Origin of the sequence: Mucilaginibacter sp. UYCu711 (assembly GCF_050433825.1) — a bacterium.
Lineage (GTDB): Bacteria > Bacteroidota > Bacteroidia > Sphingobacteriales > Sphingobacteriaceae > Mucilaginibacter.
The window spans coordinates 173,015-230,685 of record NZ_JBNPWM010000008.1; the positions used below are offsets into that span (position 1 = coordinate 173,015).

Below are 57,671 nucleotides of genomic sequence, written 5' to 3' on the forward strand. Positions count from 1 at the left end.
GTACCGTGGTCTGTACCATTGCTGGCGTTTTGCTCAACCCGGCGGCCAAATTCAGAGAAGGTCATCACCAGCGTATCATCAAGTTTGCCGGTTGCTTTCAGGTCTTTTATAAAAGCTGCAACAGCATCTCCATAAATTTTTAACTGGCGGCCCTGTTGGTTTTGCTGGCCAACATGCGTATCAAATCCGCTTAGCGAAACATAATAAACGCGGGTGTCTAACCCTGAATTAATAAACTTAGACACATTTTTTAACTGGTAACCTAACGCTGTATTTGGGTAGGTAGCCGTTACATTATAGGTCTTTGATGTTTTCTGGATATAATCGGCAGATGAATATGTTTCTATCATGGTTTTGTACAGGTAACCTAAGTTATCCTCGTTTAAATTGGCACCATGATCATGCACCAGGTCCTTAAAGAATGGCTCGCGGGTAGTTTGAAACAATTTATTCGGGTCCTGTACAGCAATACCTTTCATTTTTGTGCCTTTCATTGCAAGCGACAAGGTATCATCTACCTCGATAGCGGTATACGGGTTCTGGCAGGTTTGGCAGTTCGAATCCAGGTAACGGCCTATCCAGCCGGTACTTAAAAACTGGTTGGCATCGCTGCCGGTTTGCCAGATATCCATAGAACGGAAATGCGACCTGTCCGGGTTTGGGTAGCCTACCGAATTGATAATGCTCATCCACCCCTGGTCGTAAATTTCTTTTAATGCAGATAGGTTAGGGTTAAGGCCCTGCATATCGTTAAGCGTAACGATTTCGGGCTTTTGTATAGCTATGGTTTTACGCTTTTGATAATAGATATCGTTGCCGTAAGGGATGACGGTGTTTAAACCATCATTACCGCCGGATAGCTGGATAATAACCAGGTTTTTATGCCCGGTTAAAGCGCCTTTTGCCATGGCTTCTAACGGCTTTAAAAAAGCCGGAACCATAAATGCTCCTGATATTAAGGCCGTGTTCTTTAAAAAATCTCTGCGTTCCATATACTTACTATTTATTGAATTATGGAATTAATGATTTATTGATTCAAAATCTATTAATCCTACAATTCGTAACTCATTAATTCAATAATTTATTAACTCAATAATTGATCAGCAAAGCTGATACTCCGGTGTTGATACGATCTGAATAACTATAGACTTGATATCGCCCGGTTGGTTTACCTCGTCTATTACTGTTTTATTTAAGGATGGCTCCAGCATAAACTGAGCTATCTCCTGGTGTGTTGTTTTTTTGGGGATGTCTTTTAAAAACTTATCCCAATCGGCAGTTGCCTGTACGCGTTTAATAACGTTTAACTGTTGCTTGCGTTGTGCCGCAAGGTAGGCCTCATCCTCGGGCGTTGCCTTACCCACAAAATCAATTACCCCGGCATTTAATATGGTTGATGGGATCTTCATCCTATACATCAGGGATGAACTGTCAATCCACGACCTGCCACCAGGCCAACCGGCCACATTTGGCGGGCGGAATAGCACCTGCCCCAACGCCCGTTGAAACTGCATCAGCACATCAGGGTTTTGGTAGCTGATATAAAACTGCCTGTTTAATCCTACCAAAAACTCGACCGGTGATTTTACCAGGTTGCCTATGTTCTTATCATCATAAAACCAATCAGATAAGAACAGGAATTTTAACAGCGGCGTTATCTCGTAATTGGCTTTGTAAAATACGTCCGCCATTTGTGCTACATGTGTATCATCAGGCACTTCATTAACAAAATAGCGGTACAGCTTGGTGCAGATATAAGTGGCCGTTTGCTTATTTGCTGTAATGATATTCAGGATATCCTCGCCGCAAAAGTTAGCTGTTTGGCCCAGAAATGTCTTGGTACCGGTGTCGTGCGTGTAGTTATTAAATTTATACGTACCATCCTTACCGTTATAGGCCCAGCCGGTGAATGACCGTGCCGACTCCTTGATATCCTGCTCGGTATAATGCCCGCGGCCAAGGGTAAAAAGTTCCATCAACTCGCGCGCAAAGTTTTCGTTAGGGTGATTTTTTTGATTTTGCTGGTTATTTAAAAACTGCAGCATAGCCGGTGTTTGCGACACCTGCAGCAACATGGTTTTAAAGTTGCCCAACGCATTTGCCCGTTCAATGTTATTTAGTTCCTGCTGATAATATGAGTTGCCTACATTGCACGAAAAATGATTATGCCAAAACAGCGTCATCTTCTCGCGCAGCTGTGCTTCGGTATTGCTTAGCTGTTTAACCCATGCATCGTTTAGCGCTTTTTCCTGCTGATTTCTTTCCTGGTTAAGGGCCCTTTTTTCGTCATCGGTCATGGTGTTATAATTCCTTGGCCGCAGATCAATGTTTTCAGTTACAGCATTTATAGGCTCTGTTTTTTCGGACGCCTCGAAAAGTTTTTTTACACTTTTTTTGATCGACCAGTTTTCGCGGTCGTGCAAATCCTCAAACCTGATGCCGAAGCCGGCCCTGGCGTATAAATGTTTTATCTGTTTCGAGTTATTCATAAGTCCCTCCTAACTTAACTGATACTCTGGTGACGATACCAATTCAATTACCAACGCTTTTGTATCTGTCGACTGATCAACGCTTCGCATTAATGCGCTGCTCAGCTTAGGTTCTAACATAAATTGTGCTATACTTGTTTTACTCAGGCCTTTAGGTATTTCCCCTAAAAACTTATCCCAATCGGCTTTAGCTTGCACCCGCGTGTTTACAGCCTCTTTCATTACCCTTGTGGTGGCTAAAAAAGCCTCGTCTTCAGGGTCGGCTTTACCGGCAAAATCAATAACACCGCCGTTTAGCAATGTCGATGGTATTTTTATCCTGAACATCAGCGATGAGCTATCTATCCAGTTCCTTCCCCCGGGCCAGCCTGCTACATTTGGCGGGTAAAACAATACCTGCCCCAATACTTTTTGAAATTGCAATAACACCCCAGGGCGCTGATAAGTAATATTGAACTGCCTGTTTAACCCTATCAGCAATTCAACCGGCGATTTTACCAGGTTGCCAATATTTTTATCCTCATAAAACCAATCGGCAGTAAAAACATACTCCAGCCACGGTTTTATTTCGTAGCCAGATTTATAAAACACATCGGCCATGGCTTCAACATGCGCCTGGTCGGGTATTTCGTTCACTAAATATTTATAGAGTTTGGTGCTCAGGAAACGGGCGGTTTGCTTGTTATCAAAGATGATGTTGATAATATCCTCGCCTTTAAAATTTCCCGTTTTGCCCAGAAAAGTCTTGCGGTCGCTGTCATGTACAAACGGGCGGAACCTGAATTCGCCGCCACGGTCATAACCCCAACCCGTAAATGCGCGTGCCGATTCCTTAACATCCTGCTCGGTATAGTTGCCACGGCCAAGGGTGAAAAGTTCCATTAACTCGCGCGCAAAGTTTTCATTTGGATGGCCCTTTAAGTTTTGCTGATTATTTAAAAATGACAACATAGCCGGCGATTTAGCTATCTCCAGCGTCATTGTCTTAAAATTGCCCAGCGCGTTGCTACGTTGTATGTTGGCCAACTGCTGCACAAAGATGCCCTGCTTAGCGCGGCAAGCAAAATGATTGTTCCAAAACAAAGCCATTTTTTCGCGCAACTGGCCTTTGGCGGTACTCATGTAATCCATCCAGCCCGAGTTAAGATCGCGCTCTTGTTGCCGCATTTGCTGCTGCACCATTTTGCGCGCTGCAGGATCGCCCTTTTTAACCATAGAATAGTCAGCACCGCCCTTTACAATATCAAGCGGCTGGTAATCCGCTGATGCTTTAAACAGGTCCTTTAGCGTTTGTTTAACAGAAGCGCCTTCGGCTGCCTTTAGCTCATCGAAGCTCAGGCCGAAGCCGGCACGCGACGCTAAATGTTTGATTTGCTTTAAATTGGCCATATACTGACAGTGGTTAAAACAGTATGAATGCTAATTTAGTAAATAGTTTAACGGATAGTTCAACTTATTTGGCAAAGACCTAAATTTGTTACAATGATATTCAGGCTTAACGAACACTTATTATTCCCTGACCCTGAACTGGCCGAACCCGATGGCTTACTGGCTGTAGATGGTGATCTGTCAACCGAGCGACTATTATTGGCCTATCAAAAGGGGATCTTCCCATGGTATAGTGATGATACGCCTATTTTATGGTATTCGCCGCATGAGCGGTTTGTGCTCTTCCCGGATGAATTGAAGATCTCGTCAAGTATGAAGCGCGTGTTAAATTCCCTTCGTTTTACAGTAACTTTTGATACTTGCTTTGCAGATGTTATTGAGGAGTGCTCGGTAGTTGAGCGGAAGGATCAGGACGGCACCTGGATAACCGCGGATATGAAAGCGGCTTATATCGCATTACATCACGAAGGGCACGCGCATGCTATCGAGATCTGGCAGGATGATGAACTGGTTGGCGGTATGTACGGCGTAGCTGTTGGTGATGTTTTTTGTGGCGAGAGCATGTTTAGTAAAGTTAGCAACGCTTCAAAAATGGCCGTAATAACGCTTTGCCAAAACGGCAAATACAAACTACTGGATTGCCAGGTGCACAGCGACCATATGGAAACCATGGGTGCCAGGATGATCAGCAGGAAAGAATATATGGCGATGCTTGGGTAATAATGTAATCAGGATGGCTACCTTTACGGGTGTGTACTGTGCCAGGCACAGGTGGCACACCCTGGCACAGTTGGCACACCTGGCACACTCATAAAAAAGAACTTAATCATTAATGCAGCAAGCAATCAACACCAAAGAGCGAATAATTTTAGGCATCGACCCCGGCACAGCCGTTATGGGTTATGGCCTTGTGAAAGAGATAGGTACAAAGATAGAGCTGATAAGCCTTGGTGTGGTGAAGATGGACAAGATAGACGACCACATGCTGAAACTGCAACGCATCTTTGAAAAAACAGTTGCCCTTATTGATAATTACAAACCTGACTGCCTTGCCATTGAAGCGCCTTTTTATGGTAAAAACATACAGGTTATGTTAAAGCTTGGCCGCGCGCAGGGTGTTGCCATGGCTGCCGCGCTCTCGCGCAATGTCGAAGTTACAGAATACGCTCCTCGTAAAATAAAAATGGCCATTACCGGTAATGGTAACGCCGCCAAAGAGCAGGTTGCCGCCATGTTGCAACGCTTGCTTAATTTTACCGAGACACCCGATTTCCTGGATGCTACCGATGGATTGGCTGTAGCGGTTTGCCATTCGTTTCAGAAAGTCAGTACGGCTAAAGGTGGGAGTAAAAAATCCTACTCGGGTTGGGATACTTTTGTGAAGGATAATGTTAAAAGAGTGGTTAAATAACAGCCAAAATTACCCATATATTACCCAAATAGTAGCCAGATGTTAACAGATATTAACCAAATATCGCCTGCTTTTGTAAATCTGATGTTACAATCGTAAAACAGACCTGTTTTATTTACAGCGCGGGCAACCTATTGTTAAGTCACTCCGTCATCATTATAGTAAAAGCAGAACTACTGAAGTGAACGACGCAAAAGAGAACATATTAGCTACCCTGGCCTATTTTGATATTTTCAAATATCCCTTAACCGGCGGCGAGATCTACCTGTTCCTAAAAAACAGGTACAATCAGTTTGACTTTGAGTTGGCATTAAAATACCTGGTTGCCAGCCAGGCCGTTTACCAGTTCGGTAATTTCTATACCCTTAAAAACGATCATTCATTAATAGTAAGGCGCTATAACGGCAATAAAAAAGCTGCCGAGCTGATTAAAGTTGCCGGTAAGGTTGGCGACATGCTGATCAAGTTCCCTTATGTGCGAGGGATAGCAATTTCGGGGTCGCTATCAAAAAACTTTGCCGACGAAAACTCTGATATCGACCTGTTTATTATAACCGCTAAAAACCGGTTATGGATAGCCCGTACCCTAATGCATATCTTTAAAAAGTTAACCTTTTTGGTAAACAAGCAGGACTACTTTTGCATGAACTACTATATTGACGAGGAGCAGTTGGAGATAAAAGAAAAAACCATTTATACGGCTATTGAAGTAGTTACCCTTATCCCCCTGCAGGGCGATACGGTGATAGAGCAGTTTTATGCTGCCAATAGCTGGACCCGTACCTTCCTGCCCAATAAAATTATGCGGCTATCATCGGCTAAGCCGTTAAACCCATCTTTATTTAAAATAGTAATTGAAAAACTGTTTAATAATCCGTTGGGCAATGCTATTGATACCGCGTTAATGAAGATAACCGACGGCCGCTGGAATAAAAAAACCGCGCAAAAAAAGGTAAACTCCAAGGGTGCTGTTATGGCTATGGATACCGGCAAGCATTACGCAAAGCCCGATCCCGGAAATTTCCAGGCCAAACTACTGGCGCAATACGAAAGCAGGATCTCGCAGATATTAGTTGAGCCGCAGAATTTGCTGGCTAATTAGTAGGCGCCGTTGTTCTTTCTGAGCGATAGCGAAGAATCTGCCAACTTTGCAATCGCCGCCCGGCAGATGCTTCGTTCCTCAGCATGACAAGCGTATTTATTACTTTTTTCTAAGTGAAATAATACAATAATCCCCAATAAAACGCCACGGCCAGCTAAACCGGTAACGTTCTTTTTGTCCCCTCAGGGTCTCTCGGAGAGGACCCTGAGGCTGCACATCGCTCCTCAGGGTCCTTTACAAGAGACCCTGAGGGGACAGGAAATTTCTGAGCGATAGCGAAGAATCTGCCAACTTTGCAATCGCCGCCCGGCAGATGCTTCGTTTCTCAGGATGACAAGCATATTTATTACTTTTTTCTCAACGAAATAATATAATAATCCCCAATAAAACGCCACGGCCGGCTAAAGCGGTAACGCTGTTCTAAACCTTTTAACCAGGTATAAGTTTTTGGGTGCTTTTCAGCGAAATATTCTATATAGGACGGCGGCACGATAGTGCATAAACCTTCCACTGATAAAACTTCGCAAGAATCTTTTACTGCATCAATTACATACGACGGATTATAATACCAACAGGTAAAATAAGTACCCTCTACATGCGCCTTTACGCCATTTTTACTGAACCACCTGCGGGTGGCGGTTTTAAATTTCCCCTTAAATAATAAAAGCGATTCCCACAGGCAAAACTTTGGTAAGATAACCAGGGTGGCTACACCATTATCATTTAACAACGCGGGTAATGATCGTAATACTTTATCCAATTCTCCTGTACAATTTAATCCGGCGAAGTTGGAGAAGACCTGGTTAAAAGGCCCTTTATTTCTCAACTCACTTAATTGGGTAAACGAACATAGTTCGGTTGATATTAAGTTACCCAGCCCCTGGTTTGCTGCCTTTTCGCGCAGTTTTTGCTGCATGCCTTCGGCGATGTCGGTAGCGTGAAGTTTATGGCCCAGCGCCGCAAAAAAAGTGGCATCTTCGCCGGTGCCGCTGTTTAACTCTAATATGGTTGAGTTGGGTTTAAGGTATTGCAAAACATGCGCCCGTACCCTGTCGCGTTTATAGCTTACAATAGTATTGTCCGCATAGATGTTATCAAATATTGCCGATTGCGTGGAGAATGCTTTAGCGGCATATTGCTCGTTGACAGGTTTTGCAGCCGCTTCCATTATGCCTTCTCCAGCTGGTTAAGTTTTAACCGTTCTATATAAGTTGCCGGGGTATAATAAAATACCGACAACGCCTTTTTTAAACCCGCGCCGCTAATCCCTAACGGATTTTTAAGCAGCTTAATAAGGCTATTTTTTGCCAGGTGCATGTGATAGTTCTTATGCACATATTTATGTAATTGCTTATAGTAAGTGGGCGGGAAAGTATTGGTAAACATTAGCGCCATCTCGTCAGAATCTGTCCAGTTAGTTTTATTCTTCAGATCGGCTTTTACACGCTCATAAAACACAGTGCCGGGCAATGGGTATGATACCGAGATCCCGATCTCGAACGGCAGCAGCTCATTTATCATTTTTATGGTTTTGGCTATATCGCCCCTATCCTCGCCGGGGTAGCCAAACTGGATAAAGAACGATGGCTTTATCCCGGCCTTTTTCATGGCCCGGGTAGCTATATGGATCTGCGCTATCGTAGTGCCCTTATCCATGGCATCCAGTATTTTTTGCGAGCCACTCTCGGCGCCTATCCAAACGTTTTCGCAACCGGCAGCGGCCAGTGCTGCAACCAGTTCTTCGTCTACCAATAGGTCAGCGCGCGATTGGATCTTAAAGCGGGTACGCAGGTTTTCCTGCTGCATTAGCCGGGCAAACTCCAATACCCAGCCAGGCTTCAATCCAAAAATATCATCACAAAACCAGATATGATCTACCGGGAAACGCTCTTTTAGCATTTTTAATTCGGCTATAACATTTTGCGGGCTGCGCGAATTGTAGCGGTTGCCATAAATTGGCTTGGCGCACCAGTTGCATTTAAACGGGCAGCCCCGCGTGGTACCCATATTGATAGAAAAGTAACCTGCATTTTTTAACCAGCTATCCCGATAAGGTTCTATATCAACCAAATCCCAGGCGGGTAACGGCAGGCTGTCCAGATCCTTTAAAACCGGGCGTGCAACGGTTTTATGAACCTTGCCGTCATTACCGGTATAAGCTAACCCGGGTATAAAAGCCACGTCTGCTTCGCCCAACCTGATATGGTTAGCCAGCTCCAGCAATGTTTGCTCGGCCTCGCCAATTATTACATAGTCGGCACCTTCTTTAAGATATTCTTCATAGCGGTCGGTCGAGTCTGAGCTGGATACAATTACCGTACATCCCCGGGCCTTAGCCATCTTGCACATATTAAATGCTGCCTCGCGCATATTGGTAAGGCACATTTTAGTAAGGTAGTTAAACCCATCATCATACACCACAAAAAAATCGGGGCGTGCTTCATCAAGCACCGGCTCAACTTCTGCCGGGTCGGTTACAAACATGGTATCAAATAACGAAACCTTGTAACCATTTTCGCGCATTAAAGACGCGGCATATAAAGTACCCAGGGGCGCATACGGTTGGCCTATCGACCATTGTTTGGGATCGAACCGTAAAAAATAGGAATGTGTGAAAAGTATATTATTCATATCCTATACTATTGCAAGCGGCGACAGGTGTAAGCTGCATACGCACTTTACGCAAGTGGGGTTAGTGCTCATATCCAGCGTACGCCTGAAATCAGTTGCTGCTTTATTATTTAAGATATCGTCCAGCGAATTATCGCGGATGTTACCTATGGTATCATGAAAAAAACATGGCCGTACGCTGCCGTCGGCCTCAACAACAGTTGATACCCAGGGGGCGTTACACTTTTTGTAGGGGAAAGGGTTTTGCCCGTAAAACGCCGCGTAATAATTATAAATGTCCCAGATCTTAGCGTCAGACTCGGCAATGAAACGCGTGTTTAAATAAGTCGACTGATCCAACACCTGGTAAACTACTTCCTTTAATTCGGGCAGCTCGTGTTCGCTTATTAATATTTCATGCTGTTTAGGTTCGGCCCAGGCGGTTTGGCGGTTAAAGGCATGGCTGCTTATATCCGCAGGTAAAAAGCTTACCTGGTCTATTCCCATATCTTTTGCTGCCGCGATGATAGCCGGCCAGTTCCTGAAGTTTAACCGGTGGATAACAGTACGCGCTGTAATACGATAAGATGGCTTTAAATATTTGATGCACTCAACACCCTCCTTTAGCTTTTTAAACGCGTTAGGGATGTTGCGGATAGCATCATGCATAGCCTCGTCGCCATCTAACGACACTACCATATCATCAACCCATTTTAGTAGCTGATCTGCATTTTGTTTGATGGATAACCCGGTGGTGAGCAGGCTTACTTTGATGTTTTGCTTTTTGAGGATCTCACAAAGCTTAAAGAAATTGGCATTCAGCAAGGCTTCGCCGCCCGACATTACGACCTGTTGGGTGCCCAGCTTTTTTAAAGATGATAACAGGTCGGTAATATCTGCTTCGGTAAGTTGCTTTAGGTTTTTATTATCCTTCCAGATATCGCACATTACACAACGGCAATTGCAGGCACTATGCGGCATCAATATAACCACCGGCAGGGCAGATATACGGTGCGTTTGCAGGGTGCGGTAGCGTTTGTAAGTATGTGCGATAGCCAACAACATGAGTTTTTATTTTTTTATAGCGACCCAATAAAACGGATCTTTTTTAAACAGCCGGTTAAGCCAGGCTGTGGGGTTAAACAACACCCGGTAATCAAACCCCCAAAACTCGCTTATGGAGTGGTGGAAATAATGATCGGCCATTTCGGGGATGCCCATATCTTTATAATAGCTGCGGCACCGCTCGGCAGCCATTGCTGCATCGTCAGGGTCGTAAAAAGGGGTATCTAATATATGGATCTCGCCGCCGCGGTTCAATATCCGCTCTGCTTGCCGCAAAACAGCCACTACCGATGGAAAATATTGCAGCGACGCGGCAAAAACAACAACGTCAAACCTTTCTTTGTCAAACGTATTTTCATTAAAGCTATCGTACACAAACTCCAGGTTTGGCTTTTTAAAAACCCGGTTTGCCTGGTTAATTTCCACCATGTTGATATCCAAACCGGTAACATATGTTTTAGGCAAGCCGGCCATCTTTGCAGACAGCCAGCCGTTACCACAACCAACTTCCAATATTCTTAAAAACTTACGTTTCTTACCCAAATAAGCCAGCAACCTGGCGCTCGAATTTTTTCTCATATCCCACTCGTAAGAGTGGATATAAAAGTCGGGCAGGGTTTGCAGCTGCGCGTCGGTGTAAATTTTTTTTTCGTGCCCTCTTACCGCAAAATAAAGGTCTTCAAAATCCGGCCCCCGGACTTTTGAACGCTTAGTTGCTTTATTTTGAACACTTATATCCAACGGGTTATTTATTTAAACCCCTGTATTTTTGGCTGCCGGCATTTCCATACCATTGCAACAGCTTTATTTTTATAGGGGTATTGGTACATATTTATTCATTTTGGGCATATTGAAAATTAATAGTGACGGGGCCCTAACCTCCCGCCACTATCATGAGAAACTAAATCAACAATTACACAATTATCAACAAGGTTACGCCGGGTATTAAACAAAGGTTGCCCGTTAAATGAAATAAAACACTGTGGCAACCTTTGTAAAAAACAGTCCGTAAGCTATTATAGTAAGACCCTTAAACTATTATAGCCATGAACACCCTGATAGCAACAACCAGCCCCCTAAACAGCTTGATATCAACCTTAAAAAAGGCTTTTCAGAAAAATTACGTTTCGCATAGTTTAAAGGAGAAAAAATCTGTTGAAGCTTATGACCTATGGGCCGAGAGTTACGATGTGCAACCCGGCGACTTAATGCTGGATATGGATGAGGAAGTGTTTACAGCCCTGCTATCAGAAATAAATATCGCCGGTAAACAAATTGCCGATATAGGTTGCGGTACGGGCAGGCATTGGCCAAAGCTTTTACAAAGCAACCCGGCTGGGATAACCAGTTTTGATGTATCGGCCGGTATGTTAAGGCGATTGGAACAAAAGTTTCCCGGCGCAAAAACCAACCAGGTAACGGATAACAGGTTTTCTGACACCCGGAATGCCGCTTACGATGCGATCATATCAACCCTAACGGTTTCGCATATTGAGAACATGGAGGAAACCCTGGCCGCCTGGAGCCGGATATTAAAATATAACAGCGACATCATTATAACCGATTTTCATCCCAATGTTTTGGCGTATGGCGTAAAGCGCACTTTTCAGCACAATAAGGCTAACATAGCCATAGAAAACTTTGTGCACTATGTATACGACATTGAAAGTATATTGATAAACAATGGCTTTAGGATAGTTAACAAGATCGAGAAAAGAATAGATGAATCTGTAAAGCATTATTACGAGGCTAAAAATGCTTTAGCCGTTTATGAAAAGTTTAAAGATGCACGCATTATATACGGGATCCACCTAAAACGGACCGATGATCTTAAATAACGTCAATACTATTACCGGTGATGGCCCGGTTAACATCAGCATAAAAAGCGGCAATACCACCGCAGATGCTTTACAACTAACGTTTGATAATGCCCTGGCTTTCCCCGGCCTTGTAAACTCGCATGATCATTTAGATTTTAATTTGTTTCCGCAATTGGGTAACCGGTTTTATAATAATTATACCGAGTGGGGTAAGCATATCCAAACCAACTATAAAGCCGAAATAGCGGCTGTTTTAAAAGTACCCTTGGCCCTAAGGGTTAAATGGGGGATATTTAAAAACCTGCTTTGCGGCGTTACCACGGTGGTAAATCATGGCGAACCCCTTCCGGTAGTTAATGCGCCTATAACTGTTGAGCAATGCCATAGTATCCACTCGGTACAGTTTGAAAAACGATGGAAACTTAAACTGAATAATCCACTTAAAAGAAAATTGCCGGTGGTGATACATGTTGGCGAGGGGAATGATGAGCAGTCTAACCGCGAGATAGATACACTCATCAGTTGGAACCTGCTTAAAAAAAAACTGATAGGGGTGCATGGGGTAGCTATGACTGCAGAACAAGCCAAAAAATTTGAAGCAGTGATATGGTGCCCTGAGTCGAATTACTTTTTGCTGAACAAAACTGCAGCCGCCGGCGACCTTAAAAACCATACTACCATTTTATTTGGCACCGACTCGACCCTTACCGGCAGCTGGAACATCTGGGACCATATCCGCCGGGCGCGCGAAACAAATATGTTAACAGATGCCGAGTTATATGGTTCATTGCATTCGGGCGAATCGTCCAACCGGCAATTGGATGATGATTATAAAGGGTCTATCGTTATCGTCAAAAAAAATGAGACAGCATCGTCGTTCGATTCATTTTACGCAACACAACCAGATAATATATTATTGGTTGTTAATAACGGCGAGGTAAGGCTGTTTGATAACACGATGCTCGACCAGCTTGAGCAGCTTGACTTAAAAGAATTTAGTAAGGTATTTATAGGCCGTACCTGCAAATATGTGCACGGCGACTTGCCCGGTTTAATGCAGCAAATAAAAGCCTATTATCCAGGGGCTATATTCCCGGTAACAGCTATTTAAGTATGTCTGTCTATTCAAAAATACGCTCAAAATTATCGCGCAAGCTTAAAGGCTATAAACACGATGTGCGCTATTATTTAGGGTTAGATAAAGCATTTTATAAACAGGCCCGTGGCAGCCGGATGTTGATATACCATGGCCTTTGCCAGCACGATCATACCCGTTTTAACCCGATATTTTTAACTGCAAAAACTTTCGGGGCGCACCTAAAACTTTATAAAAAACATTGCAATGTGGTTTCGCTGGATGATTATTATAAGGGCAATTTTAGTGATGAAAAATTTAATATCTGCCTGACCTTTGATGACGGGTTTGCCAATAATTATAAATACGTTTTGCCGCTGTTGGAAAAATATCAAATACCCGCAGCTTTTTTTATTACAGGTATAGCCAACGAAGGTTATGATATTTTATGGAACGATTTTTTAGGGATTGTAAGCAAGTACGGCCCACAAAATATCACTTATAAAAACCGGCAATATTATAAGGGCAAATACGACCTGTATTATGCTGCCGATAGTTCTATTACCCTCAAAGACCAACTACGCGCCACCGGCTTTGCCGAAAAAGCCGACATGATGAAAATGTTGTACCCATTGGTTCCGTTTAAAAATGAAGAACAACATACAGACTATTGGCTGCAGCTGACTACAGAACAAATAAAACAAATGGCCGCTTCGCTGTATGTAACAATTGGGGCGCATGGTTACTACCATAACGACCTTGCACAAATAAGCACTAATGATGCTTTTAACGAAATGCTCCACGTAAAACAATACCTGGAGGAACTGATAAAAAAGCCGGTAACCAGCCTGGCATTTCCGTATGGAAGTTACAATCAACAGGTAGTTAATGACGCTAAAAGGGCAGGCTATAAAAAATTACTGGCGATGGATTTTTATAACGATTCAGATGGGCAGGATGAAACCATGCGCGAACGGCTGACTGTAAGTCCTTTTATATCGCCTGTTAACCAATTGCACGCAACCATAACTTGTAAATATGATTAATCCGGGCAGCACATATATTACCGAGCGGCTTGGCTTAAACAATATAGCCGATATGGATTTGCTATATAAAGCCGTGTATGGGTACGAACGGCCTGTCGGATTTTTTCAAAAGAAATACGATACCGATTACACGGGTGTTAAATACATCGGCTATTTGGCCTATAACCAACAACACCAACCCATTGCTTTTTATGGCGTTATACCAACCTTGGTTTGGTATAATGGTAAAACGGTTTTAGCCGCGCAATCAGCCGATACCATGACGCATCCAGGGTATAGAAACATGGGGGTGTTTAGGGCGCTGGCAAACCTTACTTATGCCTTATGTAAGCAAGAAGGTATTAGCTTAGTTTTTGGGTTCCCTAATCAAAACTCGCTGCCGGGTTTTATTAAAATGGGATGGCATATAACCGAAAGCCTGGATTCATTTCAAATCCGGGTTGGCGGGATGCTTCAGTTACAAATGATCGCCCGTAGATACCCGGTTTTACGGCCTCTTTATAATTGGTATACTGATAGGATTTTAAAGAATTATTTAAAGAATAAAAAGGGTGTACAAAACTCCGTGCTTGCTGATGGCTATAATGGCGTATTTCGTGATGATAACTATTTAAATTATAAAACCTACTCGCCTACCCGGGTTATTGAAATAGATGGGGTGCTGTTTTGGATAAAGTTGCAAAATGGTTTACAGGTTGGCGATATAGCAAACATCGCCGGCAACTTCGACAGCGCCCTGCAAAAACTAAAAGCACTTGCCCGTAAATTGGGCATAACGCAAATTTATTTCCAGCTTAGTCCACAAACACATTTACATACCGTGTTAAGCCGAGATTATAAACCAGTTCCGGCATTTCAAGCCGGATTCAAAAATATTGAGGGCGATTTAGTTCACGAAAACATAAAGTTCACCTTAGCAGATATAGACATATTTTAACAGCCATGAAGTTTGTTTTTGCCAGCTATATTTCAGCCAATAATTATACCGACCCGGCAGCCTGGCTGGAGCGCATAAAAGCCTATACGGGTGTGTTGGAAGCGGTAGCGGCAAATCACGAAGTAATAAGCATTGAGCAAATTAATTATGAGGGCGACGAGGTTAAGAATGGGGTTAACTACCGGTTCAAAAAGTTTAATAAACGTCGTTATTTCCCATTAAAATTAAATTTGTTTATCAGTCGGCAAAAGCCGGATGTGGTGTTCATACATAGCCTTCACTTTCCGTTACAGGTTATGCTGCTTCGATTGGTATTAGGGCGCAAACCAAAGATCATCATCCAGAACCACGCGGAAAAACCATTTAAAGGGATCAAAAAAAGATTGCTGCTTCTATCCGAAAGTGCTGTTAATGCGTACTTATTTGCCTCGCGGGCAATGGGTTTGGAATGGATAGCCAAAGGCAATTTAACATCCCAAAAAAAAATCCACGAGGTAATGGAGCTGTCTTCATTTTTCCACCCGATACCCAAAGCAACAGCCCGTGCAAAAACCGGAATTACGGAAGCCAATCCCTTTTTATGGGTAGGCCGGTTAGATCAAAATAAAGACCCTTTAACCGTAATAAAAGCCTTTTTAAAGTTTGCAGCGGCAACGCCTTCGGCTTGTTTATATATGCTCTATCATACCGAAGAATTATTACCCGAAATACAACAATTGCTAAGCACTGCGCCAAATGCTGCTGCGATAAAACTAATTGGCAAAGTACCAAACGATGAATTATTATACTGGCACAACAGTGTTGATTTTATTGTAGCGGGCTCGCATTACGAAGGCAGCGGCACGGCAGTTTGCGAAGCGATGTCATGCGGGTGCATCCCGATAGTAACCGATATATTTTCATTCAGGATGATGACTGACAACGGCAATATAGGCCTGTTGTATGAAGCCGGTAACGAGGGTGAATTATTGTCTGCCTTACAACAAACCAATTCGCTAAATATATCCGCAGAAAAAGAAAAAGCGCTGGCTTATTTTAACTCGACGCTTTCGTTCGAAGCCATTGCCGGACGCATTGGTGCTATTGCGGCTTCCTGCTGATTGTACAATTCCATTATTGTTTTAACAGTGTCCGCAATATGATAGGGCAATATCGGGTAGTATAAAAGGTCATTATCCAATAATACATCTTTTGCCATTCGCGTCATATCAGCTACATCCCCCGCGATATGCCAGTTGGGGATTTCGTTAATCATTGGCCGCACAAAGCTTATTACCTTTGCACCCGCATACAGCGCCTCTAAGCAAACTATTCCAAATCCCTCATATTTCGAAGTATGTAAAAATACTTTAGCGCGCTGCATCAATGCCAATACTTCGGCGTGCGGCAGCTCTCCGGCTAAGGTGATATTGCCGGCAAGGCCAAGCCGGTTTATTTTAGTTTGCAGCGGCGCCATTTCGGGGCCGTTACCACAAATTATCGCTTTTACTTGCGGTATATCACGCTTTAAAGCCTGTATAACATCTGCAAAAACCGAATATTGCTTCAACCCTATCAGCGAACCCGCGCCAACAATATCGATATCCCGCTCGCCGGTAAAGGGTTTAAATAACGACGGATCAATTGCCCCCGGCGCCAGGTATTTTGGTACTACCCCGTAGTTTCGCTTAAATTCAGCAACTATAAAATCAGACAAGGCTATCAGGTTATCACCGCTTGGCATCATGTGGTACACATACCTGTTACCTGGCCGTGCATCCTGGCCAAGTAGCCAGCAATAATGCTTTAAACTGAATTTCTTTGCAAACTTATCGGCTATAAAAGCACATTCATCCATCCAAAAGCTTAATAAGCCAATTACATCATAAGCCGCTCTTATCTTTTTTAGTTCGCGCCAGGCGCGCAGCCAGGTAAGCCTCCGGTAAAAGCCGCTTTTGTTTTTGCCGCCAAGGGCAATTACGTTAATGCCATTCCAACTATATTCTGCCTGCTCTAAAGGATATTGAAATGTTATTACAACAATATTAAGGTCGGGATATGTTTCGTTTAAAACGCGTACAAATATTTGCCTGTCGGGTAGCCAGGCGCTGTCTCCTTCGTCTTTAGGGAAACCGGGCGTAAGTATTACCAATGTCTTACGCATACGCCGGTTCCATTGTTATGATCCTATCACAAAAATCAAAGCTCGCGGTGTTATGGGTTATCAGTATCACCATTTTGCCCTGTTTTGCTAATAGTTTTAATTTAAAAAGGATTACCCGTTCCGACTCCTCGTCCATTTCAGAAAAAGCCTCGTCCAGTATCAGCACATCAAAATCATGATATAGCGCGCGTGCCAGCATCAATCGCTGCCGCTGGCCGCCGCTTATGTTTTTGCCATCTTCTTTTACCAGTTCATCAATTCCGCCGGGATATTGGGCTATAAGGTCTTCCAGTCCGCAAAAAACAATAACTTCATTAAGCGCAGCCTGGTTATACTCCCCATCAGTAAGGGTGATATTTTTAAGCAGTGTGTCATTAATAATAAATGATTGCTGTTTTACGTACGACACCCTGTTTAAATATCCCTGTCTTTTTATCCAGTTGGTTCTTTCGCCGTTAAACAGGATATTGCCTTTATGATGTTTCAGGAAGCCGAGCAATAGGTGCATAATAGTCGTTTTGCCTTTGCCTGATACTGCCGAGATCCCCACAAAGTCGCCGGCTTGCATTTCAAAACTCAAATTACTTAACACATAGCTGCCATTGTAACTAAACTTAACCTGGTCAAAAACTATCGACCGCAGGTGCTCCGTTTCGCCTGCAATTATAACCTGGTTTGCTACGGGCTGCAAATCAGTTATGGTAAACCGATACGTTTTTATCTGGCTTGTGCTGTTTAATATTTTAACTATGCCGGGGATGATCTTATAGCTGGCCGCCATAAAAACGCCAATGGTTAACAAGCTTACAGCCGGTGTGCCTGCCGATAGTTTATTTATAGCGATCAAAATAAAAAAGCCCAGTATGGCAAAAACCTCTACCAGTCGTGCCGTAAGGCCCTGTAAAGTTTGCTGGGTAGCTATGTTATTATTTAATTGTGATTGCTGATGGTGGTACCGCTTTACAAAAAAGCCGTCTTTATCATAAACATTGCTTTCAATATATCCGCTTAAAGACTCCTTTAAATGCTGAATAGTTTTCTGGTTCACTACCCTGGTGTTTTCGCGGATTGACCTTAATTTAAACCTGATGTAATTAGCCAATAGCACAACCGGCGGCACCAGCAATAAAAACAGCATGAAAAACAAACCCGGCTGCCAGAATAATATCCCGGCAACAGTAACTAATATCAATATGCCCTGCGAAATGATCTGCTGCACATTGTTTAAAATATAATTACTAAACTCGATGGGTTGATTGCTTATGCCACGGATAAGTACTGACGAATCAACACTTACAAAGCGCAGGTAGTCGTCCTTTAAATAGTTTTGGATGTTCCGTTTTGATAACCTGGAAGCAATACCATAAAAAAAATGCTGCTGCTGTTTTGTGTTGAGGTAGCCCAGCCAGTTTTTAAACCCGAACGCCAGCAAGAACACCGCAATCAATAAAAGCGAATTACGATTTAACAATACATCCGGCAGGAAAGCAATAAAACCGGTCTGTTTATTGGTAGTGTAAAAGTTAATTACAACCAGTATCATCCCCAAAAAGGCAACATCCAATACGCCCATCACCAGGTCTGATAAAATTAGCCGGGCCAATTTTACCTTTTCCTTTTGTTCGAGGATGTTTAAAATATGGGTTAATATACGTTTCAAGCAGGCGCTATCGGTTAAGTTTTCTTTCAACCAATACGTTTTAACAGTGCCTTACGTTGCCTGCTGTTTTATAAGTTTATTAGGGTAAATTCATGGCCGGATATCCAAATGAAATAAATTGCGAAGATTGTAATTAGATTAAATCGGATGGCTAATACTAATCGTATATTGTTGCGGTTACCGGAGGTTTAATATTTGATCCAACAAATTGGAAGGATAAATTTAAGTTTATATCCAATCGTACCTGCCAGGATTTTGTGTGAGACACATTATTATCAATATTATTTGAGATTAGTGAAGAAACAGATTGACAAATAAGGAAACATCATTATGGAAGAATGACTATTAGTGAACAATTAAGGATCGATGCAGTTAGCAAATTTTTGAAACTTGATTTTGACAAATCAGAGTTTCAGGATATTGTGGAGTTAGCCGCTAAATTATGTGAAAAACCTGTGGCTCTCATCACATTATTGGATGAAGAGTCAAACTGGTTTAAAGTAAAGTTTGGGACTGACATTGAAGTAATGCCCAGAGAAACCTCTTTTTGCCAATACGGGATACAACAAGATGAATTGTTAATTATACCTGATGCAACAAAAGATACACGCTTTAACAATAACCCATTAGTGCAAGCAGACCCGCACTTGAAATTTTACGCCGGAGCGCCCTTGACTGTAAGCAGCGGATTGAAAATTGGGACCTTATGCCTTTTTGATCAAAAAGCAAGTTCGCTTACAGATATCCAGCAAAAAACGTTGTCAATCCTCGCCCGTCAGGTAACCTTTATTATGGAGATGCAATTGAACAGTATTGAACTTCAAAAGCAAATACAGGAAACAGAGGCCAAAAATGATTCCTTAATGAAGATCGCCCAACTGCAATCGCACCAGATAAGGCAACCATTAACCACTATAATGGGATTGATCAATTTAATAAAAGACGGTCATCAAACGGTAGATGAAGAGTGGTTAACAATGTTAGAAAAGGCAACCGGTAATTTTGACAAAACTATTGTTGATATAGTAGCCGAGACCATTGGCAGCAAAGACCTGAGAGCAATTCGGTTCAACAAAATGGTCGAAGAAATTGATGATTATGCTATACTGCTCATTGATAATAAAGGAAATATTGAAAATTGGAACAAGGGAGCAGAAAAGATAAAAGGATATAAATCGTCTGAAATAGTTGGGCAGAACTTCAGCATTTTTTATACTGATGAAGATAAAAAAAACAACAAACCCAAGAAACTGATTACCAAAGCCGCCAAATTTGGAGTGGCGAGGGATGAAGGCTGGCGATTGCGAAAAGACGGAAGTAAGTTTTGGGGCCTGGTTGTTATAACTGCGATACATGACGAAAACGGGAGTGTAATAGGATTTACAAAGGTTACCAGAGACCTTACCGCAATTAAAGCGGCGCAGGATGAGTTGAAAATTTCTGTTGAAATGTATACTTTGCTCATTGAGCAAACGGGTAATTTAGCACGAATTGGCGGCTGGGAGTTGGATATAGTAAAACAATCGTTGTCATGGACTGCTATGACCCGGCAAATTCATGGAGTAGATGAAAATTATATCCCTCAACCCGATACGGCAATAAACTTTTATAAAGAAGGCTTCAGCAGATCTCAAATAAGTAAAGCCATAAAAGCGGCAATTGAGGAGGGCAAAGGCTGGGATGTAGAGCTACAATTAATAACGTTGCAAGGCAAAGAAATCTGGGTTCGCTCTATAGGAAAATCTAATTACAAAGATGGTATTTGCACCAAAATATATGGTACTTTTCAGGAAATCTCTTTTTACATTAATTAAACGCCCATGATCATAAGATAAGTGTTGATCATTCCTAAAAAATACAGCTAATGCTCAAAAACATTACGTTAATATTATTGCTGTCGATATCGGCTGTAAACACCGCTTTCAGTCAGCCTAAAAAAATAAACTATGGCCATAATGATAGCGTGGGCCGGTTTTATGATGTGCGCGGTATTAAAATGTATACCGAAGCGTATGGCACCGGCAAGCCTTTATTAATGATACACGGTAACGGCGGTAATATGGGCGCGTTTGGTAATACCATACCTTATTTTGCCCAAAAGTATATGGTTATAGCTGTTGACAGCCGCGCGCATGGCCGTACTGTTGACGACCGCGACTCGTTAAGCTTTGAAATGATGGCCGATGATTTTGATGCCTTGCTTACAGCGATGCATATCGATTCGGCTTATGTATTGGGGTGGAGCGATGGGGGCATTAACGCGTTGGTACTGGCTATGCGCCATCCCGGTAAAGTAATTAAGTTAGCTTCGACAGGTGCCAACCTGGTACCCGATTCTACCGGGCTGATCCCATCCTACTGGAAAAGCGAACGAAAGGATTTTGCTAACTGGCAGAAAAGGATGCCGCTAACCGATGCCAAATCAAGAAACACTTACAAAGTGTTTATGCTGGATTGGGTACAGCCCAACATTCCGTTTAGCGCGCTTAAGGCTATTAAATGTCCCTCGCTTATCATAGGCGGAGATCACGACCTGATACCGGTTCAACATACCGTTGCCATAGCGCAGGCTATCTCTAAATCGTATTTATGGATAGTACCAAACTCGGGGCATGGCACCCTGGTTGAGCACAGGGATGAGTTTAATAAAATAGTTGATGAGTTTTTTGAGAAGCCGTTTAAAAAGAAGTAACCTGCGCTCTTCCCCAACACGTCATCGCGAGCGTAGCGTGGCAATCTCTGCGCGACAGGTCGACGTTATTATCCGCCTGGCGTGTAGAGATTGCCACACTCGTTCCTCGTTCGCAATGACGTTAGTTTACTTAAATCGTTCTTATCTTAATATTTTTAAAAGCTACCGGCCCGTGGTGATCCTGTAACTGGATGCGGCCTTTTTCAACTGTACCAAATACCGGCTCAACCTTACTGAACTTGCTTTTTGCAATACCTGCCATAAACTCGTCGCTGCCGCGGGTGTATTCTAACACTTTTACACCGTTTACCCAATGCTGTACATTCTTACCTTTAACTACAATACGAATGGTGTTCCACTGCCCGGGAGGGTTTACTTTTTTATTGGCTTCCACCGGTGGCAAAACATCATAAAATGATCCCAGTAAGTGATTTGCCAATTTGTTATCCTCGCCGTTTACATCGTCAATTATCTGGAACTCGCAGCCCAGGTTACCGCCTTTATCATATTTATGGCATAAATATTTTATACCGGTATTGGTGCCGGTTTCGATATTAAAATCAGCCGTAAATTCAAAATCTCCATACTCATCAGTAGTATAAATATCGCCGCCTTTGGCATCTTTCTTTAAGGTCATGGCGCCATTAACAACTTCCCAGGCACCCGGGGCCGCCGTTACTGCAGAGCCATCGCCATTTACCCAACCATTTGCGGTAGTGCCGTCAAATAACAGTTTCCAGTTTCCGGCTTTCTCTTTTTTACTCAGTGTATTGTCTTTAGCTTTTTGGCCGAAGGCGGTTGTAAGGGCAACGCCCATCAGCAGGATTAAAAGTAATTTCTTCATGGTTTTTTATTGGTCTGATCAAAAATAATTAAAATTTATCGCACTACTACATTCAATATCAGTACACCAGCCAGCCCTATTACCGACACCAGCGTTTCCATTAACGACCATGAAAGAAATGTTTGTTTCATGGTCAGGCCAAAATATTCCTTGGTAACCCAAAACGAGGTATCGTTAACATGCGAGCAAAACAAACTGCCCGCGCCTACCGAAAGCACCATCAGCGCCGGGTCGACCGGGCTATGCTGCATCAGCGGATAAATAATGCCCGCGGCGGTTAATCCCGCAACAGTTGCCGAGCCTAAGCACAAGCGCAATATCGCGGCTATCATCCAGCCCAACATTAATGGCGGCAGGTTAAGGCCCTGTAATGTGGTAGCTATCTGGGCGTTTGCACCGCTATCTAAAAAGATCTGTTTTAAAATACCCGCGCTGCCAATAATAAGCAGGATCATGGAGATCTCCTTAATCGCATCAGCATACACTTCCATCACCTCAGTTAATTTCATACCCATGCGGATGCCCAGGCTATAAGTTGCTATCGCGATGGTTTCCATCATGGCTATGTTAGGGTCGCCCAGGAAACCGGCTATATTTTTTACGGTGACATTATCGCCGGCGAATTTTGTAATTATGGTGCTTACGCCTATCAGCAAAACCGGTAACAGTGATGATAAAATACTATTGGTTAACCCCGGCAGTTTCTCATTTGGCATATCCTGAACTGACATGGCTATAACCGAATTGGTTTTCATGGTTCGCAACGTCCGCGCAAACAGCGGTCCGGCAATAATAATAGTAGGTATGGCCACAATTAAGCCGTAAACAAAAACCTTCACCATATCAGCATGAAACTGGATCTGCAATGCTGTTGGCGATGGATGGGGCGGCAAGAATCCATGCATTACCGACAGTGATGCCAGCATAGGTATGCCCACATATACTAATGGTAATTTATACCGGTTAGCTACCGAAAAAATTATCGGTATCATCAGGAAAAACCCCACATTATAAAAAAGCGGGATGCCCACAATAAAACCAGTTAAACTCATGGCCCAGGTGATATATTTTTCGCCAAATACGGCGCGCATGGAGTCGGCTACTTTTTGGGCCGCACCGCTTACACCAACCAGTTTGCCTAACATGGCCCCAAGTGCTATAATGATAACCAGCGAGCCCAGCATATCGCCCAACCCTTTATTTACCGACTTTACAATATTTGGCAACGGCATACCCAACAGCAGCGCCGCCATTAATGAAATGATCAGAAACGTAAGGAACACATTTAACCTTGCCCAGGTGATAAGCAGGATAAGCGTTACGATGCAGGCGATTAAAATAAGGATTACCATAAGCCCCCTCTAAATCTCCCCCGGTAGGGGAGACTTTTGTTTTTAAATTTAAAAATCCCCCCTACCGGGGAGGCTTGGGAAGGGCTTAATGCGAATCCCTTAACACTTCTGATCCCGAACCGCCTACCAGGAAATCAAGATCGGCGCCTTTATCTGCTTGTTGTACGTGGTTAACATACAGGTTGACATAGCCCCGGTTTGATGCCGGTGCAGGTGCTACCCATTTGCTTCGGCGGGCGGCCAGTTCTTCGTCCGATACTTCTAAATGTATCGACCTGGCTTCTACATCAAGCTTGATCATGTCGCCATTTTCAACCAATCCTAAATTACCGCCAATGGCCGACTCGGGCGATACATGCAGTATCACCGTACCAAACGCGGTCCCGCTCATGCGTCCGTCCGAGATCCGAACCATATCCGTAACGCCCTTAGCCAATAGCTTTTTAGGCAGCGTCATATTACCAACCTCCGGCATGCCGGGGTAACCAACGGGGCCTACGGATTTTAAAACCATTACGCAGGTTTCGTCAATATCCAGGTTGGGTTCGTCAACACGGTCGTGGTAATCTTCAATATTTTCAAATACCACGGCCCGGCCCCGGTGCTGCATCAATGCAGGTGTTGCTGCAGATGGTTTGATAACCGCGCCGTTTAGGGCCAGGTTGCCTTTCACCACCACAATACCAGCTTCTTCAATTAACGGATCATTAAACTGGTGAATAACCTGCTCATTATATATGGTACCAACGCTTTCAATATTTTCTTTATGCGATTTGCCGGTTACCGTTAAAGCATCCATGTCTAAAACAGCGCTCATTTGTTTAATGATGGCCGGTAAGCCGCCTGCATAATAAAAATCTTCCATCAGGTATTTACCCGACGGCATGAGGTCCAGCAGCAACGGCATTTTACTGCCGATGTTATCAAAATCGGCTAAGTTTAACTCAACGCCCATGCGCCCGGCAATAGCTGTTAAATGGATAACAAAGTTTGATGAGCCGCCCACTGCCGCGTTAACCTTAATGGCGTTCTCGAAAGCCGAACGGGTTAAGATCTTCGACATTTTCAGATCTTCTTTAACCATCTCTACTATGCGCCTGCCGGATAATTGTGCAATTCTTTTCCTTCGCGAATCTACCGCCGGGATAGCCGCGCCACCACTTAATGACATGCCTAACGACTCGACCATACAAGCCATCGTTGAAGCTGTACCCATGGTCATACAATGGCCAGGGCTGCGCGACATACAGCTTTCGGCCTCGGCGAATTCGGCGGGGCTCATTTTACCTGTTTTCAGATCATCGGTAAATGTCCAAACGTTGGTGCCCGAACCTATATCATGCCCTTTATATTTACCATTCAGCATCGGCCCGCCCTGTACTACAATAGTCGGCAGGTCAACGCTGGCTGCGCCCATTAAAGTTGATGGCGTAGTTTTATCGCAACCCGTAAGCAGCACCACACCATCAATAGGGTTACCCCTTATTGATTCTTCGGTATCCATGCTGGCTAAGTTGCGGAACAGCATGGCGGTTGGCTTAAGCAATGTTTCGCCTAATGACATGATGGGGAACTCCAGCGGGAAACCGCCGGCCTCCAACACACCGCGTTTTACACTCTCGGCAATATCGCGCAGGTGCGCGTTGCATGGCGTAAGCTCAGACCAGGTATTGCAGATCCCTATTACCGGGCGGCCGTCAAACATATCCTCGGGCATGCCCTGGTTCTTCATCCAGCTGCGGTAGATAAAACCCATTTTATCTTTTTTACCAAACCAATCAGTGCTACGATATGCAGACATAGTATTATTGTGTTTTAATATATACGACATAACCATCCCGCCATAAAGGTGGATAATAGTTAGCCTTAAGTATCAGTTATTTAAAAATTGGTATTAACGACTGCAAAGTAAGAAATCTTTGAAATAAAATAGTCACTAAATACAGTATAAGGTATTCACAATTGCCGTTAACAAAAAGGTCAAACCAAAACAATCACCCTATTGCATGTTAAATGCTTGTCACAATAAAAACATTCTTTACAGTTGTGAACAAAATGAACAATAAATTAATAATTTAATTTTTTACCTTCAAACAATCTAAACCTTTTCATGTGCGAAGAGAACTATTTAGGTGATAGTCAATTTAGGGGGTTGACTATATTATTAATTAGTTTGAGTTGGTAATTAGCCGGTGTAGCCCAAAACTACACCGGCTTAATTATTTAGTTAAACCCCCATTTAAATACTTATAAGTCATTTTCTCATAACATCCTGACCTATAAGTCATCCATGTCTATTTTCTCTTGTGATTTTCTGTTTACATTAGCTTAACCGAACACCTAACAAGCTTATCCAAATGAATGTAAACCTTTTGTTCCGTCTCCCGTACGCTCATACGCCTACTACATGTACAATACCGACAAGCGTACTTTTTTTGGCCAGTAAGTATCACCAGAATGAGCTTTAGAAAGATCCCCCTAACTGCTGTGCTGTTAAGTATCACACTAAACCTGTTTGCGCAAAGAAGCAATAACTATTTAGCACAGCCGGATAAAGACCTGTTTCGAATCACCGCCCCGTTGGATAGTTTTAACCGCAGGCTCCCTGTAGAGAAAGTTTACCTGCATACCGATAAGCCTTATTATAACATTGGCGATACACTATGGTTTAAGGCATATTTATTAGACAGGGTAAATTTAACCGCATCAAAGTTAAGCGGATTGTTATATGTGGAACTGGATGACGACAGCGCCCAAATGGTGCGGCGCATTAGCATACCAATAAAAGACGGATTAGGTTGGGCGCAGATACCACTGCTTAAAAACATTTTCCACGAAGGGGGTTACACATTGCGTGCCTATACCAATTGGATGCAAAACATTGGGGAGGATGGCTTTTTTAGTCGCCGTTTTTATTTAGGCACACCGGCGCAGGAATCGTGGTTAGTTAAATCATCGGCAGCAATTAACCGCGTGGATAATAAAGATCAGCTGGATGTCTCGTTGATACTAAAACGGTCAGATAAAGCATCATCGGCTGTAGGTTTACGCAAAGTCGAAGTCAGGATTTATGACCAAACACATTATATATACAATAAAGAACTGCTAACCGGGATTGACGGCTCGTTAAAACTAAGCAGTGTTTTAAAAGAAAAAGCCGATGGTAAACTGTTACGTGTGCAGATAAGGAGCCTTGAACCTCGGGATGGTGAAAAAACCATCCAGGTTCCATTAAATATTAATCGTACTCAAAATATCGACCTTCAGTTTTTACCGGAAAGCGGCAGCCTGGTTGCGGGTTTAAAATCGGTAGTTGGGTTTAAAGCTATAGGCGAAGATGGTAAAGGCACACCGGTTTTAGGTGCTGTATATAATAGCAAAGGAACCGAGGTTGCGTCATTTACATCCGTCCATAATGGCATGGGCTCGTTTGAGTTTACACCAGCCGCAGGCGAAATTTACACGGCTAAAATAAGCCAGCCAACTATTAAAAGTTTTACTTTTCCCAAAGTAAATATTGAAGGCACAGTAATGCATATTGCTAACGCGGAGCTTGCCGACCAACTGAAAGTGTCGCTTTACGCATCGGCAGAAGTTTTACATCCCGATAGTAGTTGCTATTTAATCGGTACATCAAGGGGTGTTATATACTATTCGCAAAAGGTACAGCTTAACCAGCCTGACATCAGTGTTTCTAAAAAGTTTTTCCCTTCGGGGATAGCCAGGTTTACGCTTATTAAAGGTAAAACCTCCTTAAATGAGCGCGCGGTTTTTATTGATAACCATGACGAGTTGATTATCCGTATCACGCCTGATAAAACCGCTTACAAGAAACGCGACAGTGTGGGTTTGAATATCGTAGTGAAAGACAAGAGCGGGTTCCCGGTGCAGGGTAGCTTTTCACTGGCCGTAACTGATGACTCACAGGTAAGGGCCGACAGCACCGGCAACAACAGTATCAATGCCAGCATACTATTAAATGCCGATCTGAAAGGAAGGATAGAAGATCCCGGCTATTACATTTACCGCAAGGATAAACTTGCCTGGCAGGCGTTAGATAATCTGCTGCTTACGCAAGGCTGGACAGGTTATGATTGGAAGGATGTATTTACACCTAAACCTGTGAGGTTTTTACCCGAGAAAGATTTTAAAATAACAGGGAGAGTATCAAACCTGTTTAATAAGCCCATTCCAAATTCAAAAGTTATAATCTCGTCGCGCAAGCCATCTTTTCTGGCATTTACTACTACAGATTCGGCTGGCATCTATGTATTTAAAAACCTGCCAAATATTGATAGCGGATCATTCTTTATACAGGCTAATAACGACAAAGGGAAGAAGATAGCTACCGGCGAAATAACTGTAGTTAAGTTTAAACCACCGTACATCCCCGAAACCTTGCGCGACCATTTGCAGCCCTGGTATGTAAATAGTGATAGCACCCAGCTAAATTACGTATTACGCAAAGCAGTAAGTATCAAGGATGACAATGTAAAAATGACCGGCATTGTGTTAAAAGAGGTTAGGATCAAACAAAAAAAGATCATCAAACTGTCTAAAAACCCGCTTGGACCTGGAGACGCAGACATTGTTTATGATGAAAAGGATATTAAAGAATCGGCTGTGCAGAATTTGTATGATTTGCTAAAAGTAAAGGTCGCGGGGTTTAAAGTGGATAATTACTATCGGTCTGATCATCCCTGGGGTGCAAAATTCCCTGCGACACCAAAATTAGATCGTTACGCTGTTAAAATAGTGCTTGACGGCGCACCATTGCCATTGCGAATAGATGATCGATATTCAGTAGAAGAATATATAGATGAAATGAGCCAGATACAAATAGTAAACCTAACAGGTATAGAAGTAATATTTACACAGCCGCGCCTTGACAGATTAAGGGTACTTACCGGGACCGAATGGCCTCCAACTATTACAATAACAACTAAGGATGGCACAGGCTGGTATAGATCAGGCACACCGGGTGTAGTAACTTACAGGCCCTTACCGCTAATGCGCCCGCAGCAGTTTTACAGCCCTAAATACAAAGTAGAGCCGGAAACCGTAATTGTACCCGACTACCGGGCGACCCTGCATTGGGAGCCCAATATTTATACCGATGCGAACGGTAAAGCAAAGGTCTCTTTCTATACATCTGATATTGCGGGCAAGTATACGGTAACTGTTTCGGGCGTGGATGTAACCGGGTGGATCGGCGACGCGCAGATAAAGATCAACCCGCAAAAACCGTAGCCGGGCCTTGCTATTTATTAAGCTATTTTAACTTTGTTATAAGCAATATTAGCTTTTTAAGGTTAAACCGGCTGATTTACAGCAGCGTGGTTTTGCACTCCCAGTAATTCTCCATTAAATTTCAATAGATTTATGGCAGTAAACCAAAGCTATGACCTTAAGAAGAAACCTGCTGGTGCTTGTACTGCTATGTACAAGCCTTAGTCTATCTGCGCAACAAAACGATTTAAAATTATGGTATGATAAGCCATCGGGCAAAGTATGGGAGAAAGCCATGCCCGTAGGCAATGGCCGCCTGGCCGGCATGGTGTATGGCAACCCCGAACGCGAAACCATTCAGCTAAACGAAGCTACCCTTTGGAGCGGCGGCCCAAGCCGTAATGATAGCGAAACCTCGCTGGCGGCACTGCCCGAGGTTAGGCGATTGATCTTCGAAAATAAACGTAAGGAGGCTGCTGCCATAGCCAGCAAGGCCATGAAATCAAACCGCGATAATGGCATGTGTTACCAGCCGGTGGGTAATTTATACCTGAACTTCCCGGGCCATCAAAGCTATACAAACTATTACCGCGACCTGGATATTAGCAACGCCATAGCCACCACCAGCTATACGGTTGATGGTGTAACCTATAAACGCGAGGTATTCGCGTCCCACGCTAACCAGGTTATTGTGGTGCATTTAACCGCCAGCAAGCCGGGTAGCTTAACTTTTTCGGCTGCCATGTGGAGCCCGCAAAAATCAAATGTGGTAACCAAAGGCAAGGATGAGCTGGTACTTTCAGGCGTATCCGGCGACCGCGACGGCATCAAGGGCCGGGACGAATTCCAGGCTTTGGTAAAAGTTAAGTTAGATGGCGGCCAGCTTGCTACCTCTGATACCTCGGTTAACGTAACTAATGCTACAGCAGCCACGCTGTTTATATCTATAGCTACCAATTTTGTAAAGTATGATGATATCAGTGCCGATGAGTCGGCGCGCGCTAATGCTTATCTGGATAAAGCCTGGCCCATCCCATACGCCAAACTGGTGAGCAACCATGTTGCCGCCTACCAGAAATATTTTAACCGGGTTAAACTTGATTTGGGTACCAGCGACTCGGTAAAAAACCCTACCGACCGCCGTATTGATGGTTTTGCCAGCGGTAATGATCCGCAGTTGGTAGAGCTGTATTTCCAGTTCGGGCGGTATTTGCTGATCTCGTCATCACAGCCGGGCGGCCAGCCTGCTAACCTGCAGGGTATCTGGAACAAAGAGATGAGCCCGCCATGGGGCAGTAAATATACCATCAACATAAACACCGAAATGAACTACTGGCCGGCCGAGGAAACCAACCTTGCCGAAATGCACCTGCCACTGGTCCAGATGGTTAAAGAGCTTTCCGTTACCGGCCAGCAGACTGCCACAAGCATGTATGGCGTTGGCGGCTGGCTAACCCACCACAATACCGACCTATGGCGCATTACCGGCCCTGTAGACGGCATTTACTCGGGCCTTTGGCCATCGGGTGGTGCATGGTTAAGCACGCAGCTGTGGGACCGCTATATGTATAACGGCGACAAGGCCTATTTGAAGTCGGTTTACAACGCTTTGCGTGGCGCGGCCCAGTTTTACTTAGAGTTTTTGGTGGAGGAGCCCGAGCATAAATGGCTGGTGGTATCGCCATCCAACTCGCCCGAGAATAACCCGCAGGCCTATGGCAATGGTATAGCTATTGATGCCGGCGTTACTATGGATAACCAGATCGTATTCGATATTTTTAGCGAGGTGATCTCGGCAGCTAAGATCCTGGGGGTGGACAAAGAGTTTGCCGGCAAGCTAAAAGCAGCCCGCGACCGCCTGCCGCCTATGCAGATCGGCCAGTATAGCCAGCTACAGGAGTGGCTGCATGACCTGGATAGCCCAAGGGACCATAACCGCCACGTATCGCACCTGTATGGTTTGTACCCAAGCAACCAGATCTCGCCTTACCGCACCCCCGAGCTTTTTGATGCCGCCCGTACTTCTTTGATCTACCGCACCGACGTATCAACCGGCTGGAGCATGGGTTGGAAGGTTAATTTCTGGGCAAGGTTACTGGATGGCAACCATGCGTTTAAGCTGATACAGAACCAATTAACACCTACCGGCAAGAACAGGGGCAGCTCAAACAACGGCGGCGGCACCTACCCAAATATGTTTGACGCGCACCCGCCGTTCCAGATCGACGGTAACTTTGGCTGTGCTGCGGGTATCACCGAGATGCTGATGCAAAGCGCCGACGGCGCCCTTAACCTACTCCCTGCCCTGCCCGATGCCTGGCCTGCCGGGACCATAACCGGCCTGCGTGCCCGTGGTGGTTTTGAGATAGTTAGCATGCAGTGGAAGGGTGGCAAGCTGGCTAAAGTCACTATAAAATCTACCCTGGGGGGCAACTGCCGGTTGCGGTTGCCTAATGGCGCGAAGCTGGTTGGTCCAAAGGACTCCTATGGAGCGGGCACTTTAAAAACAGCTAAAGGGCTAAATACCAACTTCTTTTACCAGAACGAGGAGACCGCCAAACCCATCATATCAAGCCAGGCACAGTTAAAACCTACCGGCGCCAAAGAAACTATGCTGTACGATTTTGCTACCGTTGCTGGTAAAACCTATACGTTAGTGGGCATCTAATTTCGCCCGTTGTAGGACGGATTGTTTTAATAAAATGGCGACACCTTACATGTCGCCATTTTTTATAGAGGGTTGTTTTACAACTGTTGAAAGGCTGTTTGTTTCACGCGAATGTGAAACAGATGAAACAAGATTTTGGCCTAACTTATTGAAGTATAAATACTTGCAAAAATATGGTGAAACAAAATGAAACAAGACTTTACTTTAACTTGCTGTAAATTAACGCACTACAAAAAACCAGCGAAACAGAAATGCAACAACTTTTGCGTTAGTGTTTTTAAGTTAAAAATGGATTTTTATTATTGATTATCAACCGATTGCATATAGTATAATTTTGATAGAAAAAGCAATAATTTGGGTCAACTTTCAATCGTAGTTTAACACCTTACTTGTACCTTGTAACTACATCATAACACGCAACAATCACTCGTTTATCCGTAAAAAATGAAACTGTTCAGCATCTCATCCTTCCTAACCACCCTCTTACCTTTTGCCTTATTTTTTAGCGGCGAAAAACCGGCGGCGGTGACGGCAATAAGCACCAATGAATTTTTAAACAGCATTGGTGTTAACTCGGCCATTTCAAGGCGGGGCGAAAGTTTGGACAAAACCATCGAAGCCATCCGGTACACCGGCATCCGCTGGATCCGGTCGGGGTACGAGGGTGGCGCTACCGACCAGGATTACCAAACCCTGCACCGCGCAACCGGTGTACGCTTTAGCTACGGATTAATGAGCGGCGGCACCAATATCGACAGGCTGCTTGCCGGCGGCCGCATGCTGGCCGGTGCCGGCGCGCTGCTGGCTTTCGAGGGTAACAACGAGCCCAATAACTGGGGCGTAACCTACCTTGGCATAAAAGGCGGCAAGAACCAAAGCTGGCTGGCCGTGGCCAAACTACAGGCCGATCTATATAAAGCCGTAAAGACCGATCCAACCCTGGGCCAATACCCGGTGTGGAGCATCAGTGAGAATGGCGCGCAGACCGATAACGTGGGCCTGCAATACCTGCAGATCCCGGCCGGCACAAACGCCCCGATGCCTGACGGTACCCGCTACGCCGATTTCGCCACCTGCCACAACTACTTTAGCCACCCAAGCCATAAGGGATTATATGACAACCAAACCTGGAACGCTGCCGACCCGGGACCTCTTTGTAAAGTCGACGGGCTGTTTGGCAATTATGGCAAAACCTGGCGCGGCAAGTTTACCGGCTATACCGAAGGCGAGTTGGTTAACCTGCCCAAAGTAACCACCGAAACAGGTGTTACTACTGATAATACCTTTACCGAAGAAAAGCAGGGCTGCCTGTACCTAAACCTGTACCTGGCCCAATTTAAACGCCGGTGGAGCTATACCGCTATTTATTTGCTGCGCGACAGAAGCGACGAGGCCGGCAACCAAACATTCGGCTTTTACCAAAAGGATTATACTCCGCGCAAGGCCGCCGTTTACCTGCATAACTTCACCACTATATTAACGGATAAAGCGATCAGCAAAAAAGCGCCTGCCAGCCTGGCCTATACCCTAACCAACCAGCCCGAAACGGTGCATGACCTGCTGCTCCAAAACAGCAATGGCCATTTCCAGTTAGTTATATGGGGCGAGAAAGCATCCGGCAGCGACCAGGTAACGCTAACCCTCGGCAAAAAGGCAGCGCGGGTACAGGTGTACGACCCAACTGTGGGCATAACGCCCGTTGCTAATTATAAGAATGTTAACCAGGTCACGCTGAGTTTAAGCGATCATCCGGTGGTGGTGGAGCTGTAAATTGTAGCAGCAGTTACGGTGGTAGTGGGTGTGTGCCATTCCCTCCCGCTCAAAGACGGATGCAGAGAGGCTTAACAAAGCGTCTAAACCCCTCCCTACACCCTCCCGTTGGGAGGGAACCGCACAAGTCCGCCGCTTTTTCAATCTTCCAAACACCTGTGGTGATAACACCAACAAGGGCGGAATAGCAACCGCCGGCAAAATCCCTTTGTATACACACGCTCATTTACAACCTCTTGCTGATCGTTTAACATACAGGCAATTAACTCATCACTCTTTTACTTAAGGGATATGGTTATGCTTTTGCCAAATACTACTTTTTGCGTTTTGTTGCCCGGTTGGGTGTTCCACAGGCATTCACGCACGGTTAGGGCTTGGGTATCCGGCGCCAATGATATTAACTGGAAAGACATCCGCGTTTCGTCCTTTGCCGAAAACTTACCTTTCATGGGCGAATCTACCCTAAAAGTGTTAAGGCTTACATCATTGTCCGGCCCTCTGTAAACATAAAACTCGTTCCAGTTACTATTGCCGTGGAAATACGCTTTAATATTGGGGTGTGCCTTCAAAAACTTAACCCAGCCGCGTTGTTCTATAGCAGTTGCGCCTTCGTCTTTCATTGCAACTGTACTTTCTTTATAATATTCGGCGGTAAGGTTTTCAAATTTATTAGCGATGGTCATGTTATGCGGCGGCAACGGGTTAGTGAAATGCTTTGCCTCGCACGTAGGTTGATCATGAGTAAATATAATAACAGGTGTTGTTGATGCAACTGTTCGCAGGTCGCGCTCCATCCAGATGCGCTCGGCCGAATCGGGCCATAATGTAATAAACATCAAATGCACCCCGCCAACCTCGCGTGAGTAATTGATCTTATCAGTAGCATAATTATACGCTTCGTTAGTCATGGTTTTTTTGGGGTGCAGCATCAAATTGTAGATGCTAACCAACGTTGTTGGGTCATGTAGGGGGCGCATTGGTTTGGCATACCCAATAGCGTTTGATATATCGTGATTACCGGGAACAAGCAATACCTGTGCAGGCTTGCCATTGTTCCCGGTTAATTTAAGCCCCTGCAGGTAGTCCTGCTTAAATTGCGCCCATGATTTGGCAGCACTTTGTATTGGTATCTCCATGCGGTTGGTAATATCGCCTGTTTGCACCAGGTAATCTATAGCGCCAACTTTTAAGCCCGCATTAATACCGTTATCAGCCGGTAGCTGTTGTTGTGGCAACGTGTTTATTTGGTTGATCATAGCTGCATTTACCAGGTGGGCCATAACCCCGGTATCGCCGCGAAATTGCGGGCGCGTAAGCCCATAATGCGCGTCGGATGAATAAACCATATTTATAACCGGCCTTGCTACCTGTTGCGCCATAGTGGGCGGCGCTACAAACAAACCAAAAGCAATGCCTATATGAAGTGTTGAGATCCTATTTAAAAACATAATAACATTTATTTGTGAAACCGTTTTGAATTATAAAAGGCAGCCATCACAGCTGCCTTTACAAGAGTTTTAATTTTTATTTGTTAGTGATGATTACCGGTGCCATCAACCTGGTAGGCGCCGATATCGCGGCCCGGGCGGGTTAGTTCGGTTACACCAAATTTAGGGTCGACAGGGACATCGCCTCGTGGAGTGAAACCGGTAAAGCCCTTGCCAACACAAGGCGACGTTAGCTTAAGTGCAAAGTTATAGGTACCTACAGTGGCTATATCGCGTAGTTTTAAACCAGCGGGCAACGGCACAGGTGCATTAATAAATTGTGGATTATTCGCGCTTAATATAACTGCATTAGCCGTGTAAACGTCGCCGGGCTTCCAACCAGCCGGCAAAAATGTTGATGGTGCAGGGATGTCAGTCGGTTGTGCTTTTGTAATGGCTGTACTTACAGAAAGCGACGGGTAGATCTGGTTGGCTACCGAGGCTGAATCTGTATAAGTATAATTATAACCGTATTTTATATTAGCAGTGTCGGCTATTGGGTTTTGTACAATACGCAAGCCAAATTTACAGTTCACCATCAGGTTATTATAAGCCATACCGGCCGCATCCTGCTCAAAGTTGATAGATCCGCCACGGCCTGCTGCTGCCCGTCTGTATCCGCAGTTAACAATAGTGTTGTTATACATGCGGATGTTTGAGCCGGGTACGCCTGTGAGCGCACCCGAGTTTGATAACTTAGGGCCGTTAGTTGCTATACCGATGCAAAGATTATAAGCAAAATCGCCAATGGTGCCGGCTTTTGCGTTAAGTGCTTCGCCGCCGGTATACCCGCATTTCTCAAAAGTATTACGCAGGATAGCAATTTTACCGCCCAGCGTGCGGATAGGATCATCAACACTGCCATACAACCACGAATCTTCCACTACAAATATCCCAAATGGATTTTGAAAAAATAATGGGTACGGGCTTTTAGAGATCACGGCAATATCACCGGTGGGAGTGCCGCCGCCAAACTCAACGTGCGTCCATTTAAAGATCATCATTTTGCAATTAGCACCACCCATAATACCGGTCCATAAACCTTTAAAAGCGGGGTCCTTTGATGGGTCGGCACCTAATTGGTCTGTTTTTACAGCACCATCGGCAGTAAATAATATAGGGGCATCTTGTGTACCAAGGCTTAAAAGGCTGCCGTTTACACCAATACCGTAGTTACCTTTAAAATTAATGGTAACACCGGGTTGTATGGTTAAGGTATCATTAGCGTTTACAATAAGGTTACCGCAAACGTTGTAAGTTTTACCGGCCAGCATAGTGCCTTTAACGGCTAATGAACTTGCCGCGCCAAGTGGGGTAAGGCAACCTGCATCACTTATAGGCGCTGCAACCAAAACTATTGCTTTGGATAATTCTTTATGGTCTGCCAGTTTTTGGCATGAGTTAAAAATGAGCCCGGTTAAAACTAAACCTAAGACTAAAAATAGTTTCGTTTTCATTTTATAAAGTTTAATGCTATTAAAATTTGTAGCGGATACCAAACAAGTAGTTGGTCTTGAAATAATCTTTCTGAACTACGATAGCCTTATCAGGCTCTGATTGCAGTGCCAGCGTCCTGGCTCCGGGCGCGGTTAAATAATTGTTGTAAGATTGATGAAGCTCCAATATATAAGGTGTATTAGTTAAATTATTAACCTTACCATAGAAAGAAAATTTACGTGCAAAACGTTTCTCGACCGAAAAATCTATTTGCTTGGTTGGAGCCTGCCAGTAATCTAACCCATAATAAGGGCTTACTAATGATATGCGTGCGCCGGTATATACAAATGCGCCCTGCAGGTCTAACCCTAATTTAGGGTTTTTATAGATCAGGGCAAGGTTACCGATATGGTCTGACTGGCCTTGTAAAGGCCTGGTTTCTGATTGTATACGCGACGTTACCTGGCCTGCATCATTACGGAATGAATAAAGTTTATCAGACGTGATCCTGGACCGGGTGTACGTATAATTTGCAACCACGCCAAACGGGCCCCAATATTTGGTTACTACCCCCTCTAAGCCAAAGTTACGCGCATCGCCAAAATTTTGCGGTATAAGCGTTTGTGAGGTTACACCTGTTTTAACAGCTGCAAACTCTATTGGGTCTTGTATGCGTTTGTAAAACGCGCCTATCAATATTTCATCAGCATTTTTTGAAAACAGCTCATATCTAAAGTCAACATTATCAGCCGTAGTGTGGTTTAAACCTGCGGGGTTGCCGGTTTCTTTAAACACCTCACCTTGTTGCCCGTCCGGAATTAACTCTGCAAAGCCGGGCCTTGCTAATGCCTTGTAATATGATAAACGAAGATTTTGATTTTCTGTAATGCTATATTTAAATATAACGCTTGGTAAAATATCAGTATAAGTTATTTTACCATTTTTATAAGCTGTTGCCGGCGGCAGTTGTGTATCGTAGTTTTGGTTGGTATACTCGGCCCTTACACCACCTAAAGCTTCAAACCTATCTGTTAACTGCCATTTACCCTGAATATATCCTGCGGCTACGTTTTCGGTAAAGGTATAGTCATTGCCATCCGGCGAAAACAATGAAGAGCCGGTACTTTTAAAAGTATATTTAGCATTGCTGATACTGGTATAAGCCTGCGATGTGCTGGTACCTAAGTCGGGCGTAAGACTGTATGAGTTATAATAGCTATCGCGCGTTTTGTGGCGCTCAACTCCGCCTATTTTTAATTCGAAATCCCTCTTTAGCAATTTAAACTTATCGGCAATGTTTAAATATGCGGCGTAATCCTTATCGCTGTTATGTGCCCAAATACGGGTCATCCCCTGTAGTATATCTACGCTGGTTGCGGTTTTTGTAACCGGGTATTCGTGCGTAAATTCTGCCTGGTCAGGAATGTGGTTATTTGCGACCGAATAGGCTAACGACCAGTCGGCCCTTAAACTACTATTTAATTGGTGAACGCCCTGTAATGTTGAGTTGTAAATTGACTGGTATTGCCACCTGCTGCGTGCCTGGGCATCAACCAGCGAGTTTAAAGCGATAGTATCGCTTATTAAGCGGCTTTGATGATCGTCCAGGCGCACAAATACGTTAATAAGGGATATCTTATTGTTTTTATCAAACTTGTAATCAAACTTATTATTTACCCCAATGCGCCTGCTTTGTTGCGAGTATGAGCGCGATTGTAACTCGATAAACTGGGGGATATTATTTAACCCTGGTTGCGCATTAGGTAAAAAGAAGGTGGAGTTATTTCCTGTAAAATTATTTTGGTAGCTGGCCGAAACAATGAAACCAAGTTTTTGATCCTGCCCAAATCTGTCGCCAAATGTAAAACCAAAGTTGGTGTTCACAGGGGTTGCTTTGTTTGAGAATTGGAGGTTGTTTACCGGGAAATCAGCCGGTGCGGCAGCATAGTTGTTACCGTTTCTTTCTGCAGGTGATTGTTTATTAATTGCAGAGGCATCAAATTGCTGAAAATTGCGGCCGGCAAAAATCCCATTATAACCCGCTGCAAAGTTTGCCTGGAACAAGGTTTTTGACGGTGCATCTTTCATCACCAGGTTAATAGTACCGCCAATTGCATCCCCCTCCATTGATGGGGTAAGTGTTTTGCTAACCTCTAACCGTTCCAACAGCTCGGCCGGGAAAAGATCTAAAGGAATAAAACGGTTCTTGTTGTCGGGACTTGGTATTTTAATGCCGTTAACAAGCGTATTAATATAGCGTTTTTCCATGCCCCTGATAATAGGGTAACGACCCTCGCCCGAGTTACTTCTTTCGATAGTTACACCTGACACCCGTTGTATTACGTTAGCCACAGTAACATCCGGCGATAACTCTATATTTTTTGCCGAAACAATATTTACCACCTGGTTTGCATTGCGTTCAAGCGTTCGCGCACGTGTATCGGTTGATACCTGGTTGCCGGATATGGTTACATCATTAAGCGCACGGATATCCGGATCAAGTGCCACACTAATAGTGTTTACTCTATCCGGCGTAACCATAACAGTTATTTGTTTAGTCTTGTATGATACGAAGCGGATTTCAAGCTGGTAAGTATCGGCGCTAAGATTTTTAAATGAGAAGAACCCGTCCAGCTGTACAGCGGCGCTTCGTTTTATTGATCTTATTTCGACAGTAGCGCCCACCAATGGTTCGCGGGTGACAGCATCGGTAACTTTACCTTTAATGCCTTGCGCCAGGCCCGAAAAAGACCATAACGAACAACATAAAGTAAGCAGGAATAAATTAAATAACGTGTAATTGTGTTTCATTTCAGGGGGTTAATTTCCCGCAAATAACACTCTATAAATCTGTAGGAAAACTGAGTTTTAGCCCGCTCGCTGATTACATAATACAATGATAACATTGTGTTTACCCCAAGCCGCTTTTTGGATATGTAACGCGTTATTTAATTAACATTTAGCAAACATTGCAACAATCAAGACCAACTTAAATAGCCATGTTGCTTGTTGACATCCTGCCCCGCTACCCGGCAGTTTGTCAGTGGGGTAACCGAACTAAACTACACAGTTGACTGGACATAATAACGACACTTATCGTTCCGGCCAGCGCGCCGGCCGCGTAAGGGATAGAAGCGAATACCGGCCACGTCGGGGCCCCAGTGCGGGTGCCGCGCCTAACGCCTTGTGGCGTATAAGCGGATAGCCCGGCCCCCGATTTTAATCGGGGGAAACGCCCATGCCACACCCAAAATCCGGGAACTCGTGCTTTTACCAACTTCCGAAATATTGATTAGCGTAGTTCGCGATTGCCACGCTACGCTCGCAATGAGAAAAGGATGAAATTAGCAAGTGAAAAGATCGCTCCGCATACAAATATCCTTGTAAGGAATCACCCACGCTGCCGACTAACCCGACATGACAAACATCAATAAGAACTATGCGCCGCTGCTTTTGCGTTTAATAATTGGCTATGGGTTTATGGCCCATGGCCTGGTAAAGCTGAGCCGCGGGCCGGCCGGGTTTGAGAAACTACTGGTTCAAAACGGCGTCCCTTTTCCGCATTTTATGGCGTGGCTTACACCGCTTACCGAGGTTTTGGGCGGCCTGGCTATTTTGTTGGGGGCTTTTATCTTTATTTCGGCCATCCCGTTAATAGTTATCCGGCTTACGGCGATAGTAACCGTACATTTCAAGTTTGGGTTTAGCTCGGTTAACACTATTGGCCTTACGCCCGCCGGGCCTAAGTTTGGCCCGCCGGGATATGAAACAGACCTGCTGTATATAGCAGGCCTGGTGTCGTTAATGCTATCGGGCGCGGGTGCTCTTTCGGTAGATGGCTGGCTGGCTAAACGCAGCGGGGGGTAATGCCTTTTAACTGTCTTATTTAACCCGCAATAAAGTAGTGCTTAGGGCTCGAACTGTTGCCCGGCAAGGGCTACTTTTTAAAGCTATCCTAAAAGGGTAGCTTTTTTTTTGATATAATTATTGTATGTTTAGATCATGAAAGTTTTAAGTGACAACATAAGATCTTGGTTAGCCAAATTGTATCAAACATTACTTTTATTTTAGCACTAATATAAAAACCTTTTCAAACAGCTGATCTGAATTAGCAGCCAACCTTTATGCCTAAAATCACAGCAAATAAGAACGACTTGGGCTACGTGCCCGATTTGGATGGTCTGCGCGCAATAGCGATATTATCTGTAATGTTCTATCATTTCGAGGTATTCAGCGCCGGATGGATAGGGGTGCAGTTGTTTTTTGTTTTGTCGGGGTACCTGATCACCAAAGGTCTCGCTTCCGAAAAAAAGCAGGTTAAACAATTCGGCAGTTACATCAAAATATTCTACTTAAAACGAGTTTTACGTATTTTTCCGGTATATTTTTTATATGTCGCCTGCTTTTTGGCGTTCTGCTACATTACCCACAACGCGGCTACAGCTAATGGAGCTGCAATTCCTTTAATCACCTACACTGTTAACATTTACGGGTTAGCCCCGCACACAGTAAACATGGCAGGCTTTGGCTATGTATGGTCGCTTTCTGCCGAAGAACAGTTTTACCTTATCTGGCCGTTTATCGTATTTTTTTCTTCTGAAGCAGTGTTACGACGCATCTTATATGCAATAATGTTTATAGCACCGCTTTGGAGATTGGCGATGCTGTGGTTCGCGGTTAACCACGGCGTGCAGCCAGATACCGCAGGCACCATGGTTTATATCACCACGCTATCCCAGTTTGATGCCTTTGCTGTCGGCGCTTTAATAGTATACATAACGGATGTAAAAAACATTAGCACCCCGCGTTTAAGGAAAATGGTTTTTGCAGGCATTGCCATCTTTTTATTGATAGGCCAGGTAAACGTATTCTTAACCAACAGAACGCTGCTTAAAGACATGACCACGCTGGGTTACCGGGTAACCATGCTCAATAACTACCAATATGTTTGGGGCTATAGCGTGATAAACCTGTTTGCAGGCTTTATTATTTTTATAATAGTGAAGTATCAGAATGTTATCCCTATACTTAGTAACAAGGTATTGGTTTATATAGGCCGTATATCATACGGGATGTATATTTTTCATGTACCGGTATTACTTGCTTTGGACGGACTAAAGCATAGGGGCCTGGCACTGAATATGATTCGCCTGGCATTGTTTTTTAGCATTACTATTTTATTGGCGCATCTATCTTATTACTACTTTGAATTGTATTTTTTGAAGAAAAAGAAAAAGGTGCTTGAGAATATCACTGCTAAACAGCATAGTCTGTCATAAGAAGAAAATCTCAAAAGCCCCGCCGCGCCGCTTATACCAGCGGGGCAACGCCCCGTGTCATTAAGGCCGAAATAAATATCAATATCCATTCAAATTACCACAACCTCTTTACACGCCCATACGTTTAAAGTACCTATTTTATACTAAATTTGTGCGATGCGTGTGCGGTTTCTGCCTTTGATATTTGGATTGTGCTTTTTGTTTGGCAGCGTACAGGGGCAGAGTATTTTTGTAGGGACGGTAAGCGGCACTATTACCGCCTATGCAGGCACACCATCTGCAAGCCCTAATATACAACAATTCACGGTTAGCGGTGTTGGTCTTATCGGCCCTGTAACCGCTACGGCTCCTGCGGGGTTCGAGGTTTCCACTTCGCCAGGCAGCGGGTACGGCCCTTCGGTAACCATGACCGTTAATGGCGCGGTAACCGCGATCGTGTACGTTCGTACGGCGGCATCCGCCACTGCCGGGTTCAAAGTAGACAATGTGGTTTTAACATCGGCAACTGCTATAACGCAACTTGTGGGCGTTGTAGCCACCGTTAACCCCGCGTCATCTTCAATAATTACGGTGGTGGGCTCGCCCGGTACTGTTACTACCACTTATGGCGCGCCTTCTATACCGGGCAGCTTTAGTGTGGCGGGAGCCGGCTTAACAGGCCCGATTACTGTTACCCCGCCGGCAGGGTTTGAAGTGAGCACCAATAACATCAACTTTAGCCCAACGCTTATTATACCCGCTACCGGTACCCTGGTATCAACCATGGTATATTCGCGTTTAGCCGGCACAACAAACGCGGGCCCTTACGCGGGCGATATTGTATTAAGCAGTCCCGGTGCCGCAAATGTTAATGTGGCCATACCAACCAGCACTGTTAATAAGCGGTTATTAAATATTACCGGCAGCTATCTTAAAACCTATGGCGGTACAGTAGCCAACGTCACTTTATATTACAACACGCCGGGGGTAACGTTTACCAATCCGTCGTTCCAAAACGGTAATAGTTTTAATTCGATAGATCTGACTTTCATCGCGGGGACGGCTGCTACAGATGGGGCAGGCACCTATCCCGGGGCGGTAGTTATGTCAAACCTTACCGGGCGCAACGGCTACCTCAGCAGTAACTATACGGTAACTTATGCTACCGTAAATATGGTTATTACACCCGCGCCATTAACTATCACTATTAATAAAGTAACCAAGCCTTACGGCGCTGCATTAACCACTACAACCGGCGTAACCACCTTTACACCAACAGGGTTAAAAAATGGAGAAACTGTAGGCAGCGTAACCGTTAACTACGGAGCCGGGGGACCGGCAAATTCGGCGGCCGGTACTTATCCAGGGTCGGTAGTAGCTTCCGTGGCTACCGGTGGCACTTTTTCGCCCGCTAATTATAGTATTACCTATGTAGCTGCCCCGCTTGATGTAACCGCGCCACCGCCGCCTGTAATTACCATTGTAACTACGCCGCAGCCGGTTAATACGGTTTACGGTACGCCGTCGCCTTCAACCAATTTTACGATATCTGCTACAAATTTGCTAACGGGCGTATTGGTTACCCCACCACCGGGATTTGAAGTAAGTACAAATAATGTGATTTTTAGCCCTACGGTCACCGTCGGTTCGGTGGGTAGCATCGCTTCGGTGCCGGTGTATATCAGGTTAGCGGCAATTACCAACGCGGGCCCGTATGCGGGTAATATTGTATTGACCAGCGGCACTAATACTACCAACGTAGCAATGCCCAACAGCATAGTAAGCCCCGCGCCTTTAACTCTGGCGGCGATAGATGAAACTAAATATTACGGAGGGATTTTAACGGAGCCGGCCAGCTCCAATAGATTTACCATCACCGCCGGCGGTTTAAAAAATGGGAATACGATTACGGGTGTGGCTTTAACGTATGGCTTAGGCAAAGCAGCGACGGTAACGATTGGCACCTATACAGGCAGTGTAAATATAGCCGGCGTAAACGGGGCCGACGGCTTTTTAGCAAGCAATTATGCTATTAATTATACGCCCGCCAACATTATTATTGAACCCCGCCCGCTTACCATAATAGCCAACAACGCGACTAAAAGGTATGGTGAAACCTTAACCGGCGGCCCGGGCAGTATCGCGTTTATGGTTATGGGCCTGCAAAACGGCGAAACCGTTAATGGTGCTACTTTAACTTATGCTGCCGGAGGCGCGGCTAAGGATAATGCCGGGAGTTATGTGGGTAAAATTGAGATGTCTAACCCGGTTGGGGTAACGTTTATTGCAAGCAATTATACCATAACCTATGTGCCCGGCGACCTGACCGTAAACCCCGCGCCGCTTACCATAACGGCAGTTGATGCGTCAAGAAATTATGGCGAACCAAACCCGGCATTTAAAGCTACCTATACGGGGTTTGTAAATGGCGATAACGCGACCGTACTAACCAAACAGCCAACCCTGTCAACAACCGCTACCATTGAGTCTGACGGCGGGAAATATCCCATTATGGCAGCAGATGCTGCGGCTGTAAATTATACTATAACCTATGTTAACGGGGAGCTTACCGTTAAACCGCCGGTAAACCTGGTTATCCCCAACACCTTTACGCCCAATTACGATGGTATAAATGACACCTGGAGGATACCGGCCCTGGTCTCCTATCCAAATTGTACGGTCGCGATCTTTAACCGCTATGGCGCGATAGTATATAATTCTGTAGGTTACGGCACCCCGTGGGACGGTACAGTTAAAGGCCGGGATGTGCCTGTGGGTGTGTACTATTATATTATTGATACCAGAGTTGCAGGGATAAAAGCATCAGGCAGTTTGACAGTTATCAGGTAACTGCAGATCTTGCAATGCCACGCTTCGCTTGCAATTGTAAGGGTCACATACTTCGCTAACTTGGTTATTTTATCGGTACAGATTTGGTTTTCACCACAATGGAATCATGCTGAAATGCGCTGTAATTTATCTTGACAAATCCTTTTCGGGTGGGGTCCTTCGTTATCGGCTTTATATTAGCTTCCCATTGGTTACAGTGAGTGCTTATGGGCGGTACAGCGTATTGCCAATGGCCATGTTTAAAGGTGTACACGTAATAATTGCGCCAGCAGGATGTGAACCACTCGGGCAGCAGCCCAATCTCGTCAAGGCCGTCGTTATCCAGGTCGCCCAGGTTGGCAGGTGTGCCCCCAATACAGCTTTTAACGGCTATGGGAGGGATAGTTGGGTCAGAAAAATGCAGCACCGCTATACAGTCACCATTTACGCAGCTCGTTTCCTCAGCATTTAATTGTGGCGGAGTGAGCCAGACAGTTTGCCGGGCATGTGAAGTGTAGTGGCCCTTAACATGGGGCACAACTTCGCTATGCAGGCTAAGCTGAGTGGCTGCGGCTAAGATAATTAACGATAAAAATGCTGCGGAGCGAAACATAATATCATTATAACCTATAGTTAAGTAATTTGGTTTTAACGAGTTAAAAATAAATATGCTTTAAATAGCCCACCCTCATGTATAACCTTTTGCCAATCATTTAACGTATAAGCAATTATATTATAAGCCGACCCTGTCCTATAGGATCAAATACATGTTGTTGAATAGGTTATTTTGAACGCGCTGCCGTTTGGCGGTTACCCCAGCGTTTGCAATTGCTTGTGGTAGTTGGAGCTACAATTGTTATTCTTTTTTAAAAATGCAATTAATTAAACCTACAATAAACACACACCACTAAATTCTGAAATTATGAAGAAAACAACAATTTTAGCTGTTACTGCCTGCCTCTCGGTTTTTAGCTGCAGCAAAAAAGAGGGTGCCACCGCGCCGTCGGCAGATAGCGGTAAAACCAGCTTGGGATCAATACCCGGCCCGGAATTTTCCGGTTCATCATTCAACTCGTGGGACCCGGCCGATGCCACCACTGCTTACAATGCTTTTAATACGGCCTGCTACAACCCAACCACCAAGCTTTATTACAGCACCACACTCAAGGACAACATAGCCGCCATCTGGACCAACGCCATATTCTGGGATATGGCAATGGATGCTTACACCCGCACCCGCACCTCGGCGGCGCTTACACGCGTTAATGATATGTATACCGGCGGCTATAACCAATACGATCATTACAACTGGAACAACACTACCGTTTGGTTTATTTATGACGATATGATGTGGTGGGTAATGTCGCTGGCGCGGGCTAACCAGATCACCGGCAATGCTACCTACCTAACAACGGCGCAGGCCGGGTTCGACAGGGTTTGGAACGGATCATACGACGCGACGGGCGGGGGCATGTTCTGGGATTTTAACCACTCGGGTAAAAACTCGTGCATTAACTTCCCTACCGTCATCGCGGCTATGCGCCTGTATACCATTACCGGTAACAGCGCTTATTTAACCAAGGCACAAAATATATATACCTGGGCCAAAGCCAATTTAACCAACACCACTACGGGCCAGGTTTATGATAACAAAATAGGCAGCAACCCGCCGGGCGGCCAGGCTTATACCTACAACGCTGGTACGGCCATAGGCGCGGCCTATGCTTTGTACAAACAAAGCGGTAACAGCGCCTATTTATCAGACGCTACACGGTATGCCGATTATGTTAAAAACAACTTATGCAACGCGCAGGGCATACTCCCTGCCGAAGGCGATTTTAACGAGCAGGGTGTAATGAAAGCCATATTTGCCGATTATATTATGCAGCTGATAAACGAGGGCAAGCAAACCCAATACCTAAGCTGGATTCAAACCAATGTGGATACCGGCTGGGCCAACCGCGACGCGTCGCGCAACTTAACTTACCGTAATTATGCGGTGCCGTGCCCTACAGGCTACATCCAAACTTACGAGGCTTGCAGCCTGGTAGCGTTTATGCAGCTTTACCCGGGTGTTACCTTTTACCAGAACACGCTGTATGGCGGCACAGTAACCGGTACCATCCCGAAAGGAAATTATACGCTGAGCCAGCTCACGCCTTATGGTTTTGTAAACGATTGGGCATCGTCGGCCAAGGTACCGCAAGGGTGGACCGTTACCATGTACAAGGATGATAATTTTACCGGGCAAGCCTGGACATTGCCAAGCGGCGATACGCCGCATTTCCCTAATCTTACACCAACCGCCAATGATTTGGTAACATCGGTTAAGATCCAATAAAGACCTGCATTCAACCTAACCCGTAAGCATAACCGGCACAGTGCCGGTTATGCTTTTTTTTATGACTATTTGCTGATAGTGCCTAACCTGACATCTAAATCAACTCCCGGTAACTCGTTCTATTCCTTTGCTTATTCCTGCTGTGATCATTGAGCCGTAACCATCTTTAGGTAAATAGATTGTATAACCAAGCGCCAGTTGATAGTTTTCGCGCGCTTCGGCGAATTTGTTTAAATCTTCGTAACCTTTTGCAATGTTCAAATACAATGATGGAAGTATCGCTTTAACATCCTGGCTATTATCCTGGATCGCAAACTTTACTGCAATAATATCCCATTCCAATTTAGCTGCAATTGTTCCTTGATGGCGCGCTACATAATGAGCAGCTGTAAACTTTTCGATTGAATTTGAGGCTTCATCCCAGGCTTGATAAAATAATTTTGCAGCCTCCTCCTGTTTACCTTCACCCTCCAATAGCATCCCGTTGGCACAAAGTTTATTAATGGGGTTTTCAGGATCAAATTGCATTGTTTCGTTTGTTTGAAATTAGTTTAAAGATAACATTTTCCTCCTTATGGTACGCCACCAGGCACTTTCAAATCATCTGCACATTTGCACATTTGCATATCTGCATATCTGCACAGCATTCCGTATCTTTGCGACAATGCAGTTAACAGACACACCGGCAAGTATTTGGGAGAAGGGTTACAATAACTATGGGCCATGGCTTAAAGAGAAGTACCCCGGGCACCGCGTATTTAAGGTTATTGTTGATGGCAACTTTACCTGCCCCAACCGCGATGGCAGCAAAGGCTTTGGCGGCTGCACCTATTGTAATGTCGATTCGTTCACCCCGTCAGTAAGCCGCAATGCCAGCACCATTAAGCAGCAGGTTATGGAGGGTATGGAACGCGCACGCAAAGGCAATAAGGCCGATAAATTTATCATCTACTTCCAACCCAATACCAATACCTATGCCCCGGTACATTACTTAAAAGCTTTGTATGACGAGGCGCTGAGCTATTGCCCCGAAGATATTGTGGGCCTGAGCGTAGGCACCCGCCCCGATTGCATCGACGCCGAAAAAATTGCCCTGCTGGAAAGCTATACCGACCGCTTTGACGTAGACCTGGAAATGGGTATGGAAAGCATCTATAACGAAACGCTGGACCAGATAAACCGCGGCTGCAGCCATGACGATTTGCTTACCGCGCTAAAATTAGTGGAGAATAGCAAGCTGGACATTTGCGTGCATACCATCTTCGGCTTCCCCTGGGAAACTAAGGAGATGATGCTTAAATATGCCGACGAGATCAACAAGCATCCGCAGATAAAATTTGTGAAGTTCCATCACCTGCATATTGTTGAAGGATCTGTAATGGGCGTAAAATATAAACGCGAGCCATTTAAGCTTTTCGAGCTGGATGAATACGCGCAGTTTTTATGCGAGTTGTTACCCCTGGTAAGGCCCGACGTAGTGATCCAACGCCTGTTTGGCCTGAGCGACCGCGAACTGCTTATCGCCCCTAACTGGGGACTAAAAAAGTCAGAGATCCAATACTACATCGATCAGAAAATACTGAACAGCGGCGTGGTGCAGGGAAGCGCTTTGTAAGGCGACCATTACTCACCCCGACATCGCTACGCTCGTCACCCCTCTCTTCGCCTTCGGCGGAAAGAGGGGACGTGAAAAATAGAAAATAAAAAACTAACCCTCTTTACCGCTTGCGGAAGAGAGGGTGGTCCAGCGAAGCGTAGACCGGGTGAGTCGCCGCGGATAGGCACACCGCTTCCACACAGTTATAACCACGGCATTACTTTTGCAACCATGTGTATAAACAATTATTTTAGAGGAGCATTAATTTAAGGGCTATTGGCACAAAAACCTGTACAAAACTATATTCCGGCTTTAACCGGGGTGCGCGCGCTTGCTGCTTACCTGGTTTTTGTGTCGCACTATTATTATGTATTTGATGATTCTTTTCCCCATATTGTGCAACGTTTTTTAGGCGAGTTCCATATCGGGGTATCAATTTTCTTCGTCTTATCGGGTTTTTTAATCACCTACAGGTACTATAATAACTTTCATTTAACAGCCGATTGGTTTAAGCAATACTTAAAAAACCGGGTCGCGCGCATTTATCCCATGTACGCCATACTCACCATTTGCGCGTTCGTTTACTTTTTTATTACCCGTGACGAAAGTATCACCAAAGGTTATCAAAACCCCATAGCGCTGCTGGTAATGAACATTACATTTATCCGCGGTTTCTTTTACAGTTTTTGGGATACGGGCATAGCTCAGGGCTGGAGCTTAACCGTAGAAGAATGCTTTTACTTTTCGGCCCCGCTGATCTTTTTGATCGCTAAAAAATATAAGAAGTTTTATATCCAACCGGTAATAATAACCGCCTTTGCCATCGGCATGGTTTTAATATTCAGCCAGGTGGATTGGTATGGGTTCTTCAGCAATTTCCCTTTTGTAATGTTGTTTACGTTCTTCGGGCGGTGTTTCGAGTTTTTTGTGGGGGTGCAATTGGCCCGCATAGTATTGAACAAAGGTTTTGAGCGCACCAACAAAATTGTATATACCTATTTGGGTTTCCTGCTGATATTTTTATGTGTACTGGTAATGGCGTTTCAGCCTATCCCAAAAGGCTGGGCGGCCGGTGTAGAAAGCCCTGCCGGTATTATTGTAAACAATTACTTTTTATGTATAGCGGTGGCCCTGTTCTTTTACGGGATATTGACCGAAACTACCGTTTTAAAGAAAATATTAGCCACCCCGTTTGTTGAGCTGCTGGGTAAAAGCTCGTACATATTTTACCTGATCCACCTGGGCTGGATGTACAACCTGATACACCACGGCACCGAGTGGCTAAACGAGTATGCTTTTGAGCTATATGATAAATGGGGGGTCGACTGGCACTCGCCGTTCGAGTATGATAAGTTAAATTTGCTATATGCCTTTATTTTGTTGAATGCGGTAGCTGTCCTGCTGTTTAAAACGATAGAGGAACCGCTTAATCATTACATTCGTAAATCAAATTTCCTGATAAAAAATAAGGCGCGTAACCCTGATAATAATTCGGCACAGATTAAATGAAAGTGATTGGATCAATAAGATGGATATACGTTATGGCCCTGCTAATGGCCGGCCAACGCGTTGCAGCACAATCGCACGAAGAAGCTGATGGCGGCGGCCCGGGTACCGAGATATCCGTAGCTGCAAATGCCATAAGCAAGAATGCCATTTTTGACGATGCTGCCAAATACATCTTCGAAATAAAAAACCCGACTGCAAATAACCAGCAGGGTAAAGTATCCTACACCGTAGTGGGCCAGGATGGCGAAAAATTGAAAAGCGATTCTATCACGGTAAGCGTATCTGCAAAAAGCACGGGGAAATATAATTTTGATATCAAAGCCAGCGGGCCGGGGTTTTATAAGGTTAACTTTATGGTTAACATTACCGATTATGATGATACGCTGCATAAAGCGTTTGGCGTACAGCCCGAGAAACTTACGTCAGATCATAAGAAGCCCGACGACTTTGATGACTTTTGGCAGAAAGCCAAAAATGAGCTGTCGGATGTTGAGCCGCAGTTTCAGTGTATACGTATGCCCTCTATGTGTACCCCTACCTGTAATGTTTATTTGGTACAAATGCAGAGTTTGGGTAACATAACCATAAGAGGGTGGTTAACAGAGCCGGTTACAAAAAACCTGAACAAAAAATTTTCTGTGATACTGTGCCTGCCGGGGTACCAGATAGCGCTGTCGCCTATCATGACCGTGGGCGACCCGGACGTGGCATTTTTAACTTTAAACGTGCGCGGGCAGGGCAACAGCCGCGAGTTTATTAATACCCGCCACGACGAATTTGTAATTCACCATATCGACAATAAAAACAAATATGTAATGCGTGGGGTTGTTATGGATTGTATCCGTGCCATGGATTTTATTTTCTCAAGGTCCGAGTTAAAACACGATAATGTATTTGTAAAAGGCGGTAGTATGGGTGGCTTTTTAGCCATGGCTACAGCCAGTTTGGATAAAAGAGTGAGTTTGTGCTCGGCCCAAAGCCCCATATTTGCGGATGTACGTAGTTTGATTAAAAGGGTTACTTTCCCTATAACATCAATTAATATGTACCTTAAAACACAGCCGGGGTTAACGCTTGATAAAATACTGGACAATCTTGATTATTTTGATGTGAAAAATTTTGCACCAAATATTAAATGTAAGTTTTTAATGAGTATTGGTTTATTAGATACTTACGTACCACCCGCTAATGATTATACTGTATACAACAGCATGACTACTACGAATAAAAAAATAATGGTATTCAGAGACTATGGGCATGATGTTAGTCCGCTATACATAAATCTTGAAAATGCATGGATGCATGACCAGTTTGGGTTATATTAATGATGAAATTTGGCACCGGGTTATTGATGACAGCGACAGGAAACAATTTGATGAAATGGCTAAAGCTAAGTTGGCTGGTTATTGCACTTGCCGGTGTACAACTAATTAGTACAACCGCAGCTAAAGCACAATCGAAAGAGGAAGGGGCCGAAGATGAAGGTGAGGTTGTAACCACACTAACACCGGCTAACAAAAATGCCGAATTCGACAAAAACGCCAAATACACTTTTGAGGTAAAAAATGGCACCAATACGCTACAGGAAGGCAAGGTATCCTATACTGTATCTACCGCCCTGGGTAAGGTATTTCACCGCGATTCATTAAAAGTTAAGATAGCTAAAAAGAGCACCGAGAAGTATAACTTTGAAGTACCGGGCGACGGCCCCGGCTTTTACAAAGTTACCTTTATGATAAACGTTACTGAGTATGACGATTCAACCCGTAGGGTTTTTGGCGTACATCCCGAAAAAATAGAGGCAAAGCGCGATAAACCAAAAGACTTTGACGCTTTTTGGGAGAATGTAAAGTTTGAGCTGGCCAAAGTAAAACCTAAATTTAAGGTTACCCCGATGCCCAAGCTTGATAAGGATAACAGGCATGTGTACCTTTTTGAAATGCAATCGCTGGACGACATGACCATACGCGGCTGGTTAACCGTGCCGATCACTAAAAATCCGAACAAAAAATTCTCGGTATTATTGGGCCTGCCGGGTTACCAGGTAGCCCTTCAACCAATGATGGGTACGGATGATGACCTGGCCATTATCACTTTAAATGTACGCGGCCAGGGCAACAGCCGAGGCAAGGTAGATACCCGCCGCGATGAGTTTATATTTTACCGCGTAGACAATAAAAACAAGTACGTAATGCGCGGTGTCATTGCCGATTGTTTACGCGGGATCGATTTTATTTTCTCGAGGGACGACCTGAAGCACGACCAGATACTGGTATCGGGTGGTAGTATGGGTGGATTTTTGTCGCTGGCTACGGCAGGGCTTGATAAACGGGTTAGGTTATGTTCGGCACAGAACCCGATATTTTGCGACATCAGGGGCTTGGTAGGTACGGTTACCTGGCCTATAAACGATATTAAAAAATATGTCAGGACACAACCCGGCCTTTCATTGGATAAGGTATTGGACAATCTTGACTATTATGACGCTAAAAACTTTGCTGCAAATATTACCTGCTCAACCATTATGGGTATTGGTTTGCTTGACCCTTTTGCACCGCCGGCCAATGAGTATGCTGCCTTTAATAATTTAAAGGGCGAAAAACGCATGATGGTGTTTAAAGACCTGGGCCACGAGATAAGCACAGCATATAAAAATTTAGAGGGCCGCTGGATGCGCGACACCTTTGCATTATTTTAATGATATGATATGAAATTTACAACGATACGTTTAAAGTACATTTTTATAGCAGCAGTTATTATTGCCACTATGCAAGGCAAAAGTTATGCGGGCGGTTTCCCGGTACGGCCGCGCAGTTTATTGCTGTCGCCATCGGTAAATTACTTTTTTGCTAATAAGGGGTGGGACTCGCTACGCAGGCTTAGTCCGTTTGCATCAGGTGGCCAGTTTAAGTCTGTAAGCTACTCGTTATATGCCGAATATGGTATAAGCAAGCGTTTTACCGCAGTTGCTTCGTTGCCCTATGTAATGAATGTTTATAAAGACAGCACAGGCTACAATAGCCAAACCAATGGCCTTACCGACCTGGAGTTGGGCATCCGTTATTACTTATTTAATATCGATTACATTTATTATTTGACCATACAGGGAACTTTTATAACGCCTATGTATACAAATAACATTAACCTTGGCTATGGGCAACAGGGGGCAGAACTTAAAGCATCCTTTGCCGGCAGCGGGAAAGTTTTGGGCAAAAATTATTACTTTAATGTTGAGAACGGCGTGAGGCAATATTTTGGCAGCAGCGGCCCCCTGCAGGACCGTTATACGGTTACCGCAGGCATAACGCTCGACAAACATTTTAAACACCAGATCTCGGCGTCGTTAGGCGGTTTTTATTCAACCAGTAGCCTGGCCTCCGGTTATGACCCCAGCCATGCTGCCGCTAACAAAAACTTTGCCTTTAACCAGGTATCTTTAAGCTACGGTTATTCGATTACCAAGCGTATGGCGCTGTTTCTTAGCGCAGGTACATTTATTAACGGCCGCAATACCGGCAAAGGCTCAAGCGGTTCGGGATCCATCATTATCAGGCCATTTTAATATATTAGCTATCAGGTTATATCATGCGTAAATTAATTATCCTGCTTTTATTATTACCTTTTTATTGTGCGGCGCAAGATGTGGAGGCGTACATACAACAAGGCAATACCAAAGCCGGTGCCAAAAATTTTAAAGGCGCTGTTGCCGATTTTACCAAGGCTATCGGGCTATCGCCTAATGCCGCCAGGGTTTATTTTTACCGGGCCAATGCCTATGCCGAGCTGAAAGACTATGCCGCGGCTATAAATGACTATTCTCAATCTATCGCGCTTGACCCATCGGCCAAAAACATGTTTGCTTATTATTATCGCGCCAACGCAAATAACGGCAATGGCACCTATGCCGACGCGGTGGCCGATTACACCAAAGCCCTTACTTTTGAGCCCAAAAACGCCGACCTGTATCATTACCGTGCTAATGCAAAATCAAACCTGGGTGATTATGCCGGGGCTATTGAAGATTTTACCCGGGCTATTGCCATAACCCCTAAAGACCCTTCCTTATTCGAGTACCGGGGGGTTGCCAAAGCTAATTTAAAAAACAACAAAGGCGCCATTGCCGATTATGACATTGCCGCCAAACTCGACCCTGCAAATGCCGACCTGATATTTTACCGGGCAAACTCAAAAGGTAACCTGGGCGATTTTAAAGCCGCCATTGAAGACTATACACGGGTTATTGCAATGGACTCTAAAAACACCGACGCGCTTTTTTATCGCGGCAACGCTTACGGTAACTTAAAGGATTATAGCGCCGCCATTGCCGATTATAAGGAAACTATTGCCCGCGATCGTAAAAAACCAAATGTGTATAAGTACCTGGCCAATGCCTTAGCTAATAACCATGACGACAAGGCGGCTTTGGAGTACTTTGCCGTGTTAATAAAACTGGATCCTGGCAATTATGAGCTGTATCAGTATGACGGTATCGTAAAAAATAATTTAAACGACAGAGAAGGCGCCATAGCTGATTTTGATAAGGCTATAGAATTAAAGCCGGACAACTCAGAGCTTTTTCAAAACCGCGCGGATGCCAAGTTTAACATCAATCGCCTTTCCGAGGCGCTGGATGACGTCAACGAGTCCATTGACCTTGACGAGAACAATAGTTATGCTTACACCACCCGCGCCACCATCAACTTAAAGCTGAGCGACACCATAGCGGCACTGGCCGATCTGTACAAGTCGTTACAGCTAAACCCTAACAACGATTACCCGTACGCGATACGCGGCGATATAAGAACCGCGCAGAAAAACTTCAAAGAGGCCCTGGCTGATTATAATAAAGCCGTTGAAATGAACCCGGGAGGTACCGAAAATTTTTTAAGACGCGGTAATGCCCGCCTTAAAATGGGCGACCGTGCCGGTGCCCTGCAGGATTTTAAAAAGGTTGCCGAAAGCGGGTCGAGAGATGAGTATTTATATGGGCGCCTGGCCCAGTCAATGGCAAGGGCTAAGTTTTTTACAGAATCATTGGTATTCTTTGATGCGTTGGTTAACAGCAACCCAAAGAAGGCCACTTTTTATGTGCAACGGGGTATCGCGAAAGAAAACCTGGGCAACGTACTGGACGCGATGGTTGATTATAACAAGGCGCTTGAGCTTGATACCGCATCGGTAGAAGCCTATCAAAACCGGGGTAGCGGCAAATTAAAGCTGGGCGATTATGACGGCGCGTTAAAGGACATCAATACAGCCATTAAGAAGCGTGAAACAGATGATGAAGCTTATTTTATACGCGCGGGGGTAAAAATGGCCCTGAAGGACTATGAAGGCGCCGTAGACGATTATAACAGCGCCTTGTTTATTAACCTGGACAATATTAAGGTATTTGCCGCCCGCGGTTATGCCAAGAGTTTTATGCCTGATGCCGAACGCTTGGTAGATGATTTTAATTATGCCGTATTACTTGACCCTGCAAACGAAGATGTTTACACGCTGTGGGGCGATGCGGAACTTAATTTAAAAAACTTTGACGCGGCACTAAAAGACTATACGTTGGCTGTTAACTTAAACCCAAAATCGGCAACCGCTTATTTTAAGCGCGGAACGATAAAAATTATCATGAATAATGATAAAGGCGCCTGTGCCGATTTTACCATCGCCGCGGGCTTAGGATCAAGGGAAGCTAAAGAATCTTTAACTACGTATTGTAAAAACTGATAATACCCTGGTGTACTACGCCGGTCTCCTGTACACCCCAAACAATTCATTAATAGCCTTTGTGCGATAATCAAAGATCTGTTTGATCTGTTTGGCAACCAGCAGCTTGTTGGCCATGCGGCCGATAACACTGTAAGGGACGGCGTAGTTAAGGATGTCTTTCATATGCACGCCGCCTTTAATTTCGGTGAAGTGATGCTCGTGGTGCCAAAGGGCATAGGGGCCAAAGCGTTGCTCGTCAACAAAATATTGGTGCTCCTTAACGTGGGTTATCTCGGTCATCCAGTTCATTTTAACACCAAACAGCGGGGTTATTTTGTAGGTAATGATCATGCCTTCATAAACCTTCGATTTAGCATCGTAAGGTGAAGTAACCACGAACCCCATTTTAGGCGGTGTTAGTTTAGCAAGATTTAAAGGCGAGGTAAAAAAGTCCCAGGTTTCGGCTAAGGGAATGGGCAGGTTATGCTCAAATTCGAGTCTATATGTTTTCACATGCGAACGTGCTCAAAAACTCAGCCAGTAATGCGCCTATTTTAATCTATCTGCAAGTAAAGCCAGCAATTTCTCAAACTCTTCGGCGCTGTAGCCCATCGACTGGTAAATAACCTTCCCGTTCTCGTCCAATATAAAATTGCGGGGGATCATTTGTTTGGCATACAGGCTGTACACTTTCTTGCCTTTATCGGGTAATATGGGCAAAGTGTATTTAAACTTATCTTTAAAAGGCAATACCACATCCCAGTCCTCATCCCGCCCTAAAATAAACAGCGCGAATTTGGGGTTATCTTTGTACTTGTTCCAGATCTCGGCTTGTACGCGCGGCAGCTCCAGCCGGCATGGGCCGCACCAGGTAGCAAAAAAGTTTATCATCACTATCCTCCCTTTATATTTATCAAGACTGGTTTTTTGCCCTTTGGCGATATAAAAATCAAAGGCGGGTGCCTGGTCGCCTACCTTAACAAGCAAGTCGGGGTCGGGTGCCTGGGCGCGGGTTATTGCCGGCGCGGCTAAAATCAGTAAAGCAAATATTATCTTTTTCATAAGTTAAATTCTAAATCTGTTCGGTAGCAATCGGCAAATCACGTCTCGACCATTCACTCCACGAGCCTACGTATAGTTTTGGTCCTTCAATACCGGCATACGCCATGCCCAATAAAGTGTGGCAAGCCGTTACGCCCGATCCGCAGTGAACAATAACGTCCCCGGGTTTAGTATCGCTTATGACGGTGTTATAAAGCGCTGTTAGTTCGCGCGGCGACCGGTACTTGGCTTCGGCATCTAAATTATCTGCATAAAATAAATTTATAGCGCCGGGGATATGACCCGCCACCAGGTCTATCGGTTCGGTACGGCCTAAATAGCGGGCGTTCTCGCGTACATCTATCACCACCTTATCATCGCTTAGCGCGGCTTTACCGGCCTCTTCGATGGTTATGGTGCCTTTATATCCGGCTGGTGTTGGATAAGGCTGTGAAGCCGGTGTGGGTTGCACCGCATCCGTACTTAAAGTAATAGCCGCGTCAATGGCTGCCTGCAAGCCGCCGTTTAACACCTGCACGTTGGTATGGCCAATGGCATTCAACATCCACCATAAACGCGCGCCGCCCATCGCCGCGCTTTTATCATCATACACCACAACAAAACTTTGCGGGGTAATGCCCCAGCGGGTTAGCGTCGCGGCAAAATCAGCGGTTGAGGGTAACGGGTGCCTGCCGCCATAGGCCGGGTCGTCAGGGTGCGCGGCCAGGTCATCATCCAAACTGGCGAAGATAGCATTTGGCAAATGGCCGTTCAAATAGCGCTGGTAAGCGTCGGCCCCGCCCCGCGCGTCAATAATAACGGTTTGCGGGTCAAGTAAACGGGGGTCGGTAATTTCAATGATAGGCGACATGGTGGTATGATTTATAAATCAAATATAAAAAAGATTTAGGAGGCTCCGCCGGAGCCGTTTGAATTAACTGTTATTTCTATAAACAGGAGACACCGCTGGTGTCAAAAAAAAGACCTGTCACTTCGATACGTGGTATGAGTGAGAACTTCTCTCTTGAGCGATAGCGAAAAATCTTAAACACGCGATCTGTAGCAAGGCATATAAGATTTCTCTTCGCTGCGCTCATTCGAAATGACAAGCGTTTTAATTTTAACCAGTTCCAAACAAAAAAGCTCCGGAGGAGCTTCGTGTTT

The 57,671-nt window shown here is 44.6% G+C and carries 43 protein-coding genes (1 of these 43 cut by a window edge); 23 read left to right on the forward strand and 20 right to left on the reverse strand.

The genetic code is table 11. From position 1 onward, the window contains the following. The 3 genes from ABIB50_RS17860 to ABIB50_RS17870 form a co-directional block, all read right to left on the reverse strand. A protein-coding gene (locus ABIB50_RS17860; RefSeq protein WP_429381861.1) for a DUF1501 domain-containing protein crosses the window boundary here: on the reverse strand, nucleotides 1-992 show its 5' portion. It extends 211 nt beyond the left edge of the window; 992 of the gene's 1,203 nt are visible here — the first part of the coding sequence; the start codon lies at nucleotides 990-992; the stop codon falls past the left edge of the window. A 108-nt stretch (nucleotides 993-1,100) separates the two neighbouring features. Next, nucleotides 1,101-2,489, reverse strand: a complete 1,389-nt coding sequence (locus ABIB50_RS17865) for a DUF1800 domain-containing protein (RefSeq protein WP_429381863.1) — start codon at nucleotides 2,487-2,489, stop codon at nucleotides 1,101-1,103. 9 nt (nucleotides 2,490-2,498) lie between these two features. Beyond that, nucleotides 2,499-3,878: a DUF1800 domain-containing protein gene (locus tag ABIB50_RS17870; RefSeq protein WP_429381865.1), complete on the reverse strand. Its 1,380-nt coding sequence runs from the start codon at nucleotides 3,876-3,878 to the stop codon at nucleotides 2,499-2,501. Nucleotides 3,879-3,971: 93 nt separating this feature from the next. Between ABIB50_RS17870 and aat the strand changes: the two genes are divergently transcribed. The 3 genes from aat to ABIB50_RS17885 all read left to right on the forward strand — a co-directional run bounded on the left by aat (nucleotide 3,972) and on the right by ABIB50_RS17885 (nucleotide 6,391). Then, nucleotides 3,972-4,598: a leucyl/phenylalanyl-tRNA--protein transferase gene (aat, locus tag ABIB50_RS17875; RefSeq protein WP_429381867.1), complete on the forward strand. Its 627-nt coding sequence runs from the start codon at nucleotides 3,972-3,974 to the stop codon at nucleotides 4,596-4,598. Between the two features lie 112 nt (nucleotides 4,599-4,710). Beyond that, nucleotides 4,711-5,289 (forward strand): crossover junction endodeoxyribonuclease RuvC, encoded by a 579-nt coding sequence (gene ruvC / locus ABIB50_RS17880; RefSeq protein ID WP_429381869.1) that lies wholly within the window; start codon nucleotides 4,711-4,713, stop codon nucleotides 5,287-5,289. A 181-nt stretch (nucleotides 5,290-5,470) separates the two neighbouring features. Beyond that, on the forward strand, nucleotides 5,471-6,391 hold the full coding sequence (locus tag ABIB50_RS17885) for a nucleotidyltransferase domain-containing protein (RefSeq protein ID WP_429381871.1): 921 nt from the start codon (nucleotides 5,471-5,473) through the stop codon (nucleotides 6,389-6,391). Nucleotides 6,392-6,737: 346 nt separating this feature from the next. Here the strand turns inward: ABIB50_RS17885 and ABIB50_RS17890 are convergent, their stop codons facing one another. Genes ABIB50_RS17890 through ABIB50_RS17905 form a run of 4 tightly spaced genes read right to left on the reverse strand, consistent with a single transcriptional unit; the run spans nucleotide 6,738 to nucleotide 10,807 of the window. After that, nucleotides 6,738-7,559, reverse strand: a complete 822-nt coding sequence (locus tag ABIB50_RS17890; protein ID WP_429381873.1) for a class I SAM-dependent methyltransferase — start codon at nucleotides 7,557-7,559, stop codon at nucleotides 6,738-6,740. Then, the gene (locus tag ABIB50_RS17895; RefSeq protein ID WP_429381875.1) at nucleotides 7,559-9,022 is read right to left on the reverse strand and encodes a B12-binding domain-containing radical SAM protein; all 1,464 of its coding nucleotides are present in this window, start codon (nucleotides 9,020-9,022) and stop codon (nucleotides 7,559-7,561) included. The genes ABIB50_RS17890 and ABIB50_RS17895 overlap by 1 nt, the downstream gene beginning before the upstream one ends. Before the next feature lie 3 nt (nucleotides 9,023-9,025). After that, complete coding sequence (locus ABIB50_RS17900) at nucleotides 9,026-10,066, reverse strand: radical SAM protein (RefSeq protein WP_429381877.1); 1,041 nt, start codon at nucleotides 10,064-10,066, stop codon at nucleotides 9,026-9,028. 6 nt (nucleotides 10,067-10,072) lie between these two features. After that, nucleotides 10,073-10,807, reverse strand: coding sequence for a class I SAM-dependent methyltransferase (locus ABIB50_RS17905; RefSeq protein ID WP_429381879.1), 735 nt, complete (start codon nucleotides 10,805-10,807; stop codon nucleotides 10,073-10,075). A gap of 305 nt (nucleotides 10,808-11,112) precedes the next feature. Between ABIB50_RS17905 and ABIB50_RS17910 the strand changes: the two genes are divergently transcribed. Genes ABIB50_RS17910 through ABIB50_RS17930 form a run of 5 tightly spaced genes read left to right on the forward strand, consistent with a single transcriptional unit; the run spans nucleotide 11,113 to nucleotide 16,044 of the window. Further along, a complete protein-coding gene (locus ABIB50_RS17910) occupies nucleotides 11,113-11,904 on the forward strand; it encodes a class I SAM-dependent methyltransferase (RefSeq protein WP_429381881.1) in 792 nt (263 codons plus the stop codon). Continuing rightward, a complete protein-coding gene (locus ABIB50_RS17915) occupies nucleotides 11,891-12,997 on the forward strand; it encodes a hypothetical protein (protein WP_429381883.1) in 1,107 nt (368 codons plus the stop codon). Before ABIB50_RS17910 ends, ABIB50_RS17915 begins: the two co-directional genes overlap by 14 nt. A gap of 2 nt (nucleotides 12,998-12,999) precedes the next feature. Continuing rightward, entirely contained in the window at nucleotides 13,000-14,007 is a 1,008-nt protein-coding gene (locus tag ABIB50_RS17920) for a polysaccharide deacetylase family protein (RefSeq protein ID WP_429381885.1), read from the forward strand. Then, entirely contained in the window at nucleotides 14,000-14,944 is a 945-nt protein-coding gene (locus ABIB50_RS17925; protein ID WP_429381887.1) for a GNAT family N-acetyltransferase, read from the forward strand. Before ABIB50_RS17920 ends, ABIB50_RS17925 begins: the two co-directional genes overlap by 8 nt. Before the next feature lie 5 nt (nucleotides 14,945-14,949). Continuing rightward, nucleotides 14,950-16,044, forward strand: coding sequence for a glycosyltransferase family 4 protein (locus ABIB50_RS17930; RefSeq protein ID WP_429381889.1), 1,095 nt, complete (start codon nucleotides 14,950-14,952; stop codon nucleotides 16,042-16,044). Here the strand turns inward: ABIB50_RS17930 and ABIB50_RS17935 are convergent. Together ABIB50_RS17935 and ABIB50_RS17940 are read right to left on the reverse strand one after the other, a co-directional pair. Next, nucleotides 15,975-17,087: a glycosyltransferase family 4 protein gene (locus ABIB50_RS17935; protein WP_429381891.1), complete on the reverse strand. Its 1,113-nt coding sequence runs from the start codon at nucleotides 17,085-17,087 to the stop codon at nucleotides 15,975-15,977. The two genes, ABIB50_RS17930 and ABIB50_RS17935, sit on opposite strands and share 70 nt — an antisense overlap. Then, nucleotides 17,080-18,747, reverse strand: a complete 1,668-nt coding sequence (locus ABIB50_RS17940; protein WP_429381893.1) for an ATP-binding cassette domain-containing protein — start codon at nucleotides 18,745-18,747, stop codon at nucleotides 17,080-17,082. Before ABIB50_RS17940 ends, ABIB50_RS17935 begins: the two co-directional genes overlap by 8 nt. A gap of 338 nt (nucleotides 18,748-19,085) precedes the next feature. Between ABIB50_RS17940 and ABIB50_RS17945 the strand changes: the two genes are divergently transcribed. Continuing rightward, nucleotides 19,086-20,561 (forward strand): PAS domain S-box protein, encoded by a 1,476-nt coding sequence (locus ABIB50_RS17945; protein ID WP_429381895.1) that lies wholly within the window; start codon nucleotides 19,086-19,088, stop codon nucleotides 20,559-20,561. A 50-nt stretch (nucleotides 20,562-20,611) separates the two neighbouring features. After that, a complete protein-coding gene (locus ABIB50_RS17950) occupies nucleotides 20,612-21,439 on the forward strand; it encodes an alpha/beta fold hydrolase (protein ID WP_429381897.1) in 828 nt (275 codons plus the stop codon). A gap of 130 nt (nucleotides 21,440-21,569) precedes the next feature. On the opposite strand, the gene ABIB50_RS17955 is transcribed toward ABIB50_RS17950, so the two are convergent. From ABIB50_RS17955 to ABIB50_RS17965, 3 genes are all read right to left on the reverse strand, one after another. After that, nucleotides 21,570-22,283: a 3-keto-disaccharide hydrolase gene (locus tag ABIB50_RS17955; protein ID WP_429381899.1), complete on the reverse strand. Its 714-nt coding sequence runs from the start codon at nucleotides 22,281-22,283 to the stop codon at nucleotides 21,570-21,572. Between the two features lie 35 nt (nucleotides 22,284-22,318). Further along, the gene (locus tag ABIB50_RS17960; RefSeq protein ID WP_429381901.1) at nucleotides 22,319-23,635 is read right to left on the reverse strand and encodes a gluconate:H+ symporter; all 1,317 of its coding nucleotides are present in this window, start codon (nucleotides 23,633-23,635) and stop codon (nucleotides 22,319-22,321) included. 85 nt (nucleotides 23,636-23,720) lie between these two features. After that, on the reverse strand, nucleotides 23,721-25,436 hold the full coding sequence (locus tag ABIB50_RS17965) for an IlvD/Edd family dehydratase (RefSeq protein ID WP_429381903.1): 1,716 nt from the start codon (nucleotides 25,434-25,436) through the stop codon (nucleotides 23,721-23,723). Between the two features lie 656 nt (nucleotides 25,437-26,092). On the opposite strand from ABIB50_RS17965, the gene ABIB50_RS17970 reads away from it, so the two are divergent. The 3 genes from ABIB50_RS17970 to ABIB50_RS17980 all read left to right on the forward strand — a co-directional run bounded on the left by ABIB50_RS17970 (nucleotide 26,093) and on the right by ABIB50_RS17980 (nucleotide 33,302). Continuing rightward, nucleotides 26,093-28,885 carry a hypothetical protein gene (locus ABIB50_RS17970; RefSeq protein ID WP_429381905.1) on the forward strand — a complete coding sequence of 931 codons (2,793 nt, stop codon included), beginning with the start codon at nucleotides 26,093-26,095 and terminating at the stop codon, nucleotides 28,883-28,885. Nucleotides 28,886-29,036: 151 nt separating this feature from the next. Beyond that, on the forward strand, nucleotides 29,037-31,532 hold the full coding sequence (locus tag ABIB50_RS17975) for a glycoside hydrolase family 95 protein (protein WP_429381907.1): 2,496 nt from the start codon (nucleotides 29,037-29,039) through the stop codon (nucleotides 31,530-31,532). 444 nt (nucleotides 31,533-31,976) lie between these two features. Next, on the forward strand, nucleotides 31,977-33,302 hold the full coding sequence (locus ABIB50_RS17980; RefSeq protein ID WP_429381909.1) for a hypothetical protein: 1,326 nt from the start codon (nucleotides 31,977-31,979) through the stop codon (nucleotides 33,300-33,302). A 278-nt stretch (nucleotides 33,303-33,580) separates the two neighbouring features. Here the strand turns inward: ABIB50_RS17980 and ABIB50_RS17985 are convergent, their stop codons facing one another. The 3 genes from ABIB50_RS17985 to ABIB50_RS17995 all read right to left on the reverse strand — a co-directional run bounded on the left by ABIB50_RS17985 (nucleotide 33,581) and on the right by ABIB50_RS17995 (nucleotide 39,037). Next, nucleotides 33,581-34,750 carry a metallophosphoesterase family protein gene (locus ABIB50_RS17985; RefSeq protein WP_429381911.1) on the reverse strand — a complete coding sequence of 390 codons (1,170 nt, stop codon included), beginning with the start codon at nucleotides 34,748-34,750 and terminating at the stop codon, nucleotides 33,581-33,583. A gap of 83 nt (nucleotides 34,751-34,833) precedes the next feature. Continuing rightward, complete coding sequence (locus ABIB50_RS17990; RefSeq protein WP_429381913.1) at nucleotides 34,834-36,246, reverse strand: hypothetical protein; 1,413 nt, start codon at nucleotides 36,244-36,246, stop codon at nucleotides 34,834-34,836. 19 nt (nucleotides 36,247-36,265) lie between these two features. Then, entirely contained in the window at nucleotides 36,266-39,037 is a 2,772-nt protein-coding gene (locus ABIB50_RS17995) for a TonB-dependent receptor domain-containing protein (protein ID WP_429381915.1), read from the reverse strand. A 606-nt stretch (nucleotides 39,038-39,643) separates the two neighbouring features. On the opposite strand from ABIB50_RS17995, the gene ABIB50_RS18000 reads away from it, so the two are divergent. From ABIB50_RS18000 to ABIB50_RS18010, 3 genes are all read left to right on the forward strand, one after another. Further along, nucleotides 39,644-40,093: a DoxX family protein gene (locus ABIB50_RS18000; protein ID WP_429381917.1), complete on the forward strand. Its 450-nt coding sequence runs from the start codon at nucleotides 39,644-39,646 to the stop codon at nucleotides 40,091-40,093. A gap of 257 nt (nucleotides 40,094-40,350) precedes the next feature. Further along, nucleotides 40,351-41,505 (forward strand): acyltransferase family protein, encoded by a 1,155-nt coding sequence (locus ABIB50_RS18005; protein WP_429381918.1) that lies wholly within the window; start codon nucleotides 40,351-40,353, stop codon nucleotides 41,503-41,505. A 156-nt stretch (nucleotides 41,506-41,661) separates the two neighbouring features. Next, entirely contained in the window at nucleotides 41,662-44,334 is a 2,673-nt protein-coding gene (locus ABIB50_RS18010; RefSeq protein ID WP_429381920.1) for an MBG domain-containing protein, read from the forward strand. Between the two features lie 64 nt (nucleotides 44,335-44,398). Here ABIB50_RS18010 and ABIB50_RS18015 read toward each other — a convergent pair whose 3' ends face one another. Beyond that, nucleotides 44,399-44,926, reverse strand: a complete 528-nt coding sequence (locus ABIB50_RS18015) for a hypothetical protein (RefSeq protein WP_429381922.1) — start codon at nucleotides 44,924-44,926, stop codon at nucleotides 44,399-44,401. A 309-nt stretch (nucleotides 44,927-45,235) separates the two neighbouring features. On the opposite strand from ABIB50_RS18015, the gene ABIB50_RS18020 reads away from it, so the two are divergent. Beyond that, nucleotides 45,236-46,654 carry a glycoside hydrolase family 76 protein gene (locus ABIB50_RS18020; protein ID WP_429381924.1) on the forward strand — a complete coding sequence of 473 codons (1,419 nt, stop codon included), beginning with the start codon at nucleotides 45,236-45,238 and terminating at the stop codon, nucleotides 46,652-46,654. A 99-nt stretch (nucleotides 46,655-46,753) separates the two neighbouring features. On the opposite strand, the gene ABIB50_RS18025 is transcribed toward ABIB50_RS18020, so the two are convergent. Then, on the reverse strand, nucleotides 46,754-47,182 hold the full coding sequence (locus ABIB50_RS18025; protein WP_429381926.1) for a hypothetical protein: 429 nt from the start codon (nucleotides 47,180-47,182) through the stop codon (nucleotides 46,754-46,756). A 136-nt stretch (nucleotides 47,183-47,318) separates the two neighbouring features. On the opposite strand from ABIB50_RS18025, the gene ABIB50_RS18030 reads away from it, so the two are divergent. From ABIB50_RS18030 to ABIB50_RS18055, 6 genes are all read left to right on the forward strand, one after another. After that, the gene (locus tag ABIB50_RS18030; protein WP_429382129.1) at nucleotides 47,319-48,269 is read left to right on the forward strand and encodes a TIGR01212 family radical SAM protein; all 951 of its coding nucleotides are present in this window, start codon (nucleotides 47,319-47,321) and stop codon (nucleotides 48,267-48,269) included. Between the two features lie 258 nt (nucleotides 48,270-48,527). Next, entirely contained in the window at nucleotides 48,528-49,760 is a 1,233-nt protein-coding gene (locus tag ABIB50_RS18035) for an acyltransferase family protein (RefSeq protein WP_429381928.1), read from the forward strand. After that, nucleotides 49,757-51,085, forward strand: coding sequence for an acetylxylan esterase (locus tag ABIB50_RS18040; protein ID WP_429381930.1), 1,329 nt, complete (start codon nucleotides 49,757-49,759; stop codon nucleotides 51,083-51,085). Before ABIB50_RS18035 ends, ABIB50_RS18040 begins: the two co-directional genes overlap by 4 nt. Then, nucleotides 51,085-52,458, forward strand: a complete 1,374-nt coding sequence (locus ABIB50_RS18045) for an acetylxylan esterase (protein WP_429381932.1) — start codon at nucleotides 51,085-51,087, stop codon at nucleotides 52,456-52,458. Before ABIB50_RS18040 ends, ABIB50_RS18045 begins: the two co-directional genes overlap by 1 nt. A 9-nt stretch (nucleotides 52,459-52,467) precedes the next feature. Then, nucleotides 52,468-53,322, forward strand: a complete 855-nt coding sequence (locus tag ABIB50_RS18050) for a hypothetical protein (RefSeq protein ID WP_429381934.1) — start codon at nucleotides 52,468-52,470, stop codon at nucleotides 53,320-53,322. Nucleotides 53,323-53,345: 23 nt separating this feature from the next. Further along, complete coding sequence (locus ABIB50_RS18055; protein ID WP_429381936.1) at nucleotides 53,346-55,484, forward strand: tetratricopeptide repeat protein; 2,139 nt, start codon at nucleotides 53,346-53,348, stop codon at nucleotides 55,482-55,484. A gap of 15 nt (nucleotides 55,485-55,499) precedes the next feature. Here ABIB50_RS18055 and ABIB50_RS18060 read toward each other — a convergent pair whose 3' ends face one another. The 3 genes from ABIB50_RS18060 to ABIB50_RS18070 are packed head-to-tail and all read right to left on the reverse strand — an operon-like array spanning nucleotide 55,500 to nucleotide 57,378. Further along, a complete protein-coding gene (locus ABIB50_RS18060; RefSeq protein WP_429381938.1) occupies nucleotides 55,500-55,979 on the reverse strand; it encodes an SRPBCC family protein in 480 nt (159 codons plus the stop codon). 36 nt (nucleotides 55,980-56,015) lie between these two features. After that, complete coding sequence (locus ABIB50_RS18065) at nucleotides 56,016-56,528, reverse strand: TlpA family protein disulfide reductase (RefSeq protein WP_429381940.1); 513 nt, start codon at nucleotides 56,526-56,528, stop codon at nucleotides 56,016-56,018. Nucleotides 56,529-56,538: 10 nt separating this feature from the next. Beyond that, nucleotides 56,539-57,378, reverse strand: coding sequence for a sulfurtransferase (locus tag ABIB50_RS18070; RefSeq protein WP_429381942.1), 840 nt, complete (start codon nucleotides 57,376-57,378; stop codon nucleotides 56,539-56,541). Nucleotides 57,379-57,671: the final 293 nt, after the last annotated feature.

What these genes read in the sequence shown, in the direction of transcription:
- ABIB50_RS17935 (WP_429381891.1), bottom strand. Translation starts at nt 17,087, where the DNA reads ATGCGTAAGACATTGGTAATACTTACGCCCGGTTTCCCTAAAGACGAA.
- ABIB50_RS17945 (WP_429381895.1), top strand. Translation starts at nt 19,086, where the DNA reads ATGACTATTAGTGAACAATTAAGGATCGATGCAGTTAGCAAATTTTTG.
- ABIB50_RS17950 (WP_429381897.1), top strand. Translation starts at nt 20,612, where the DNA reads ATGCTCAAAAACATTACGTTAATATTATTGCTGTCGATATCGGCTGTA.
- ABIB50_RS18030 (WP_429382129.1), top strand. Translation starts at nt 47,319, where the DNA reads ATGCAGTTAACAGACACACCGGCAAGTATTTGGGAGAAGGGTTACAAT.
- ABIB50_RS18005 (WP_429381918.1), top strand. Translation starts at nt 40,351, where the DNA reads ATGCCTAAAATCACAGCAAATAAGAACGACTTGGGCTACGTGCCCGAT.
- ABIB50_RS17970 (WP_429381905.1), top strand. Translation starts at nt 26,093, where the DNA reads ATGAGCTTTAGAAAGATCCCCCTAACTGCTGTGCTGTTAAGTATCACA.
- ABIB50_RS17870 (WP_429381865.1), bottom strand. Translation starts at nt 3,878, where the DNA reads ATGGCCAATTTAAAGCAAATCAAACATTTAGCGTCGCGTGCCGGCTTC.
- ABIB50_RS17925 (WP_429381887.1), top strand. Translation starts at nt 14,000, where the DNA reads ATGATTAATCCGGGCAGCACATATATTACCGAGCGGCTTGGCTTAAAC.
- ABIB50_RS17890 (WP_429381873.1), bottom strand. Translation starts at nt 7,559, where the DNA reads ATGGAAGCGGCTGCAAAACCTGTCAACGAGCAATATGCCGCTAAAGCA.
- ABIB50_RS18020 (WP_429381924.1), top strand. Translation starts at nt 45,236, where the DNA reads ATGAAGAAAACAACAATTTTAGCTGTTACTGCCTGCCTCTCGGTTTTT.
- ABIB50_RS17965 (WP_429381903.1), bottom strand. Translation starts at nt 25,436, where the DNA reads ATGTCTGCATATCGTAGCACTGATTGGTTTGGTAAAAAAGATAAAATG.
- ABIB50_RS17985 (WP_429381911.1), bottom strand. Translation starts at nt 34,750, where the DNA reads ATGTTTTTAAATAGGATCTCAACACTTCATATAGGCATTGCTTTTGGT.
- aat (WP_429381867.1), top strand. Translation starts at nt 3,972, where the DNA reads ATGATATTCAGGCTTAACGAACACTTATTATTCCCTGACCCTGAACTG.
- ABIB50_RS18065 (WP_429381940.1), bottom strand. Translation starts at nt 56,528, where the DNA reads ATGAAAAAGATAATATTTGCTTTACTGATTTTAGCCGCGCCGGCAATA.
- ABIB50_RS18070 (WP_429381942.1), bottom strand. Translation starts at nt 57,378, where the DNA reads ATGTCGCCTATCATTGAAATTACCGACCCCCGTTTACTTGACCCGCAA.
- ABIB50_RS17960 (WP_429381901.1), bottom strand. Translation starts at nt 23,635, where the DNA reads ATGGTAATCCTTATTTTAATCGCCTGCATCGTAACGCTTATCCTGCTT.
- ABIB50_RS17900 (WP_429381877.1), bottom strand. Translation starts at nt 10,066, where the DNA reads ATGTTGTTGGCTATCGCACATACTTACAAACGCTACCGCACCCTGCAA.
- ABIB50_RS18055 (WP_429381936.1), top strand. Translation starts at nt 53,346, where the DNA reads ATGCGTAAATTAATTATCCTGCTTTTATTATTACCTTTTTATTGTGCG.
- ABIB50_RS17980 (WP_429381909.1), top strand. Translation starts at nt 31,977, where the DNA reads ATGAAACTGTTCAGCATCTCATCCTTCCTAACCACCCTCTTACCTTTT.
- ABIB50_RS18045 (WP_429381932.1), top strand. Translation starts at nt 51,085, where the DNA reads ATGATGAAATTTGGCACCGGGTTATTGATGACAGCGACAGGAAACAAT.
- ABIB50_RS18015 (WP_429381922.1), bottom strand. Translation starts at nt 44,926, where the DNA reads ATGTTTCGCTCCGCAGCATTTTTATCGTTAATTATCTTAGCCGCAGCC.
- ruvC (WP_429381869.1), top strand. Translation starts at nt 4,711, where the DNA reads ATGCAGCAAGCAATCAACACCAAAGAGCGAATAATTTTAGGCATCGAC.
- ABIB50_RS17895 (WP_429381875.1), bottom strand. Translation starts at nt 9,022, where the DNA reads ATGAATAATATACTTTTCACACATTCCTATTTTTTACGGTTCGATCCC.
- ABIB50_RS18025 (WP_429381926.1), bottom strand. Translation starts at nt 47,182, where the DNA reads ATGCAATTTGATCCTGAAAACCCCATTAATAAACTTTGTGCCAACGGG.
- ABIB50_RS18010 (WP_429381920.1), top strand. Translation starts at nt 41,662, where the DNA reads ATGCGTGTGCGGTTTCTGCCTTTGATATTTGGATTGTGCTTTTTGTTT.
- ABIB50_RS17930 (WP_429381889.1), top strand. Translation starts at nt 14,950, where the DNA reads ATGAAGTTTGTTTTTGCCAGCTATATTTCAGCCAATAATTATACCGAC.
- ABIB50_RS17915 (WP_429381883.1), top strand. Translation starts at nt 11,891, where the DNA reads ATGATCTTAAATAACGTCAATACTATTACCGGTGATGGCCCGGTTAAC.
- ABIB50_RS17920 (WP_429381885.1), top strand. Translation starts at nt 13,000, where the DNA reads ATGTCTGTCTATTCAAAAATACGCTCAAAATTATCGCGCAAGCTTAAA.
- ABIB50_RS18050 (WP_429381934.1), top strand. Translation starts at nt 52,468, where the DNA reads ATGAAATTTACAACGATACGTTTAAAGTACATTTTTATAGCAGCAGTT.
- ABIB50_RS17975 (WP_429381907.1), top strand. Translation starts at nt 29,037, where the DNA reads ATGACCTTAAGAAGAAACCTGCTGGTGCTTGTACTGCTATGTACAAGC.
- ABIB50_RS17910 (WP_429381881.1), top strand. Translation starts at nt 11,113, where the DNA reads ATGAACACCCTGATAGCAACAACCAGCCCCCTAAACAGCTTGATATCA.
- ABIB50_RS17990 (WP_429381913.1), bottom strand. Translation starts at nt 36,246, where the DNA reads ATGAAAACGAAACTATTTTTAGTCTTAGGTTTAGTTTTAACCGGGCTC.
- ABIB50_RS17995 (WP_429381915.1), bottom strand. Translation starts at nt 39,037, where the DNA reads ATGAAACACAATTACACGTTATTTAATTTATTCCTGCTTACTTTATGT.
- ABIB50_RS17955 (WP_429381899.1), bottom strand. Translation starts at nt 22,283, where the DNA reads ATGAAGAAATTACTTTTAATCCTGCTGATGGGCGTTGCCCTTACAACC.
- ABIB50_RS18040 (WP_429381930.1), top strand. Translation starts at nt 49,757, where the DNA reads ATGAAAGTGATTGGATCAATAAGATGGATATACGTTATGGCCCTGCTA.
- ABIB50_RS17865 (WP_429381863.1), bottom strand. Translation starts at nt 2,489, where the DNA reads ATGAATAACTCGAAACAGATAAAACATTTATACGCCAGGGCCGGCTTC.
- ABIB50_RS18000 (WP_429381917.1), top strand. Translation starts at nt 39,644, where the DNA reads ATGACAAACATCAATAAGAACTATGCGCCGCTGCTTTTGCGTTTAATA.